Annotated in this window: 59 protein-coding genes, 1 pseudogene and 2 riboswitches (1 of these 62 cut by a window edge); of the genes and pseudogenes, 12 read left to right on the top strand and 48 right to left on the bottom strand. The window is 52.3% G+C overall.

Annotated features, from left to right (window positions below; all coding sequences use genetic code 11):
• Nucleotides 1-400: the final stretch of a 1,4-dihydroxy-6-naphthoate synthase gene (locus IM700_RS14890; RefSeq protein ID WP_193415325.1), read on the top strand. 437 nt of this gene lie to the left of the window's left edge; 400 of the gene's 837 nt are visible here — the last part of the coding sequence; its start codon lies beyond the left edge, outside the window; it ends in the stop codon at nt 398-400.
• Between the two features lie 50 nt (nt 401-450).
• On the opposite strand, the gene IM700_RS14885 is transcribed toward IM700_RS14890, so the two are convergent.
• The 5 genes from IM700_RS14885 to IM700_RS14865 all read right to left on the bottom strand — a co-directional run bounded on the left by IM700_RS14885 (nt 451) and on the right by IM700_RS14865 (nt 4,833).
• On the bottom strand, nt 451-1,038 hold the full coding sequence (locus IM700_RS14885; RefSeq protein WP_193415324.1) for a TetR/AcrR family transcriptional regulator: 588 nt from the start codon (nt 1,036-1,038) through the stop codon (nt 451-453).
• A 20-nt stretch (nt 1,039-1,058) separates the two neighbouring features.
• The gene (locus IM700_RS14880; protein ID WP_193415323.1) at nt 1,059-1,880 is read right to left on the bottom strand and encodes a class I SAM-dependent methyltransferase; all 822 of its coding nucleotides are present in this window, start codon (nt 1,878-1,880) and stop codon (nt 1,059-1,061) included.
• Nucleotides 1,881-2,398: 518 nt separating this feature from the next.
• Nucleotides 2,399-3,283: a radical SAM/SPASM domain-containing protein gene (locus tag IM700_RS14875; RefSeq protein WP_193415322.1), complete on the bottom strand. Its 885-nt coding sequence runs from the start codon at nt 3,281-3,283 to the stop codon at nt 2,399-2,401.
• A gap of 57 nt (nt 3,284-3,340) precedes the next feature.
• On the bottom strand, nt 3,341-3,757 hold the full coding sequence (gene fosB, locus IM700_RS14870; protein WP_193415321.1) for a metallothiol transferase FosB: 417 nt from the start codon (nt 3,755-3,757) through the stop codon (nt 3,341-3,343).
• A gap of 14 nt (nt 3,758-3,771) precedes the next feature.
• Nucleotides 3,772-4,833 carry a DUF4183 domain-containing protein gene (locus IM700_RS14865; protein WP_204801164.1) on the bottom strand — a complete coding sequence of 354 codons (1,062 nt, stop codon included), beginning with the start codon at nt 4,831-4,833 and terminating at the stop codon, nt 3,772-3,774.
• Between the two features lie 213 nt (nt 4,834-5,046).
• On the opposite strand from IM700_RS14865, the gene IM700_RS14860 reads away from it, so the two are divergent.
• The 4 genes from IM700_RS14860 (at nt 5,047) to IM700_RS14845 (ending at nt 7,572) form a co-directional block, all read left to right on the top strand.
• Entirely contained in the window at nt 5,047-5,460 is a 414-nt protein-coding gene (locus tag IM700_RS14860; RefSeq protein ID WP_155608521.1) for a DUF4183 domain-containing protein, read from the top strand.
• Nucleotides 5,461-5,503: 43 nt separating this feature from the next.
• A riboswitch (Fluoride riboswitch) is annotated at nt 5,504-5,566 on the top strand.
• A 40-nt stretch (nt 5,567-5,606) separates the two neighbouring features.
• Entirely contained in the window at nt 5,607-5,996 is a 390-nt protein-coding gene (crcB, locus tag IM700_RS14855) for a fluoride efflux transporter CrcB (RefSeq protein WP_239483924.1), read from the top strand.
• Nucleotides 5,993-6,361 carry a fluoride efflux transporter CrcB gene (crcB, locus tag IM700_RS14850; protein WP_193415318.1) on the top strand — a complete coding sequence of 123 codons (369 nt, stop codon included), beginning with the start codon at nt 5,993-5,995 and terminating at the stop codon, nt 6,359-6,361. The genes crcB (IM700_RS14855) and crcB (IM700_RS14850) overlap by 4 nt, the downstream gene beginning before the upstream one ends.
• 107 nt (nt 6,362-6,468) lie before the next feature.
• A complete protein-coding gene (locus IM700_RS14845) occupies nt 6,469-7,572 on the top strand; it encodes a chymotrypsin family serine protease (RefSeq protein ID WP_193415317.1) in 1,104 nt (367 codons plus the stop codon).
• 46 nt (nt 7,573-7,618) lie between these two features.
• Here the strand turns inward: IM700_RS14845 and rpoD are convergent, their stop codons facing one another.
• From rpoD to IM700_RS14830, 3 genes are all read right to left on the bottom strand, one after another.
• The gene (gene rpoD / locus IM700_RS14840; protein ID WP_059045062.1) at nt 7,619-8,512 is read right to left on the bottom strand and encodes an RNA polymerase sigma factor RpoD; all 894 of its coding nucleotides are present in this window, start codon (nt 8,510-8,512) and stop codon (nt 7,619-7,621) included.
• Between the two features lie 265 nt (nt 8,513-8,777).
• The gene (locus IM700_RS14835; protein WP_155608525.1) at nt 8,778-9,416 is read right to left on the bottom strand and encodes a DsbA family oxidoreductase; all 639 of its coding nucleotides are present in this window, start codon (nt 9,414-9,416) and stop codon (nt 8,778-8,780) included.
• 29 nt (nt 9,417-9,445) lie between these two features.
• Nucleotides 9,446-9,601 (bottom strand): hypothetical protein, encoded by a 156-nt coding sequence (locus tag IM700_RS14830; protein WP_167521295.1) that lies wholly within the window; start codon nt 9,599-9,601, stop codon nt 9,446-9,448.
• Nucleotides 9,602-9,808: 207 nt separating this feature from the next.
• Between IM700_RS14830 and IM700_RS14825 the strand changes: the two genes are divergently transcribed.
• Entirely contained in the window at nt 9,809-10,495 is a 687-nt protein-coding gene (locus IM700_RS14825) for a metal-dependent hydrolase (RefSeq protein ID WP_193415316.1), read from the top strand.
• A gap of 49 nt (nt 10,496-10,544) precedes the next feature.
• On the opposite strand, the gene IM700_RS14820 is transcribed toward IM700_RS14825, so the two are convergent.
• From IM700_RS14820 to IM700_RS14795, 6 genes are all read right to left on the bottom strand, one after another.
• Entirely contained in the window at nt 10,545-11,783 is a 1,239-nt protein-coding gene (locus IM700_RS14820; protein WP_418888788.1) for an MFS transporter, read from the bottom strand.
• Nucleotides 11,784-11,847: 64 nt separating this feature from the next.
• Nucleotides 11,848-12,456 (bottom strand): TVP38/TMEM64 family protein, encoded by a 609-nt coding sequence (locus IM700_RS14815; RefSeq protein WP_193415315.1) that lies wholly within the window; start codon nt 12,454-12,456, stop codon nt 11,848-11,850.
• Between the two features lie 29 nt (nt 12,457-12,485).
• Nucleotides 12,486-13,004, bottom strand: a complete 519-nt coding sequence (locus tag IM700_RS14810; RefSeq protein ID WP_193415314.1) for a GNAT family N-acetyltransferase — start codon at nt 13,002-13,004, stop codon at nt 12,486-12,488.
• Between the two features lie 10 nt (nt 13,005-13,014).
• On the bottom strand, nt 13,015-13,485 hold the full coding sequence (locus tag IM700_RS14805; protein ID WP_155608529.1) for a DinB family protein: 471 nt from the start codon (nt 13,483-13,485) through the stop codon (nt 13,015-13,017).
• Nucleotides 13,486-13,497: 12 nt separating this feature from the next.
• Entirely contained in the window at nt 13,498-13,800 is a 303-nt protein-coding gene (locus IM700_RS14800) for an antibiotic biosynthesis monooxygenase family protein (protein ID WP_193415313.1), read from the bottom strand.
• On the bottom strand, nt 13,790-14,740 hold the full coding sequence (locus tag IM700_RS14795; RefSeq protein ID WP_155608531.1) for an NAD(P)/FAD-dependent oxidoreductase: 951 nt from the start codon (nt 14,738-14,740) through the stop codon (nt 13,790-13,792). The genes IM700_RS14800 and IM700_RS14795 overlap by 11 nt, the downstream gene beginning before the upstream one ends.
• A gap of 109 nt (nt 14,741-14,849) precedes the next feature.
• Here IM700_RS14795 and IM700_RS14790 point away from each other — a divergent pair, with 109 nt between their 5' ends.
• Complete coding sequence (locus IM700_RS14790; protein WP_193415312.1) at nt 14,850-15,215, top strand: DUF2512 family protein; 366 nt, start codon at nt 14,850-14,852, stop codon at nt 15,213-15,215.
• Nucleotides 15,216-15,292: 77 nt separating this feature from the next.
• On the opposite strand, the gene IM700_RS14785 is transcribed toward IM700_RS14790, so the two are convergent.
• The 12 genes and pseudogenes from IM700_RS14785 to IM700_RS14730 all read right to left on the bottom strand — a co-directional run bounded on the left by IM700_RS14785 (nt 15,293) and on the right by IM700_RS14730 (nt 27,956).
• On the bottom strand, nt 15,293-16,090 hold the full coding sequence (locus IM700_RS14785) for an ABC transporter ATP-binding protein (RefSeq protein WP_193415311.1): 798 nt from the start codon (nt 16,088-16,090) through the stop codon (nt 15,293-15,295).
• Complete coding sequence (locus tag IM700_RS14780; protein WP_193415310.1) at nt 16,090-17,004, bottom strand: ABC transporter permease; 915 nt, start codon at nt 17,002-17,004, stop codon at nt 16,090-16,092. Before IM700_RS14780 ends, IM700_RS14785 begins: the two co-directional genes overlap by 1 nt.
• Before the next feature lie 39 nt (nt 17,005-17,043).
• Entirely contained in the window at nt 17,044-18,129 is a 1,086-nt protein-coding gene (locus IM700_RS14775; protein WP_193415309.1) for an ABC transporter substrate-binding protein, read from the bottom strand.
• 252 nt (nt 18,130-18,381) lie between these two features.
• Nucleotides 18,382-18,888: a metallophosphoesterase family protein gene (locus IM700_RS14770; protein WP_193415308.1), complete on the bottom strand. Its 507-nt coding sequence runs from the start codon at nt 18,886-18,888 to the stop codon at nt 18,382-18,384.
• Between the two features lie 6 nt (nt 18,889-18,894).
• Nucleotides 18,895-19,836 (bottom strand): DUF7916 family protein, encoded by a 942-nt coding sequence (locus tag IM700_RS14765; protein ID WP_155608537.1) that lies wholly within the window; start codon nt 19,834-19,836, stop codon nt 18,895-18,897.
• Nucleotides 19,837-19,937: 101 nt separating this feature from the next.
• Nucleotides 19,938-21,626: a glycoside hydrolase family 13 protein gene (locus tag IM700_RS14760; protein ID WP_193415307.1), complete on the bottom strand. Its 1,689-nt coding sequence runs from the start codon at nt 21,624-21,626 to the stop codon at nt 19,938-19,940.
• 986 nt (nt 21,627-22,612) lie between these two features.
• The gene (locus IM700_RS14755; protein ID WP_193415306.1) at nt 22,613-22,846 is read right to left on the bottom strand and encodes a hypothetical protein; all 234 of its coding nucleotides are present in this window, start codon (nt 22,844-22,846) and stop codon (nt 22,613-22,615) included.
• 2 nt (nt 22,847-22,848) lie between these two features.
• Nucleotides 22,849-23,526, bottom strand: a pseudogene (locus tag IM700_RS14750) (RHS repeat-associated core domain-containing protein); the annotation flags it as partial.
• 234 nt (nt 23,527-23,760) lie between these two features.
• Nucleotides 23,761-24,534: an RHS repeat protein gene (locus IM700_RS14745; RefSeq protein WP_193415304.1), complete on the bottom strand. Its 774-nt coding sequence runs from the start codon at nt 24,532-24,534 to the stop codon at nt 23,761-23,763.
• A 61-nt stretch (nt 24,535-24,595) separates the two neighbouring features.
• Nucleotides 24,596-25,525: a coiled-coil domain-containing protein gene (locus IM700_RS14740; RefSeq protein WP_193415303.1), complete on the bottom strand. Its 930-nt coding sequence runs from the start codon at nt 25,523-25,525 to the stop codon at nt 24,596-24,598.
• 87 nt (nt 25,526-25,612) lie between these two features.
• The gene (locus IM700_RS14735; protein WP_193415302.1) at nt 25,613-26,545 is read right to left on the bottom strand and encodes a Gfo/Idh/MocA family protein; all 933 of its coding nucleotides are present in this window, start codon (nt 26,543-26,545) and stop codon (nt 25,613-25,615) included.
• A gap of 382 nt (nt 26,546-26,927) precedes the next feature.
• Nucleotides 26,928-27,956 (bottom strand): TIR domain-containing protein, encoded by a 1,029-nt coding sequence (locus IM700_RS14730; protein WP_336244905.1) that lies wholly within the window; start codon nt 27,954-27,956, stop codon nt 26,928-26,930.
• A gap of 207 nt (nt 27,957-28,163) precedes the next feature.
• Between IM700_RS14730 and chrA the strand changes: the two genes are divergently transcribed.
• Nucleotides 28,164-29,381 carry a chromate efflux transporter gene (chrA, locus tag IM700_RS14725; RefSeq protein ID WP_193415401.1) on the top strand — a complete coding sequence of 406 codons (1,218 nt, stop codon included), beginning with the start codon at nt 28,164-28,166 and terminating at the stop codon, nt 29,379-29,381.
• A 24-nt stretch (nt 29,382-29,405) separates the two neighbouring features.
• Here chrA and IM700_RS14720 read toward each other — a convergent pair whose 3' ends face one another.
• The 15 genes from IM700_RS14720 to metE all read right to left on the bottom strand — a co-directional run bounded on the left by IM700_RS14720 (nt 29,406) and on the right by metE (nt 44,859).
• Nucleotides 29,406-30,155, bottom strand: a complete 750-nt coding sequence (locus tag IM700_RS14720; protein ID WP_193415301.1) for an SDR family NAD(P)-dependent oxidoreductase — start codon at nt 30,153-30,155, stop codon at nt 29,406-29,408.
• Nucleotides 30,156-30,171: 16 nt separating this feature from the next.
• The gene (locus IM700_RS14715; protein ID WP_193415300.1) at nt 30,172-31,056 is read right to left on the bottom strand and encodes an NAD-dependent epimerase/dehydratase family protein; all 885 of its coding nucleotides are present in this window, start codon (nt 31,054-31,056) and stop codon (nt 30,172-30,174) included.
• A gap of 33 nt (nt 31,057-31,089) precedes the next feature.
• The gene (locus IM700_RS14710; RefSeq protein ID WP_193415299.1) at nt 31,090-31,488 is read right to left on the bottom strand and encodes a hypothetical protein; all 399 of its coding nucleotides are present in this window, start codon (nt 31,486-31,488) and stop codon (nt 31,090-31,092) included.
• Nucleotides 31,489-31,805: 317 nt separating this feature from the next.
• On the bottom strand, nt 31,806-32,405 hold the full coding sequence (locus IM700_RS14705) for a nucleotidyltransferase family protein (protein WP_193415298.1): 600 nt from the start codon (nt 32,403-32,405) through the stop codon (nt 31,806-31,808).
• Entirely contained in the window at nt 32,405-33,652 is a 1,248-nt protein-coding gene (locus tag IM700_RS14700) for an MFS transporter (protein ID WP_193415297.1), read from the bottom strand. Before IM700_RS14700 ends, IM700_RS14705 begins: the two co-directional genes overlap by 1 nt.
• 40 nt (nt 33,653-33,692) lie before the next feature.
• A complete protein-coding gene (locus IM700_RS14695; RefSeq protein ID WP_193415400.1) occupies nt 33,693-34,538 on the bottom strand; it encodes an aldo/keto reductase in 846 nt (281 codons plus the stop codon).
• A gap of 135 nt (nt 34,539-34,673) precedes the next feature.
• Nucleotides 34,674-35,165: a sigma-70 family RNA polymerase sigma factor gene (locus IM700_RS14690; protein ID WP_193415296.1), complete on the bottom strand. Its 492-nt coding sequence runs from the start codon at nt 35,163-35,165 to the stop codon at nt 34,674-34,676.
• 192 nt (nt 35,166-35,357) lie between these two features.
• On the bottom strand, nt 35,358-36,473 hold the full coding sequence (locus tag IM700_RS14685) for a sensor histidine kinase (RefSeq protein WP_155608547.1): 1,116 nt from the start codon (nt 36,471-36,473) through the stop codon (nt 35,358-35,360).
• Nucleotides 36,463-37,167, bottom strand: coding sequence for a response regulator transcription factor (locus IM700_RS14680; protein ID WP_193415295.1), 705 nt, complete (start codon nt 37,165-37,167; stop codon nt 36,463-36,465). The genes IM700_RS14685 and IM700_RS14680 overlap by 11 nt, the downstream gene beginning before the upstream one ends.
• A 103-nt stretch (nt 37,168-37,270) precedes the next feature.
• Complete coding sequence (locus IM700_RS14675; protein WP_193415294.1) at nt 37,271-38,335, bottom strand: sensor histidine kinase; 1,065 nt, start codon at nt 38,333-38,335, stop codon at nt 37,271-37,273.
• A complete protein-coding gene (locus tag IM700_RS14670; RefSeq protein WP_193415293.1) occupies nt 38,332-39,012 on the bottom strand; it encodes a response regulator transcription factor in 681 nt (226 codons plus the stop codon). The genes IM700_RS14675 and IM700_RS14670 overlap by 4 nt, the downstream gene beginning before the upstream one ends.
• Entirely contained in the window at nt 39,005-40,813 is a 1,809-nt protein-coding gene (locus IM700_RS14665) for an ABC transporter ATP-binding protein (RefSeq protein WP_418888789.1), read from the bottom strand. The genes IM700_RS14670 and IM700_RS14665 overlap by 8 nt, the downstream gene beginning before the upstream one ends.
• Before the next feature lie 137 nt (nt 40,814-40,950).
• Nucleotides 40,951-41,664: an MgtC/SapB family protein gene (locus IM700_RS14660; protein ID WP_155608552.1), complete on the bottom strand. Its 714-nt coding sequence runs from the start codon at nt 41,662-41,664 to the stop codon at nt 40,951-40,953.
• 158 nt (nt 41,665-41,822) lie between these two features.
• Entirely contained in the window at nt 41,823-42,449 is a 627-nt protein-coding gene (locus IM700_RS14655) for an FMN-dependent NADH-azoreductase (RefSeq protein WP_155608553.1), read from the bottom strand.
• A 124-nt stretch (nt 42,450-42,573) separates the two neighbouring features.
• A complete protein-coding gene (metE, locus tag IM700_RS14650) occupies nt 42,574-44,859 on the bottom strand; it encodes a 5-methyltetrahydropteroyltriglutamate--homocysteine S-methyltransferase (RefSeq protein WP_193415399.1) in 2,286 nt (761 codons plus the stop codon).
• Nucleotides 44,860-45,016: 157 nt separating this feature from the next.
• A riboswitch (cobalamin riboswitch) is annotated at nt 45,017-45,214 on the bottom strand.
• 202 nt (nt 45,215-45,416) lie between these two features.
• Between metE and IM700_RS14645 the strand changes: the two genes are divergently transcribed.
• From IM700_RS14645 to IM700_RS14630, 4 genes are read left to right on the top strand one after another with little or no spacing between them, the layout of a single operon-like run.
• The gene (locus tag IM700_RS14645; protein WP_193415291.1) at nt 45,417-46,415 is read left to right on the top strand and encodes a multicopper oxidase domain-containing protein; all 999 of its coding nucleotides are present in this window, start codon (nt 45,417-45,419) and stop codon (nt 46,413-46,415) included.
• A gap of 44 nt (nt 46,416-46,459) precedes the next feature.
• A complete protein-coding gene (locus IM700_RS14640; protein ID WP_193415290.1) occupies nt 46,460-46,993 on the top strand; it encodes a DUF2249 domain-containing protein in 534 nt (177 codons plus the stop codon).
• A gap of 13 nt (nt 46,994-47,006) precedes the next feature.
• The gene (locus IM700_RS14635) at nt 47,007-48,248 is read left to right on the top strand and encodes a heme-copper oxidase family protein (RefSeq protein WP_193415289.1); all 1,242 of its coding nucleotides are present in this window, start codon (nt 47,007-47,009) and stop codon (nt 48,246-48,248) included.
• Nucleotides 48,249-48,274: 26 nt separating this feature from the next.
• The gene (locus IM700_RS14630) at nt 48,275-48,574 is read left to right on the top strand and encodes a metal-sulfur cluster assembly factor (RefSeq protein ID WP_193415288.1); all 300 of its coding nucleotides are present in this window, start codon (nt 48,275-48,277) and stop codon (nt 48,572-48,574) included.
• Between the two features lie 77 nt (nt 48,575-48,651).
• Here IM700_RS14630 and IM700_RS14625 read toward each other — a convergent pair whose 3' ends face one another.
• From IM700_RS14625 to IM700_RS14595, 7 genes are all read right to left on the bottom strand, one after another.
• The gene (locus IM700_RS14625) at nt 48,652-49,035 is read right to left on the bottom strand and encodes a cupredoxin domain-containing protein (RefSeq protein ID WP_193415287.1); all 384 of its coding nucleotides are present in this window, start codon (nt 49,033-49,035) and stop codon (nt 48,652-48,654) included.
• Between the two features lie 110 nt (nt 49,036-49,145).
• Nucleotides 49,146-49,793, bottom strand: a complete 648-nt coding sequence (locus IM700_RS14620; RefSeq protein ID WP_193415398.1) for a response regulator — start codon at nt 49,791-49,793, stop codon at nt 49,146-49,148.
• Nucleotides 49,768-50,628 carry a sensor histidine kinase gene (locus IM700_RS14615; protein ID WP_193415286.1) on the bottom strand — a complete coding sequence of 287 codons (861 nt, stop codon included), beginning with the start codon at nt 50,626-50,628 and terminating at the stop codon, nt 49,768-49,770. Before IM700_RS14615 ends, IM700_RS14620 begins: the two co-directional genes overlap by 26 nt.
• Before the next feature lie 167 nt (nt 50,629-50,795).
• On the bottom strand, nt 50,796-52,262 hold the full coding sequence (nagE, locus tag IM700_RS14610; protein WP_193415285.1) for an N-acetylglucosamine-specific PTS transporter subunit IIBC: 1,467 nt from the start codon (nt 52,260-52,262) through the stop codon (nt 50,796-50,798).
• A gap of 32 nt (nt 52,263-52,294) precedes the next feature.
• The gene (locus IM700_RS14605) at nt 52,295-52,792 is read right to left on the bottom strand and encodes a PTS sugar transporter subunit IIA (protein ID WP_193415284.1); all 498 of its coding nucleotides are present in this window, start codon (nt 52,790-52,792) and stop codon (nt 52,295-52,297) included.
• Nucleotides 52,793-53,112: 320 nt separating this feature from the next.
• Nucleotides 53,113-55,203 (bottom strand): glycosyl hydrolase family 18 protein, encoded by a 2,091-nt coding sequence (locus IM700_RS14600; RefSeq protein ID WP_193415283.1) that lies wholly within the window; start codon nt 55,201-55,203, stop codon nt 53,113-53,115.
• Between the two features lie 554 nt (nt 55,204-55,757).
• Nucleotides 55,758-57,019: ATP-dependent helicase C-terminal domain-containing protein (locus IM700_RS14595; protein ID WP_272491457.1), on the bottom strand; the 1,262-nt coding region annotated here is incomplete at its 5' end.

Below are 57,019 nucleotides of genomic sequence, written 5' to 3'. Positions count from 1 at the left end.
CGGCCTGGTGATCCATGAAGCCCGCTTCACCTATCAAAATTATGGGCTGAACCTGCTCCAGGACCTGGGGAACTGGTGGGAAGCCGACACGGGTTTGCCTATCCCGCTTGGCGCCATCATCGCCCGTCGTTCGCTGGACCTTGCTTCGATTGCCCGCTGGACGCGGGAATCCGTGCAATACGCCTGGGCGCATCCGGATGCTTCGGCCGCTTATGTAATGAGCCATGCGCAGGAGATGTCGCCCGAGGTCACGCAAGCACATATCGGACTGTACGTTAACCCGTACACGGCCGATTTAGGCGATGACGGATACGCGGCGATCCGCGGGCTACTGGATCGAGCGGCTGCCGAAGGTTTAGTGCCTAAAGTTGATCCGGCCAAGCTGAAAATTGCCTTTTAGCGCAAAACGGCGGCTTTGATTTTTGACTTCAAAGCCGCCTCATTTATTCACTATTTTGTAACGATTTGACTGATGACACCACGCAGAAGAATATTAGTTACAGTGGATTGTATTTCTTCTCCTTGATCCCGCAAATATATCCAACTATGGTAAATAGATTGAAATGCATGGGATACTGTCTGAGTATCACAGGAAAAACGCACGCCGTGGTCATACAATGTTTGAGCAGCATCGAAATTCTGTTCCCTGAAGGCGAATAGCCGTTCTTTTGAAACCTTGCGAGCAATTAACTCTACGGTTGTTGTATCCATATAAGTTAGAATCGGATATTGAATCATCATTTCGTACATAGCCCCAAACACCTGCAAAATACGTTCCTCGCTTGGTAAATGACCATTGGAATCTAAAATGATATTGAGTTCAGCAAATATTTTCTGCTGTATGTTTTGAACGATGTCTAAATACAGATATTCTTTACTTTCATAAAAGGTATAAAATGAGGCTTTTGCAATGCCGGTGGCTTCTACCAGATCATCAATTGTCACTTTTTTCATCCCGTATGTTGTAAATAGTCTTTCTCCTTCTGTGAGGAGCTTCTCCTTTATTCGCTTCTTCTCCTTTTCGCTAAAACGCGGCATGTCACCATCTCCATGTGTAGTTACTGTTTAAATCGAATGTGTAGAATTTGGCTTCTGTTTTTGGTTGCAGGCAAAATATTCAGTAACCGAAGTATCATAGGCTGACGATCTTTTAAAAGATTTCCTGCACTCCAGTATTGAATCAATTCAACACTTGGATGCAGCCTCTCCATCTCTTTTGCTTGATCGATTCCCCATAAAAAAGTGCTGCTAATTTTTTTATGGATAAAATAGCTGTGAACAACATCGAAAAACATATGAGCTCCGGGGTATTGGCTTGCCAAATGTGTCAGTAGTTGCAGCACATCCTGTTCCATGAAATACATAAGCAGGCCCTCTGCAATAATAACGATCTTACTGTTTTCGTAAGGATGGATTTGATCCGTCCATGTTGTGTTTAGTACAGATTGAGGTATAAATTGAAATCGTTCATTTTCAGAAAAAAATCGGCTTCGGAATCGAATTACATCCGGCAGATCAAGATCATACCACTTCAAGAGGCCGTTATCCACTCGGGATATTCGCGTGTCTAATCCTGCTCCCAGATTGATAATAGTCGCGTTTGCATTCTGGGATAAGATACGTTTCAACTCGTCATCAATAATCTTTGTGCGCGATAGAATACCTAATGTTGATATCGAACCACCATCTGTTATTTTATCTTCCAGGTGCAATGTTCTAAGAATTTCTGCTGATTTTTCATCCAAGAAGATGGGGTTCTCCCTTGCGGTTTCAGTAGCACGCGCTACCAAAGGGATAAATAATGTTTCGGATATTGGCGATAAGTCAAGGGTATCTATTGTTCCCATCGTTTTCACCCCCATTTTTAAAAATGGTGCCACAGACAGTACAACTTCTCTGGTCGGGTTTCACATGATTATTCCCGCAGGTCTGACATTCGAACAAACCGTTGCTTAGTGGTACGCGTGTTTGGGAATTGGCTTCAAAGAATCTATCCCTTTTCTTGTCTTGATAAAGCTCAACTTTAAGCAGTGCAAAAAGAACTAGGAGTATGATAAGACCCAATACCGAAGACATCTTCACCAATAGTTGAAACTGCACAAGACTTGTCGTTATCCAAAGTAAGTGGCTGGTTACTGGTATTACGATTAAGCATATGGCTGCTGCGCAAAGTATCTTGTGACCATAGCCGATCGAATTGATTTTTTTCATTCGCCATCCCTTATATATACTATATAAATATTTTAGTATGTATAGTTTATTTGTTATTTTGGCCATTGTCAAGATATCCAAAGTATTACAGTAACTCGTCTGCCTTTCTCCATAAAAAACAAGGGATCGCTAGGGTTAGCGATCCCTTGTTTTTCGAGCTCCTTGTTTGCTACTCTTCTTCGCAACCTTACGCCCCACCGCCGAACCGTTTGCGATACCCGCACTTCCGGCATAGCTCCTCCACCGCTTCGCGCCGGGAGAACCCATCGTAGAGCCGGTTCGCTCGCTCACCCTCTACAATCTCCGAGAATGGTGTCTGATACACATTCCCAAGGTTGATAACACCTTCCCCATCCAGACAGCATGGAATCACCGTTCCATCCACAAGAATCCCGGCCTGGTTGCGCAACGCATGGCAGAAGCCTTTTCCATCATCCTCCGGCGCCCGCAGATCCGGCCATTCAAATTCATGATCCTGGTTAAGATAGATCCGCTCGGCTAACCTAACGCCGCTTCCGGGCATAACCTTCTCCTCGATACGGTAATCGAGATCGAATTCTTGTTCGATGATTTCAAGGGTCTCACGATTGCGCATGCGCTGGAGGTTCGTTTCATTGTCCTGGGTCAAATTCCATAGGCGGAAGGAAACAATGAGATCCGATGAAGCGACCGCTTCCCGGACGAAAGATAACACGCTCTTCAGGTAACCTTCCCGGTCGGTTGAGCCTTCATGTCCGTCAAAGCTATGCAGCGAGAAATTCATCTGCCGCAGCGCCGGCTTGCCCAACAGCTTGTGACGAACTTTGGGAAGCAACGTACCATTGGTTGTAATGTTCACCTTAAAACCTTTTTCATGGCTGATATCGAGCAACTGGTCGATCTTGGGATGCAGCAGCGGCTCGCCTTTTACGTGAAAATAAATATAGTCCGTATGTGGCTTGATATCGTCCAGAATCTTGCGAAAATCCTCAATTTTGATAAACTGCGCCTGACGATGGGTCGGCGGGCAGAAACTGCAGGCCAAGTTACAGATACTGGTCGTTTCGATGTAGAACTTTTTAAACTTTTTCATGGTGACCTACTTCGTTAAAATTTTTAGTTTATGTTCTATTCTATCAATTTATCAGCATCAATAAAAGAGCATATGGTCTTTGTCCGCTTTGTAGTAGTCCAGACGATCATTGAGCGTGCCGGTGTGGAATTCGAACATGTGACCGTCCGGGTCTAGAAAATAAATCGATTTCTGATCCCGAAGGTCTCTCTCGCGTCCCGGCAGCACTTCAACATTCAATGCCCGGAGCCGATTCAGAAATGCGTCAAAATCCCCTGCTTCGATAGTAAAAGCGATATGAGTGTAGGTACGATACTCCTTATTCCGTGGAATGTCCTCCTGATTCAGTGCAATCCATAGCCCGTCCAAGTCAAAATAGGCCAGCTTGCGGCCTTTAACTAAAGGGGTCGCCCCAAAGACTTGCTCATAAAACGCCATGGATCGATCCAAATCGGATACGGAAAAGCAGAAATGATTAATGCCCTTAACCTTCAACCGATTTCCCCCTATCAACTTATGGCTTGGGCAGTAATTTGTACGTTTTCCAGAATGATTGGTGTACCTGCGACTATCATATCCTGACCCAGCTCCAACGTCAAAACTACGGGTTCCACCGTGTACAAACGGCCTTCCTGCAACATGCCGTTGATGAAGAGATTTGCGTAGGAGCCTGCACCGGTTCCGGCAAATGCCAACGGCGGGCTGCCCTCGTCATCCGTAAACTGATTGGCGGGAATGTCGACGGTTCCGGTCAAATCGGCAAGGGGCGCATAAAAGTAGCGATACACAGCGGAAGTAACTAGGACGGCGCCTACCGGTGGCCCCGGTGGCCCTTGCGGTCCCGGTACGCCTGGTGGTCCTGCTGGCCCGGCCGCTCCCGGTGCACCCTGCGGCCCCTCGGGTCCTGCTGGCCCGGCCGCTCCCGGTGCACCCTGCGGCCCCTCGGGCCCTGCTGGACCGGCCGCTCCCGGTGCACCCTGCGGCCCCTCGGGTCCCGCTGGCCCGGTCGCTCCCGATGCACCTTGCGGTCCCTCGGGTCCTGCTGGTCCGGCCGCTCCCGGTGCGCCCTGCGGTCCCTCGGGCCCCGCTGGCCCGGCCGCTCCCGGTGCACCCTGCGGCCCCTCGGGTCCTGCTGGCCCGGCCGCTCCCGGTGCACTCTGCGGCCCCTCGGGTCCTGCTGGCCCGGCCGCTCCCGGTGCGCCATGCGGTCCCTCGGGCCCTGCTGGCCCTACCGCTCCCGGCGAGCCCTGCGGCCCCTCGGGCCCCGCTGGCCCGGCCGCTCCCGGCGAGCCTGGCGGGTCCGCTGGCCCCGGCGGATCGACTGCTCCGCGCGCTTCGTCCGAGGCCGGCATCAGCCCCTTCGCGCTCGCCAGACGCTCCATCCGCCGCAACTCCTGGCGATAGCACTCCAGGAGTCGCATCGCTTGCCGGATCTGTCTACGCAAAGGGGACACACGTCCTTTACTGCGCCCGCGGCGCTCTCTTGCCGCGGATTTCTTTTTCCTTATGGACGTAGCCAGCCGTTTACGAACGCGGATCTTCCCTCTCAATGCGCCTCTACCCATTCTCATCCGATTCTTCCCCCTGGTCGACCTATCTTCCTTCGAACCTTACTTTCGTATCCTATGATCGACCAGCCGGAGGCGCATGGGCGGATCTCTCGAAGCCAATCCCTTAAATTCCATGTTCAACGGAGGCGTAATGCCGTTTCTATTCAGGCATTCACGACATTATATGTATTGTATCGAATCTATCGATACTATCAAAGATTAGGAGGTGGATTTATGCCTGTAATTAAACCCGTTTTTACAGCGGTAGCTTCCATTCCGGTCGCCTCGGGAGGCGTCATTACGACAACAGTGACGCCAACGGTTACCCGCTACTTTGCTTCCTTGACGCCGGGTATGATCGGCGCAACCGATACAACCATCCCCGCCGCCAGCTTCGTGGACGACGCCGATGCCGCGATTACCGACTTGCCGACGCTCACCGGCAGCGATTACTTTAACGTGTACATCAACGGCGTCATTCAGCAAGCCTCGTTGTCGACACTGTCGACGGCCAGCCTGGTGATGAGCACGGTGGACGTATCGGCCGGGACCCCTATCCAGCTAGAAGTCGGAAGCTTCGGTGGCGTCGCTTCAACAATTACAACGCAGCCCACGATTTCCGCGCCAACGATCACAATCATCACGTAATCGTTATTGACGAGCTGTCCCCCAATCGCATAAAATGGTGCCAACGCAATAAGGCGATGGAGTTCGCCTGAACCGCTCGATTTGAGCTGATGACTCCTACCAGATCCTCTGGTAGGAGTCTGTCTATTTTCAGGAGGTTGATTGCATTGAACATCTTTGCTTTAATCCTCGGCGGTTTCTTCGGGACAATCCTTCGTTATGGGCTGTCCTTCTGGATTCCAACTGCCGGGGCTTTCCCCTTGCCTATACTATTGATCAATTGGGCTGGATGCCTATTTCTCGGCTGGCTTTTTACCGTTGCCGCCATCAGGAATATCCGTCCGAGCGTGCGCATCGGGGTTGGTACCGGGTTCACTGGCGCGTTTACGACATTCTCCACCTTCACGGTGCAGACCGTAGATGCCATACATACCGGACACCTGGCAATAGCACTCGCCTATCTATTGGCCAGTTTGATCGGCGGTCTTCTGATGGCTTGGGCCGGGGTCAATTTAGGCCAAAGAATGCGCATCTCTAAGGCAGGTGAAAACGCATGACCGTCATTGTTGGACTTGGCGGGATCCTCGGAACGCTTCTGCGTTACTATCTAGGGCAGTGGATTTCAACTCGGTCCGCCCATCAGGGCTCGCTTTTCCCTTGGGGAACATGGGTCATCAATCTCAGCGGCTCCCTCCTGCTTGGTATTTTGGCGGGATTGCACACGCAGCATTCGATCCCCGCGTGGAGCTGGTTGATGCTCGGAACCGGCTTCTGCGGCGCTTACACGACCTTCTCCACCTTTGGTTACGAGACGATAACGTTGATCGGAAAAGGATATAAACGCCAAGCTGTCCTCTATGTACTTTCCTCTGCGCTGCTTGGCGTGGCTTGTGCTTGGCTGGGCGGCTGGCTTGTAGCATAAATGTAAAGACGACCGAAGCAAGGCATACGCCCGTATAACGATCATGCGTACCGACAGCTGCATACCATACAGCAAATCCGCGATCATGCGAGAAAAGGTGATTTCTTTTGGCCAGTTTTCGTAAAGCTTATTTGCTGAAGCAGCGCATTGCCGGAAACATGCTGAGGAAGAACGGAGTCCACGGCATTGGCGTCGGCCTGCGGGACCCCAAACGCCCCAAACGAGGCGCAGCTATCATTGTATATGCCGATGCCCTGTCAACAACCGTCGCCTCCAAAAAAAACGCGAAGTCAAAACGCCCCCCCACTTTACCTCGTTATCTGAAGCCCCGTGACGGCGTGCCGATTCGTATCGTACGCTCTCCCCGCTTCTGTAAACGAGGCAGTAACGGAAATGGCGGTAAGTACACCCGTCGGATCCGACCCGTTGTGGCCGGATACAGTGTTGGAACGGCCGATGCTTCCGGCACGGCTGGCCTCATCGTCAGCAGTGACGCAAACGGGTGCAGCCGCTTGATCCTGAGCAACAACCACGTCCTCGCCGATAACAATACCGGGTGTTTCTCGCCGACGCTCCAGCCCGGCGGCGCCGATGGAGGCACAACCGCCAAAGACCGGATCGGTCAGTTGGAACGTGTCACCAAACTGAGGAAGAAACGGCCGAATTATCTGGATGCGGCGACCTCCAAGCCCTTCAGACGGTCTTTACTAAAGCCGGCTTATGCCGTCTATGGCGCGGTCCCCGGCCATGTCCGTTCCTATAAAATAGGCGACCGCCTCAAAAAAGTCGGCCGCACTACAGGGGTCGTGACCGGCACGGTGGAATCGATTCATACCGATGTACAGGTCGATTACGGGGATTACGGTAATTTGGGGACGATCACCTTCAAGGATCAAAGCGTTATCCGCGGCAAACGTCCGGTCTCCCTGGAAGGCGACTCCGGCTCCGTTTGGCTGACAAACAAAGGGAACCTCGCAGCAGCGGTCAATTTCGCCGGATCGGAGAACGGGATGCTGTCCATCTCCTATCCCATCGAGTGGTTTATGCAGGTATTCGGCGCTCGCGTGGCCAAACCGCGTAAAGGCCGGATGCTTCGACCCCAAAAGGGGAAGAGCGGAAAATATATGTGTATCCGACCGTTGCCCGCAAAACTCGTGAAATCCCTACGTCCGATTCACGCTTCTCCCCGCCCTCACCGGCGACACGTATAGGAAATAATAAAAGCTCCCTAAGGGATTCCTTAGGGAGCTTACAATGTTATTCCATAAAATCCTTCAGCCGCTTGCTTCGGCTTGGATGCCGCAATTTGCGCAGCGCCTTGGCTTCAATCTGGCGAATCCGTTCCCGGGTTACGCCAAACTCCTTACCAACCTCTTCCAACGTCCGCGTACGGCCGTCATCCATCCCAAAACGCAGCCGCAGCACATTCTCCTCACGTTCAGTCAGCGTATCCAATACTTCCTCTAACTGCTCTTTCAAAAGTTCATACGCCGCAGCTTCCGCCGGTGCCGGAGCATCGTGATCCTCGATGAAGTCGCCTAGGTTCGAATCGTTCTCTTCCCCGATCGGCGTTTCCAGCGATACCGGCTCCTGCGCGATCTTCATGATCTCGCGCACCTTATCCGGCGTCAGATCCATCTCCTTGGCGATTTCCTCCGGAGTTGGCTCGCGCCCAATCTCCTGGAGCAGCTGTCGCGAAATACGGATCAGCTTATTGATGGTTTCCACCATATGCACCGGGATCCGGATCGTTCTGGCTTGGTCAGCGATCGCACGGGTGATGGCCTGACGAATCCACCAAGTCGCGTAGGTGCTGAATTTGAACCCTTTTGAATAATCGAACTTTTCCACCGCTTTGATGAGACCCATATTGCCCTCTTGGATCAGGTCCAGAAAGACCATTCCGCGCCCAACATAACGGCGGGCGATACTTACAACCAATCTCAAGTTCGCTTCGGCCAGACGGCGTTTTGCTTCCTCGTCCCCGTTTTCGATGCGCTGTGCGAGCTGGATTTCCTCCTCCGCAGATAACAGAGGCACCCGTCCGATTTCTTTCAAATACATTCTTACCGGGTCATCGATTTTAATCCCTGGCGGTAACGTCAGATCGTCGGTATATTCCATTTCATTATGCTTCAAGTCCTCAGTCATCTTCCAGACCCCCACCCTAAAAAATGAAAAAAATGCGAAAACCATTCTATATCTCTAAAACCTGTATATCCATTTGACAATTCATTGGTATTATGCTACTATTGAGGAGATTATTGCGTGTGTGCCTTGTGAGTGGCTATCCGTCATTTTACCACAGTTCATTAGCTCATACAAGTTTTATTTTTTATTATGTTCATGGAACGAGACGCTGATCCCTAAGGATCAGCGTTTTTTGCGTCCCTCTATTCTTCTTATTCGACAAAGGTTACTCTCGATCCTCCCAAGCCCGGAGTAATGCACCTTGAAAAATTTCCAAAGGCTGAGCACCGGATACGGCATACTTGCCGCGTAACACGAAGAACGGTACGCCGCGAATCCCGAGCCGTCTCGCTTCGTTCTCATCCTCACGGACTTCATCCGCATACGCATTTTGCTCCAGTACATCCCGAACCGCGGAACCATTCAAGCCAACCTCTTCAGCCAAACGCACTAGCGTTTCATGTTCTCCAATATGCAGGGAATCCGTAAAATAAGCTCGGAATAAGCGCTCGTTCATTTCCTTGGCTTTGCCCTGCTGCCCGGCATAATGCGCCAACCGATGGGCTTCGAACGTATTCGTCGGCACGATCGTATCGAAATTATACGTCAACCCTTCCGTTTGAGCCTGTTGCGCCACATTCCGGTTCGACTCCTGTGCCTGTTGTAGGCTGAGGCCGTATTTGACCGCCAATAATTCATGGATGCTCGATTCCGTGTCCTTTGGAGCACCCGGATCCAGTTCAAAACTGCGGTATACGATTTCGATTTCATCCCGATAATCAAATAATTCCAGCGCTTTCTCCAAGCGGCGTTTGCCGATGTAACAAAACGGACAGACAAAGTCCGACCAAACTTCGATTTTCATGTCAATCTCCTCCTTTTTCCAAACACCCTCTACCGGATCAGTCCCCATTCACGTGCCTGTTCCTCGGTAAGGATAAATTGTTCCTGCTCCCAAACCTCGTCCTCTTTGGTCAGTCCGAACGAAGCTCTGACTTGCGGCCAAATCCCCTTTTCCACCGCTTCACTTTGCGTAATGATGATTTTCAATCCGGATCTTCCTTCCAAGTTAAGAGTTTGTCAATTAAGATTACCCGAATTGAAAACCTTCAAACGTACCTCAATCCGTTACCCCATCCCAATCATATGGAAATTATATGCGTTTATGCAGCGCCTCATTTCGCAAGATGTGACTTGCCTGTCCATGGCGGCTATAATAGGACGTGAAGGATATCTTTTCCATAAGAGGTGATTGGAATGAAAGTTACTTATTGGGGACACTCCTGTATCCAGGTGGACACGGGGAAGCATCGACTCGTCATCGATCCGTATCTAACTGAGAATCCGACCGCTGCAGCGGCCGCCGAAGACATTCAAGCCGATTACGTCCTTCTTACCCACGGTCATTCCGACCATATCGCCGATGCGGAAAGCATCGCCCGGCGAAACAACGCCCCGATTATTGCCATCGTTGAGCTAGCCGATTATTTTGCCACTGCCGGACTGCAAACCGTAGGCATGAACCTTGGGGGTTCTCGCACGTTCCCCTTCGGGAGGCTGAAGTGGGTACCGGCGCTTCACAGTACCTCCGTCAACCGAGACGGCGTAAGCTTATATCTAGGCGTCGCCGCGGGCATTCTGCTCGACTTGGACGGGTTTACATTGTACCATGCGGGCGATACCGCACTTTTCAGCGACATAAAGCTGGTAAGCTCCCGACGGCCGGTCGACTTGGCGTTCTTGCCGATCGGCGACCATTTTACCATGGGACCCGACGATGCTCTGATTGCAGCCGAATGGATTGGTGCCAAACACGTCGTACCTGTGCATTACAATACGTTTGACGCAATCGCCCAAGACGGTGAACGGTTTGCGGCAGAGCTAGAGCGAATCGGTATACAAGGTCACGCCCTGAAACCAGGGGAATCTCTGGATACATTCTAGGCGTTGAAAACAGCACATTGTTGCGTTTCCTGCAGCAATTTGCTGTTTTTTAATCCGCCAATTCCTTCCCCCGCGTCTCAGTCCCAAGAAAGAATACCGCCAGTGCTCCGACCAGAATCGTCACGAAGAACATCCAGAAGATGCTGCCTATTGCGATTTCACGGGCGACCAACATGCCAACCAGGTACGGGGCGATAATGCCGCCGATTCGCCCAAACGAAGCGGCTAATCCAACACCGGTCGATCGTACACGGGTCGGGTACAGTTCCGGCGTATAAGCGTACATCCCGCCCCAAGCACCAAGATTAAAGAAGGATAAGCATATGCCAGCCGCGATCAGCATCCCTTCGCTTGTCGCGTTTCCGAACCAAGCCGCGCTGACCGCCGTTAGCAGCAAGTACAACACCAGCACGAACTTGCGACCGAATTTCTCGATAAAATAAGCAGCCGTAAAATATCCCGGCAGTTGGGCTAACGTCATAATTAACACATATTCAAAGCTTTTCACCAGGCTGAAACCTTTCAGTACCATCACCGAAGGCAACCACAAAAACATACCGTAGTATGAGAATACGACAGTAAACCACAGAATCCAGAGCATCACGGTCGAGCGGCGGTGCGGAGAAGCCCAAACCGACTTGAACCGTTCCCCGAAGGAAGGCCCCTGCCCTTTACTATTCCTCACCTGCTCCTTAAATCGGACCGGATCCTGAATGGACTTACGCAGATACAGCGCATAGATCGCAGGAACGGCGCCGATGATAAAAGCGGCCTGCCAACCGTAATCCGGAATGATGAAATACGAAATCAATGCCGACGCGATCCAGCCTGCGGCCCAGAAGCTTTCCAACAGGACGACGGCTCTTCCGCGTTCAGCGGCTGGGACCGATTCGGACACCAGCGTGGATGCGACAGGCAGCTCCCCGCCGAGGCCAAATCCAGCGATAAAACGCAGCACACACAGCATGGCAAAGCTCGTGGCTGCGGCAGAAAATCCGCTAGCGACGGAGAAAATCAGCAGAGTCCATAACAAGACGGATTTACGTCCGAACTTGTCCGCCATATAACCGGCAATGGCCGCGCCAAAGGCCATCCCTACGGAGTTGATTGCCGTAAAGAAGCCGGTCTGCTGCGGCGTCAAGCTCCATTCCACCGCCAGAGCGGCGGCAATAAACGAAATGATACCGACGTCCATCGCGTCGAACATCCAACTGAGCCCTGCGCTGAACAGCAGCTTCCGCCGTTTTACAGCGGGTTTTCCAGATACGGCCTGTTCTTGAGCATTCAAACGGCTCTCCCCCTATCCCATCTTGTCCTCTCTTTAGCTTATCCAAATAGGCGGTTGATCCATGCTAGGGCGTCATGCCGCTTTTCTTGTTTGATATGGACCGATTTCGAACCACAAAAACAATCCCCAACACGATGAGAAATACGGCATAGGATACGATCAGCTCCCGAAGGTTCACTCCGGGAAAAACAATCGATGCGCTTAATATGCCAAACAACCAAATGCTCGACAGGTTACCGACCAGATTGGACCAGGTGTATGATCTCATCTTCAGGTTGGAAATCGCCGACATAAACGAAATCAGATTGTTTGGCATGATCGGAACCGTACGAAGAAAGATCACCGCCCACACCCCGTAGCGGTCCAGCCCTTTTTGCCATTTTTCGTATTTCTGCAGCTTGCCCATCCACTTGCGGTTAAACCAGTCGGCAAAGAAATATCCGCACATCAAATATACAATCATCCCTGCCGCCGTCCCGGCAATCCAGCTCGCCAATAGGCCGTTCATGATCCCCAACAGGGAAATATGCAGCATGACGATTGTAGCAAATGGGAAAACTCCAAAGATCCCCTGCACCACGGCAAGCGGGATGGTGAGAAGGAGGATGGAGTACCCGCCCAGATGGGTCGTCTCCAAAAACCAGTCCGTCAATTGCTTAATCCATTCGTTCAAATGATTCGTTCCCCATTCCCCAAAAACTATTACGCCTGAACGCGGTTCCCCAAGATGATGAGATCCCGTTCCACACCATCCAAATTGGCTACACGGGGCAGGTGTGCCCAACGCTCGAAGCCAAACTTGCCAAGAAGTTTGAGGCTGGGTTCGTTGTGACCAAACACGAAACCGAGCAGCGTATGAACACCAATCCGAGGACAATCCGCAATCGCCCGAGTCAGCAAGATTCCGCCGATCCCTCGAGATCGGTAAGCTTCGGAGATGTAAATGCTAATCTCCGCCGTACCGTTATAAGCCGGACGCCCGTAGAAAGATTGGAAGCTGAGCCAGGCGATGATCTGCCCCCCGGATTTCATGACCCATAGCGGCCGGAAATCGGGAGAGTGCTCTTCAAACCACTTCTGTCTGGCGTCGACGGTCACGGGCTCCAAGTCGGCCGTGACCATCCTTCCCGCAATGGTTTCATTGTAAATCGAAACGATGGCTGGCAAATCCTCGAGGATCGCGTCCTCAATCCTATAGTCAAAGTCCAAATGTTCGGTCATATGTAAGTGCTCACGATCCTTGAATGATTTTGTTGTAGAGCTTGATCATGCTAAAATGCATGCCTTCATGATACGTCGTAAAGTTGATTAGTTGCCCTACGGTCTCAATCCGGTAGCCGCTGGAAGTCGAATAAGGTTCGATGGGTTCCTTAAGTTGTCCGGATAATACCGTTCTTACCCGTTCAGGCTGTGCTTCCAGCACCGCAAGAATATCGTTCAAACTTGGACTTTCCGAAGTCCATTCCAACGGTGACGTTCCATTGGCAAACAGCTCTTGATAAATCTCCGGAAGCTCCGATGTTCTTCCCGTAAAGGTAAATGCATATTTATCCGTGACTAAGGCAAGATGTCCCAAATTCCATAAAATATGATTGCGGAAACCTGCAGGGACAACCAGCACCTTTTCCTCGGGTAAAGTTCTAGCCAGCTTCAAGGTTTGAGTTCGTACGAATTCAAGCTGCCGCCAAATGGCTTGTTCCATATTCTTCCCCTCCTAGTCGGTTTCGTGCTTAATCTGTACGTAATGTTCCACCGTTGGGAACGGGTCGTAGAAATGATGAAGCAGCGCTTTCCATTCCTGGTATTCGGGCGACTGCCGGAAACCGACCTCATGCGCGGTGATCGACTGCCATCTCACCAGAAGAATATATTTATTCACCGTCTCCACGCATTTGTGGAGCTCATGTCCCAAATAACCGTCCATCCGACGAATCAGTTTAGAAGCCTTGCGGAAATTGCTCTCGAAATCATTTATCATTCCCGGCTTCACCTGCAGTTGAGCTACTTCAAGAATCATCCTCTACATCCCCTCCGTTCAACTGATTATAGCACGGACTTAGCGCTTTATGAATCCAAATTGCGGCAATTGAACCTTCCCCCATCGCTACGCTAACTTGTTCGGCATGAACCCCCAGATCGCCGGCAGCCCAGACACCGGGTACGCTCGTTTGCTTCGTGCGAGGGTCGGTTTCCACGTGTCGATTGCCGGAAATAGGTACACCCAGCTGAGCCGCTAACCTGGAGTGAACCTCATTGCCGCCAAAAGCGATAAATCCTCGTTCCGCCGCGAAGCTTCGACCATCCTTCAGCATTACGCTGCGGATAAAACCTTCGGTGTGCTGTACCTCGACGATTTCTCCTTCCTCGTAGCGGATCTCCCGTTCCGCCATTAGGTGCAGCAGCTCCGGCGCAACATCCGATCGTTCGTGATTGATATAAGTTAAATCTCGGGTACGTTCCGCCAATAGAAGCGCCATCTCCGCCCCGGTGCGGCCGGCGCCCATTAATACTGTTTTCCGGTCTTGGATCTCGTACCCGTCGCAATCTGGGCAGACGTATACGCTCAGCCCTAGCGTCGGAACCATACCTGGGACATCCGGAAAACGATCAAGTACGCCGGTGGCCAAAAGCACCGTCTTGCCGGTATACCCCGTTCCGCTTAGCGTGACAACCTGAAACCGCCCTTCTCGCTTCTCGGCTCCAGTCACCGTATCCAGCACAAATTCCACACCGTAAGATTCCGCTTGTCTTCTTCCCCGGTTGCGAAGCTCTTGGCCCGAAATCCCTTCCGGAAAACCTAACAGGTTATGATACTGTTGACATAACGTCGATCTCCCAAAACCGGCGTCAATAACCAACACTTGGTGCGCCGAATATCGCCCTAATTGGATGGCAGCCTGCAATCCGGCGATTCCGCCTCCTAGGATTAAGCAATCATAAACTTTGGTTTGTTCCATTTGCATGTCCCACTTTCCGCGTGATCTTAATTGACTTCTGAAATGAAGTTGATGTATAGCCGCATTCCCGTCAGGAGAAATTAAGTGTGAGCCACAAGGAGGTGTAAGTTTGGACAAGTTTCTCGTCAAATTGCTTGGAAACGGGATCATCCTCATCGCCATGTTGATGATCTTAAGCAACGCCTCATTTATATCGGCGCTGCTGACAGCTTTAGCGTTGTCCATTCTAGCCTATTTATTCGGGGATCTCTTCGTCCTTCCTCGGACGAACAATAGCATTGCGACCCTTGTGGATGCGCTGCTCGTTTTCGTCTTTCTGTGGGCGATTGCCGCCAACGCGGAGTGGACGTTATCCTTCGGCGAAATGCTGACCATTACGCTGATGGTAGGCGTATTCGAATGGTTCTTGCACGGTTGGCTGCTGCGTGATGGAATTCGTCGGGACAGCAGCGTGAGAGTACGCGATTCACGATAAATGACTTTACAAAAATAAAAGCGCGAGTAAGGAGATCTTCTCTCCCTACTTGCGCTTTCTTATTTTTGCAACGTCATTTAACTTCCCAGCATCACGCGGTCATCGGAAAGCTTGTGTCCGCTGATCCGCTCAAATTCGCCTAGCAGACGTTCCATCGTCAAATCGCGTTTCTTCGTGTCGTCCACGTCGAGGATGATGCGGCCGCCGTCCATCATGATTAGGCGATTGCCCAGCCGAATTGCCTGCTCCATGTTGTGGTTAACCATCAACGTGGTCAACTTCAGTTCGCTGACGATCTCCTGCGTCAGCCTCGTCACCAGCTCGGCGCGGGCCGGGTCCAGCGCGGCGGTATGCTCGTCGAGCAGCAGCACCTGCGGCTCGGTGAACGTCGCCATCAGCAGGCTGAGCGCCTGGCGCTCCCCGCCGGACAACGTGCCGACCTTGGCGCGCAGCCGATTCTCTAGCCCGATACCCAACCGGCGTAACTGCTCCTGGAACATCGCCCGGCGCTTGACATTCACGCCTAAACCAAAGCCGCGTCGTTTCCCACGAGAGAACGCCATTGCCAAATTCTCCTCGATCGTCATATGCGGCGCGGTACCGGCCATAGGGTCCTGGAAGACGCGGCCGATCCACTTGCTTCGGCGATGTTCCGGGAGGTGACCGATGTCGACACCGCCAAGGCGAACCTCGCCGGCATCCGGTTTGATCACGCCGGATATCATATTCATCAGCGTGGATTTACCGGCGCCGTTACTGCCGATGACCGTCACGAAATCGCCCGGACGCAGATGCAGATTGACATCGATCAACGCGATTTTCTCGTCCGGCGTACCGGGGTGAAACAGCTTTGATACCTCGGTTAACTTCAGCATCAGAACCCACCCCCTACGCTCTTATGGCCAGGGGTTTGCGCGATTTCAGCCGCGCGCCGGCGGGCGATCGATTTCTGCTTCATGTTTCTTTGCACAGTCGGAAGCACCAAAGCAATGATGACGATTACGGCGGTGATCACCTTCAAATCCGTTTGCTCCAGCCATTCGATCCGGAGTGCCAAGGCAACAACGACCCGATAAACGATCGATCCAAGCACTGCCGCCAGCGTGGCCCAAAACACCGTCCGCGCCCCAAAGATCGCTTCACCGATAATGACGGAAGCCAGACCGATGACGATCATCCCGATGCCGGACGAAATATCGGCGAATCCGGATTGCTGGGCAATCAGCGCCCCGGACAAAGCCACAAGCCCGTTGGACAAACTGAGTCCGAGAATAATGGTATAGTCCGTGTTGGCACCAAAGCTACGGATCATTCGCTTATTGTCACCGGTTGCGCGCAGCGCAAGTCCGAGCTCCGTCCGGAAGAACAGATCTAGCAGCAGCTTGATGGCGATGACTACGATTGGCATGAACACCAGCGGCGACACCGAGCTGAACAACGTGGTCTCCCCAAGCAAGCCCACGTTCGGTTTGCCCATGATCCGCATGTTGATGGAATAGAGCGCGATCATCATCAAAATCCCGGACAACAGTCCGTTAATCCGTCCTTTGGTATGGATGAGGCCGGTGATGGCCCCGGCAGCCAAGCCGCCAAGGAAAGCCGCAATCGTGGCGATCCACGGCGAGCTTCCCCCCGTGATCATCACGGCCGCGATAGCTCCGCCGGTCGTAAAGCTTCCGTCCACGGTCAGATCCGGGAAATCGAGAATTCGAAAAGTGATATAGACGCCAAGCGCCATGAGCGCGTACAACAGGCCGGATTCCAGCGCCCCGAGCAGCGAGTTTAACATGATGAGTACCTCCCCCGAGAATTTAGGAGCGAGTGCTGCCTATTCGATCAGATTGTTGGCCTTATCCGTGATTTGGTCTTTCATGGCGTCCGTCACTTCAATGCCTTGCTCGGCCGCCGCTTTCAGGTTCATGATCAAGTCGAGTTTATCCGGTACGGTGACTTTCAGATCGCCGACCTTTTTCCCGTTTTTCAGCACGTCCACAGCCATTTGGCCTACTTGGTAACCATGGTCATAATATTTGAATCCGATCGTGGCAAAAGCACCCTTCTCCACCGTATCCCGATCGCTCGAGAAGAAGGGAATGTCGTTCTCGTTAGCCACCTGGATTACGGTACTAACCGCTTCAACAACCATGTTGTCCAGCGTAATGTACAGCGCATCCACCCGGCCAACCAGCGATTCGGCCGCTTGTTTGACTTCCGATGTATTCGTCACCGAGGCTTTGACCAATTTGATGCCGTGGGCGTCCAAAGCTTTCTCGGCATGGTTTGCCATGACGACCGCATTCGGTTCGCCTTGGTTGATGACCAGTCCGACCGATTTCACGTCTTTGAAATTCTCGGCGATGAAGTCCATCAGCTTGGTAATCGCCTCCGGGTTCGTATCGGAAGCGCCGGAGATGTTCCCGCCCGGATGATCCAGATTGTCGACCAATTTGGCATCGATCGGATCCGTTACCGCTGCGAACAGAATCGGTGAGTTCTTGACCTGCTGCGCAACGGCTTGCGCCGGAGGCGTGGCGATCGCGAGGACGAGATCGTACTTCTCGCCGGCGATTTTTTGCGCGATGGTCGTATTGTTCGTTGGATCTCCCTGCGCATTGTTATAATCCAGCTCCAGGTTGTCGCCTTCGACGATACCGGCGTCTTTCAAAGCGGCAAGGAACCCTTCTCTCGTTGCGTCTAGGGAAGGATGCTCCACGATTTGCGAAATCGCGATTTTGTAGGAATCCTTGGTTGGCTCCGCTGCATTCCCCGCTCCCGCGGAATTCTCCGTTCCGGTGCCGCCGGCATTTCCCCCGTTGGCTGCATTCCCCCCGTTCCCGTTTGTATTGTTGCCGCAAGCGACAACGCCCACCAACAGCAGCGACATGGCAAGTAAAACTCCGAGCTTCTTCTTCATATTTCGTTTCCCCTTTCTCTCTCATGAATTGATAAATGATGACCCAGGAAGGTTGGACCAGTAAAACATGATCCGATTAACGCTTTTGTCGATAAAAGGATTAAAGTGTATATGGACAACCATTCGCCCAACGTGGACACGAAGTATTATTCCTATATTAAATGGTGGTCAATTATCCGTCAACAAAAAAGAGCCAACCTAAGCACGACCGGTACCCCGGCCTTGCTCAGGCAGCTCTTCCTCAACTTCAGATCATTTTTTGGTATCCATATAAATATGTTTAGCCTCGATCGCTTGAGGCGTGATCTCGAGCACGCCAAAGCTGTATTTCGGCTCCCGCCGCTTATCGGTTGGCGAACCGGGGTTGAACCACAAGACACCTCCGCTTTTGGCTAGATAGGGCTTATGGGAGTGACCGAACAGCACGGCGTCCACTGGCTTCCCCGCAAATACGCGCTCGGCATTGTCCTTAGCTCCATGCCCGCCGCCGGGCAGATGGCCGTGAGTCAGCCCGATTCGCCTTCCGCTCAGCTCAAGAATTTTGTGCTGACCGAACCGGCGGATGATGTCCACCGGGTCGTTGTTACCAGCCACCCCGTCGACCGGGGCTATTGCTGCTAACTGTTCATAAACGTCCATGGTCACCCAATCGCCCAGGTGGAGAATCAGGTCGCAGGTTTTAAACGTTTGCCGCAGCTTCGCGGGCAGCTCCGTCCCGCGGCGCGGCATATGCGTATCCGACACGACTCCGATGCGCATAGGCCGTTACCTCAACGGCGAAGCAGCCATACGCACATAGGTGTGCCGCCGCCCGCGGATCGCGATCGATAACGCTTGAATGTTCTCCGGGACGGCCATCCCAGCGAAACCGGCGTCTCCGATATGGAATACGTCTGCCCCCGCCCGTTTAGCGCTGAGCGCAATCTCCCGAACCGTTGCTTCGTCTGCGCCTTCCTGGCTCGTGCCGATCGCCGCTAAGGCCAGGGCACCCCTCGCCTTGACCTCTGCGATGATCTGAGCCAGATCTTCCTCCCGCACGCCGGGAACCGTGCCCGGGGCAGGCAGCAGGACGACGTCCGCGCCGGCTTCGGCGAACCCGATCGCCGCCTCCCGATCAAGGACGCTGCCGCGGGTGCCAGCCCCGTGCATTTTGCCTGCCAGAATCAAACCGCCGAATTCCCGTTTGGCCAAGGTGATCGCCTGCTGGATGCGTTCGTGGGTCACGCCGGTTTTCGGGTTGCCCGTCAGGCAGACGAAATCGCAGCCCAGCCGCTTGGCTTCCGCTAAGCTCCGTGCCGTTGCCCGCCGTCCTTCGGGCAGCTGGTTTAGTGACTCGACCGCTTCGGCAGAGTCATCAACCGGCTCCAGATTGATACCGATCGGCAGCCCCGTCAACCGCTTTAGTTCGGCGATCGGATTTCGCGCCTCTGGCTTCTGTTCCCCGCCGCCGACTTCCGGCGCAAACAAATCCCTAGCCTCGATGCCGCGAACCTGCGGCTGAAACACGTCAAAGACGTTCAACAAGATCATATCCGCACCGAAAGCCTTCGCGAGTTCTGCGTTGGTTAGCTCCGGCAACAGCGGCTGCGACGTGACCACCGTCTCCGCGATCACGGTACGTCCTTCCGCCGCCAACATCGCTCCCTTTAAAGCTTCGCGATCCATTCGCCGGAAATCCGATGCCCGGCAGTCCAATATCCGTTTCAAACTCTACCCCTCCATTCAACGATGAAATGAAACCCATGCTGTGTTCAGTGTAGCATGCCAGGAAACCACAGACTACGACATTTTTACGAAGTTGTGATTCGTTATAAATAGACTCTGGCCTCATAAGGACGCAGCCGCAAGTGGCGTAAATCCTCATGAACCTGCGGGGCGTAATTGGAGATCAGGAGTTCGATGTCCCGGGGTTTCATGACCTCCTCCGGCCATTCAAATATCGGCTCATCAGCACTAAAGTTTAAAATCACCAACAACCGGCTAGCGTTTAACGAACGGGTAAACACGTAAATTTCCGGATGGTCGGGAAGCAACAGCTCATATTCACCGTAAACGATCACGGCATGCTGCTTTCTTAATCGAATCAGCTCTTTATAGTAGTGATAGATCGAGTCTGGGTTTCGGCGTGCTTCCTCAACGTTGATCCGATCGTAATTCGGGTTGATACCGATCCAGGGGGCTTCTGCGGTGGTAAATCCAGCCTGCGGCCCGTTATCCCATTGCATGGGGGTTCGAGCGTTATCGCGACTTTTGAGGTGAATCGCTCGAAAGATGTCTGCTTCCGGAACACCCTTTCTTTGTTGCTCCTCATAGAAGTTAAGCGTCTCCACGTCGCGATATTCCTCAATTGAGGCGAACGCGGCGTTGGTCATTCCGATTTCCTCCCCCTGATAAATGTACGGTGTCCCTTCCAGCATATGCAGGAAGGTGGCCAGCATTTTGGCCGATGGGACTCGGTATTCCTCCGAATCGTTACCGAAGCGCGAAACCGAGCGCGGTTGATCGTGGTTGCCTAAATAGTTGGCATTCCAGCCCCGGCCGTGCAGCACCGTCTGCCAGCGGGTGATGACTTCCTTCAAGTCCGTCAGTTTCCACGGAACGACGTCCCATTTACCGCTGCCGGCAGAACCGGCATCCAGAAACATATGCTCAAATTGGAACGTCATATTCAGCTCGCGGCGGTCGTCTCCCACATAGTCCAGCGCCTCCTCGGGGCCTAATCCGGATGTTTCGCCTACCGTCATAATGTCGTAGGAATACAGCACGTTATCATATAAGTTTTGCAGGAGAGTATGTACGTCGTCGAGGTTGGAGAAGAGCTCGTAAGCCCGCACCGTCGGCATCTGTTGCGGATTGTGCGCGTCCGGCAGCCCTTTCGCCTTGGCGATATGCGCGATGGCGTCGAACCGGAAGCCGTCCACGCCCTTTTGGAGCCACCACTGGATCATGTCGTGCAACTCGCGGATCACGGCTGGATTTTCCCAGTTCAAATCGGGTTGATGTTTGGAATACAAGTGCAGGTAATATTCGCCAGTCCGTTCGTCGTACTCCCACACCGAGCCGCTGAAGTACGACTCCCAGTTGTTTGGCGCTCCGCCGTTTTTCCCCTGCCGCCAGATGTAATAGTCCCGCTTGGGATTGTCCGTGGACTGACGTGATTCCAGAAACCAGGGATGCTCGTCCGAGGTGTGGTTCAGCACCAGGTCCATCATCAGCTTCATTCCCCGCGCGTGCAGCCCCTCCAGCAGCTCGTCAAAATCCTCCATCGTGCCGAAGGCGGGATCGATTTGGCAATAATCGCTAATATCATAACCGTTATCATGCCCGGGCGATTGATAGATGGGACACACCCAAACCACGTCGATCCCAAGGTCCTGCAAATCATCCAGCTTGGACAGAATGCCGCGCAGATCTCCCACTCCGTCCCCGTTCGAATCCTTGAAGCTGATCGGATAGATTTGGTACACGACGCTTTCCTTCCACCATTTCGGGTTCATCGGTTCAGCCTCCTGGTGTGATTAACTTGTTTCACGTTGATGGTATTGCTTAGTATGACTGTTTCACCTTGGTTTCAAAACATGAGTCTCGCCGTCCAACGTTGCCTGGAGCACTTCCTAAATTAGGGTCTCTATCATTAAATGTTCAGCGAGTAGCTGGTATTTCCAAGCGCTCCGGGCAGATGAACGATGTAGAGGACAATATCCGTCACATCATTCAAAAGCTAAATTTCAATTTGAATACGGACTGGTTGGGGTTCGAAAAATTCAAAAAGAAACCGAAACCACATGGAGTTACAAACTCGCATGTGGTTTCTTTTTGAATTCTATTAAAGATTATTTTTAGATACGTGGACAATAAACCAAGCTAGTTGGCACACCTGGATATTCACCAAGTATTTCGTTGAATTTGTTATATTTATCATTATCATCGTTGTAATATAAATTTAGAGCCCTAGTGCTTTATATAAATTCAAATTGTTTGTTGCATTCAAAGCATTTTAACTTATCAATTTCTTTGCCAAATGCATGCAACAGTGTTTAACTCTTTCTTACAATCAGGACAGTATATAGCATACTTACTTAGTATTTTTTTAGATACCATTCACTCATCTCCAGTACTTAATCCTCCCACAATTCCTTCACCGTATTCAAGAATAATATTTCAGTTTGGATAAATTTATTATTAATGCCTTAGCGCTATCGCTACTTAAACCATTAATTAATTCCCCTTGTCCATCAGAATTCACCTTTACTACGAAGCTAACAAAAAACAGGTCAATCATGGTGGTAACTGACCATAATCGACCTGATTAAATGTATCGGCATAGCATTAATTAGGGTATAAACGTAAAGTATTGATGTGTGCACACAGCAATTTCGAGAAATCTTTATACGGGTATTACATGGGTTATATGTGTTATTGGTTGAATGAGGGGTTCACTCGGCACTGGGTAGCCGCCCAATGAAAAGGTCAAAGTCTCAATTTAGATTTTTTCACCTAGTATCGGTGAAATTTTCTCGAAAGTACTAGAATCAAAACCTTGTGTTAACAATTGAGATTCCACTAAATCTAAGACATCGTAATACGCAAAATTTGAACCTAATCTGTAACATTTATCCTCGGAATTTTCATCTACAGGCACAATCAAGGTTTCGTTGTATTTTTCCTGAATAAGTGCAATTAAATCGCCTAAAAAGTCTTTTAACTGTTTATCCATTTTTATCTACTCCTTAAAATGCCTTCAAGAATTTCTTTTTGTTCCAACTGTCTTTGAATGTCTGATGGCCACTTTTTGTTGATTAGTGCTTCTTGTTGCCTTGGGTCTAAATCCTTGAAATTGGGTATGTGTGCTTCAGAATTACGAATCTTATCCTGATGTTCAACTATTTGTTTATCAAGTGATTGTATACCCTTTTGAATTTCTACTTTTGATTTGCCAGTATACTGATTATAAAAGCCCGAGTGCTTTCCTCCACTTTTCGCTACATCAAAAGCATTACCCATCCCCTTAGCTTTAGTGCTCGCTCTAAAATACGCCTTTTCATTTAGTATTTCTTTTTGAAGTTTTGAGTTAGAAAAGTCATATCTAATTGTAGTATTCGTTGTAATTTTAACCCGAGGAGATTGGGGGTTAGTGCTTGGCTCAATAATTGGTTTTTTACTGCCGTTAGCACCCCATGTGATCCATTTGGGAATACGAATATTCCCCCCACCCCCACTACCACCATCTACTCGATGATCGTGTCCAGATGGGTCTGTATAAATTAAAGGGTTATTAACCACATACGTATACAAATTCAAGCTAAGCGGATTATTAATCTCCCCTTCATACGTATCCTCATTTATAAACCTTCCAACACTCGGATCATACCAACGTGCTCGCAAGTACTGCAAATGCGTGGTGTCATCTCATAATTCACCGGAATAGAGGAACGGGTTATAAACGGTTTCTTTCTTAGAGATGACATTCCCCCAAATGTCATAGCTGTATTGATTGAGGATGTTACCTTGTGCATCTCGCAGCTCCATGACATCTCCATGACCGTTATAAGTCACGTAAGCCTTGGAGGAATCTCCATATACGATAGCTTCCAGTCTCTGGCCTCGTTCATATTGAGCTGTGACTTCAGATTATCCATCCACCACCTTGGCCTCGGCAATGATTTGATGGCCATCATAATAATAACGTGTGGTTTCTCCATTCTGGGTTCTCTCAACAAGCAGGCCGTCCCCATTATACTGATAATTCACCGTATCTTTTCCATTAATGACCTGACTCAAACGGTTTTGATCATCATAAGTGTATTGAGCTTCCTGAATTTGGGGTTCCGTGTCCGTCTTTAAGGTTTGGCGATTCCCTCGGGTATCGTAAGTGTACCCCTCATTGTAGAGGCTTGAAGTTTCTACTCGATTTAACGGATCATAAGTAAAGCTGTCTGCCTTCCCATTTTGATTCCGTTCCGTAATATTTTTGTTACCATCATATTTATACTCGTATTTATTAAGAACTTCCTCACTTTGTTGCTGTTGCAACTCAATCAGCGACTGACCATCATACTTGAAGGTGCTTACGATACCGTTTTGGGTACTGCTCGTTCTTAAGAGTCCATTCTTGTAATAAGCGTATATTGCATCCGGACTTACTTCTTCTGTCCCCACCGTTTTCAATCGGTTGGTAACGTCATAAGTATAAAAGGTTTGTAATCCAAACGGCCCCGTCATTTCCGTACGCCGATCATTTTCGTCATACTGAATTGTCATTTGCCGTTGATCAGGGTACGTTACTTGAGTAAGCAATTCAGTGTATGGATCGTAACCGTAAGATGTTGTTCCTGTCCCATCCGTCATACTCGTACGCTTACCTGCCGCATAATATGCTGTAAGGTTAATACAGGTCTTGTCCAATTAATCTGTCTCACCAAAAAAAGCCCAGAAACCTGAAGTCCCTGGGCTTAATTGTACAACCTTAGGCGTACTGCTCCACCGCTTGCACATATTTGCGATGCACTTCTGCCCGTTCCGATTCTAGCTTGCGTTTGGCGGTTTCCAGCTCACGTTGCACTTCACTTACCGCCATGGTTTGGTTCCGGACTTGATCCAAGCTGTCGTTGATTCGTCCCTGTACCAGCCAATCCGAGAAGAAATCGTCAAAGAAATAGTCAGAAAATTTCAACAATCCGCCGATTTCCAGATTCGTCGAAATGCTGGCCCCAATGTCTTTGAGCTCGCGCTCAAAACGCTGCAGGCTTTGCCGCGCCGTATGGAGATGGCTCATCGCCTCGTCAATCCGTCCGTGCTTGATGTGCGTGGACAACATCCCGCCTCCCAGCATATCGTACGTCCCCCAATTTTTCGCCGAGCGGAGATCCTCCTCTGCTGCGCTTAAGTCGCGAAGGGCCGATTGGCCTGCGCGTACCGCCTCGTCCACCTCTTTGAGCTCCACAGTGAGGACCGCTTCGCGTTCGACCAGCTCTCTCAGTTCGTAATTCTCCTCCAGGATTTGCCGTTCCTTCGCTTGAAAAACCCGCTCGTATTCGTTCCGCCAAGAACCGAGGTCTAGCAGCCTGCGCTCGATTTCGGAGATTTGACGTTCCATATCCCGAACCGCTGCTTCTGCGGCGTCGTACCTCACCTTCGCTTCCAGAACTTCCCGCTGCTCCCGATCCAGCTTCTCAGCCTTGTTGCCAAGAACAGTAGCCAGCAAGTTGGATAACGACATTGCCGATAGCTTACGGACGTCCTCTTCCTCTGCAGCCAGCTTCGTTTGCCAACGATTCCGTTCTTCTTGCAAGCCGGACAGCTCCTGCTGAAGAGCTTTGAGGCGCTGTTGCCATTTCTCCTGGTTCCGGCCTTTCTCTTTGAGTTCCGCCATTCGCGCGTTCAAATCCTCGAACAAGCCTGATTCCTCCTTCACCGCCGGAAACAGCCATCCGGCCTAAGTGGTTTCGATATCATGTTCTACGTTGTTCGATACGGTTATGTTTCAGAGCGCCTGATTCCAAGCCAACGCGCCGTTCGCCTCCGCGCTCTTCACGATTTCCTCGCACAGCCGATGGGTTTCCAGCGAGTCCTGCAACGAGATGGCCGGAACCTTACCTTCGCGAACGCAGCTGATAAAATGATCGATGATTTGCACGAACCCTCGCCGATACAACACCGGATCCCAGTCCTTGAAGGTTGATCGTTTGGCTTCACCGCCGGCAAAATGCTCGGTGGTATTCAGCCCGTCCACCCGCCACTTCTGGCCGGGGCTCATCACCTCGAGGATTTCATCGTTGGTCCCCGAGTCGCGATTCATGATTCCGATACAGGTGAAGCCTTCACCTTCCAGTTGGAGTGTGACATGATACAGCTTCCCATCTTGAACCCGAGTTGAGACATGGAAGTTATGAACTTCTCCCGGGGCCAAGAACCGCAGGGTATCCACTACATGAATATAATCATCCAACACGAAGCGGCGGGCATAGTCCGGTGAAGGAGTACGGTTCTTCTGCAGCAGCACCAACCGACGATCCGGCTGTTCCTTTAGAGCTGCATTCATCGGGGCGAAACGGCGATTAAAGCCGGTCATGAGCAGCACACCTTTCTTCTCCGCCAGCTCGCTCAGTCGTTTAGACTCCTCATATTGATAAGCGATTGGCTTATCCACGTAAACGTGGATTCCGTTCTCAATCAGCTGCTCCAAAATGGCCGGATGAGACTCCGTCGCCGAGTGGACAAACGCCGCATCTACGCCGGATTTCACCAAGTCATCCACGCTGCCCGCCGTTTCCGGGACGCGGTATTTTGCCGCCAACTTGGACCTTGCCTCTGGATTTCGTGTACTAAAAATGAGGTCGATATCCTCCCTCGCCGTAATGACCGGCAAATACGCTTTTTGCGCGATATCGCCGAGTCCGATGATTCCGATGCGCATCCGTTTAGCCTCCTGAAGGTACATTTCGTGATTTCGTTAGGTGGTTATCGTTCCCTACCATTTTGGCACAGGAAAAAGAGGATGTAAATTTGCTGCAGAAAAAAAGTGAACCCCCATGAACCTCATGGGGGCTTGTAGGTACTCCAATATTAAACGAAGGAAGGTCTTCTCAGATCCACGTCTCCCGTGAGGACCTTTACATATTCCTTATCTCCACCTTCAACGGAAGGACCAATATAAAGAATGCCTTTATTGCGACTTGAAATCACATCTCGCCTACCCTGTCCCTTCGTGCTCTTAGCCTCCAACAGCGATGGGGACTGACGTTTCGAAGCTTTGGACACCGAGTTCGATCCTTGTCTGAGTTTCATGTTATCACGCTTCATACCGAATCCCCTCCAAGGATATAATGAATGGTTCGCAAGAGTTCATTATTATGATTTACGATGATGCCTAATTGGTGTTCGGTCAAGTGATGCCTACCGGAAAAATGAACCGAGAGAACATGTTCTTTACCTAAAGGATAGCATAGGATGTATACCTGTTCAACTTCAAGTCGGCTAAAGAAAGCCCATTTTGAGGTTAAATACGCATCTACCACATAAATCGGCTGATGGCCGGACTCCACAAGTGCTTGGTTTTCGTGAAAGGTATAAAACCGGCCTTTTCCGACGTTTCCGCCAACTTGCCCAATTCCGTCATCCCCCTGTGCCTTCCAGAGAGCTGCGCCGGTAACCAGATAATCCGGAGGAGGAAGGATGGACGTCCGGATAGCCTCACTCAAAGCGTTATAACGCTCCTCCTCGTTGGGGATGGATAGATTCTTGTTATAAGTCCAGAAGAGATGCAGGATCCGGCGTTTGCGTTCCAGTTCCAATTCCATTATCGCAATGTCATCGCGCGGGTCTTGGTAACATCCTTCAGCTTGAATGGCTTTCATGAGGAATTGGCAGGCTACAGAAACAGCCGCCTCCTCATTTCCGTCCGTTCGCACCTCGTAATTCAGTAAGGTCAAGCCTTGGAGGTCGGATAAAAGATGATATTCCGATATGTTCTCCCCTTGGATTAGATCCTCGCTCTCTCTTACTTCTTGAGGGACAATCGCGAACACCCGCCGTCGCCCCAATCTCCCCCAAAACAAACCCATTTCAAAAAGCGTATTATCCCGGGTGATAAAAACAAATTTCCCTCGATAAAGCGCGACGTCATCCGGTGCAAAAATAAAAACTCCAAAATCATTTCGATGGAGTTGCTTCTCAAGAGACTCGATCGAATAGTCATTGCCTCCAAATGCGCCTGCATACCAAGGAGTGACCTGGGCATATCTGTTGATTTGGGCATGGATCCCGTTCGCGATCGACATCGCTTCTCTTGAAGAACCAATAAAGACATTGGGCTTGATCACATCCACAACTCCTTGAAAAACGATTCATCTTTTCCTAATTATACCACCAAGATCCGTTTTGCGTAGCTCTTTTTAGCACCCGCCGATGTCTCATGCTTACGCTCCGTTTACAATAGAATGATATGATGAGGAAAAAAAACGCCCGTTTGGCGCATGTAGATACATGGAAAGGAGCTACACTGCTTGCAGTCTGATCAAGTAACCCCCACTGCGATGGAACAACCGAACTCTGGACGGCTCCGGCGCGTCTTCGAGATCTTCGCCGTCTCCACCAAGCTGGGACTCACCTCTTTTGGCGGACCGATCGCCCATCTTGGCTATTTTCATGAGGAGTATGTGAACAAACGCAAATGGATCGGGGAACAAAAATATGCCGAACTGGTCGCACTATGCCAATTCCTGCCGGGGCCGGCGAGCAGCCAGGTTGGCATGGGCATCGGCTTGTACCGCGGCGGTATAGCCGGCGCTTTGGCGGCTTGGGCTGGATTCACGCTGCCCTCCGCCGTGGTGCTTATGCTGTTCGCCCTGCTGCTGCAAGGGACGGCGCTTGCCGACGGCGGTTGGCTGCACGGCCTGAAGCTCACGGCGGTCGCCATCGTCGCTCAGGCGGTGTGGAGCATGGGCGTGAAGCTCGCCGCCGGGCGCAGCCGAGCGACCATCGCCGCCTTGGCTGCGGCCGCCACCTTGCTCTGGCCAAGCGGCCTGACGCAGGTGCTGATCATCGCGGCGTCCGCGCTGGTCGGCTTATGGCTGTACCGCAGCAGCCCAGCCCCAGGTGCTTCGCCTGCACACCACGGCGAGGAGCCGCAAAACGGCATCCGCCTCCGCCGCTCGTGGGCTGTCGCGAGCCTCGCCGCCTTCTTCGGTTTACTTGGGCTGCTTCCGCTGGTCAGCCGGTGGTGGCCGAACCTCGGGCTGCAGTTATTCGACGTCTTCTACCGTGCGGGCTCGCTCGTCTTCGGCGGCGGTCATGTCGTGTTGCCGCTGCTGCAAAGCGAAGTCGTCCCTCGGGGCTGGATCGGCGAGGCCGACTTCCTATCCGGCTATGGTGCAGCCCAAGCCGTACCGGGTCCATTATTTACGTTCGCCTCCTATCTAGGGGCGTCCATTCACGGCGTTACAGGTGCGATACTAGCCACGATAGCCATCTTTCTGCCGGCGTTCCTGCTGGTCGTTGGGGTACTTCCCTTCTGGCATCGGCTCCGCGGCATCCCTAAGGTACAATACGCGCTTCAGGGCGTAAACGCCGCGGTTGTAGGCATCTTGCTCGCCGCCTTATACGATCCGATCTGGGTGTCCTCCGTTCAGGAAACCGGCGACTTCATCGTCGCTTTGCTGTTATTCGCCATGTTGATGTTCTGGAAGCTGCCGCCGTGGGTTGTGGTTGTTGCCGGAGCGGCGGGCGGGGCATTTCTCGGTTGGATCGGATAAAGCGGATAGGTTAACCGCGTCGCCCTAAGGCTCGTAAATCATCTTCCGCGTCATCCCGCCGTCCACCACCAAATGAGCGCCGGTCACGAACGTATTGTCCGGGTGAGTCAAATACAGGCAAGCCCGGGCGATATCCGCCGGAGTTCCGACTCGGCCCGCCGGATGCTGCTCGTGATCGATGTCGCGGAGTGCACCGTAGTCCCCGTTCTCGATCCAACCCGGGCTGATACAGTTCACGCGGATCCCGTCAGGACCAAGCGAAACGGCCAGCGCATGCGTGATCGACACGATCGCCCCTTTGGATGCGGCATACGCCTCCGAGCCCGGTTCGGACATGATCGACCGCGTTGAGGAGATGTTCACGATCGCCCCGCCGCGGCCGCTCCCCTTCACTCGTTTCGCCATCTCGCGGGAAGCCAGAAACGTACTTCGCACATTCGTGTTCAGGACATCGTCCCATTCCTCCACCGTAAGGTCATAGGTTGATTTAAACCGGGATATTCCCGCATTGTTAATCAGAATATCGATCCGCCCCAGCTCGCGCTCGGCCGTTTCCATCAACCGAACGATATCCGCTTCCTTCCGTACATCATATGGCACGAATAAGGCACGGCCCCCCGCCCGCCGGATCGCCTCAGCAGCCGATCTACCGGTTTCCTCATTCAGCTCCGCCAGAACGACAGACGCGCCTTCCTGGGCGTAAGCTTCCGCGACACCGCGGCCGATGCCTTGGCCCGCTCCTGTTACGATCACCGTTCGATTTGCCAAAGACATCTCTTGAACCTCACTCCTATTGTCCGCTTGCCGCAATGTGCCGGACTAATTCAGGCAGCCACTCGTCCAGCGCTTCGAATCGGTACCCGGCTTCATGCGCTTTCGAATTGTCCATCACCCATGAGGCCGGGATGCCAAACGGAGATTGATGCTCCTGAGCCGTTTCGCGTTCGATCAAGGCCGGTTTACCGGTGATGTTCTCGATTAAGCGGACGATGCCGCCAATGGTCATATTCCCATCCGAGCAGGCGTTCATCGGCCCCGTAAGCCCGGTTTCCCCTAGCCAGGCCAGAAATTGGGCCGTCTCTGCCGACGTGATGAAAGACATCGCCGCTTCCGGATTCGGCATGCCAATCGGCAGCCCCTGCTGGACATGCTCGACGTGAAAATGCAGCCGACGCGTATAATCATCCGGCCCCAGGACAATCGGAATCCGCAGTGCGCTCACCGGAAAATCAGCTTCTTGGAACAAGGCCGTTTCGGCCAATCGTTTCCCTTCCCCATAATCGAAAGCCTGTTTATCCCCGAGTTTCAGCTCGTAATTGTAAGGATCGAAGTCCGCTTCGACCAAGGGCACTTTGCCTAACTGATAAACCGATAAGGTGGAGGTCAAGATGTACTGCCCAACGCGACCTTTGAAGGCTCGCACGGCAGCAAGCGCCTCATCCGGCGAATAACAGATGTTGTCGTAAACCCTATCCCAGGGTCCGGCCGTAGCCGCTTCCCGTAGGGAGTCCTCGTTGGTTCGGTCCATCCGAAGCTGTGTGACCGGCGCATCAAACCGAACCTCCGCTAGCCCACGGGTTGCTACCGTCACATCATGTCGGCCGGATTCCGCCAGCCGATTGACGAGTCTTTTGCCGAAATAACGCGAGCCGCCTAACACCAATATTTTTGCCATTCCTATTCCTCCTCCATCACCAACAGTTTCCCGTTATCGGGTCGTAAACGTGCTTTTCATCAAGGACAAGGCGCTTAACATCCCGAAGAAAAAGAACTGCGGATCTCTCACAATCTCGAAATAACCCACAATATAAATCTGTTTGACGTAGATCGTGATGATCGGATAAATCAGCAGCAGGAAGCTGGGCACAAATACAAACGCAAACAGCGGGCGATGGAACTTCCGCCGGTTCGGGAAGCCGTTCAGGAAACTTAAGTACAATCCAAACGCCAACCCGTACACGATTTTGCCGATCAAGCCGTATTCGATTTTATAAAGAGTTTGTGTCTTGTGATTCATCATGTCGGTGAACTGATTTCCGTAATACATCAGCACCAGCGCTCCGATCATCCAGACGAAATAATAGAAATAACCTCTCGAGTTCTTCATGTATCCTACTCTCCCTATGTATGGATCAAAACCAGTAACAATCAAATTTTACCATGAAATGCGGGAGGGTAGCAGGAAGTTTTGTGGGTGGGAGTGACTGCACTTGAAATCCTAACGGACCTCATAGACCTTATTCGAACCATTTCGTACGTGTAAAAAATCTAACGGACCCCAATGACGTTATTCATCCTGATTTGTCTCTGTTAGGAGCAAATCCTGGAATATAAGGTCTCTGGAGTCCGTTACTCATCCATTTCAAGCATTCTGACTCTATTTAACGTCACCTGAGTCCGTTAGAACAGAGCGAAGGTTCCCGATCATCGCATTTGCGACGTGTCGCCCCTCCCCCTGTCCTCCTCCTCGACCAGCACCAGCCGCGGCCAGCGGCTGAGCCAGGCCTTGCCATTAACACGCTGCCGGAACACAGCGTCATCATGGAAATATGGGCCCTGCCGGACTTGAAGCGACAAGAGGTCAGCCAAACCCAAAGGCGCAATGATCTCGACCTCTCCCTCAGCGTCTAAACGAGCGCCCACCGCTGTCGCCGTTTCGGGCCAGCGCTTCATCGCGTCCTCGACCGAGAGGTATGGCGCCGCACCATTACGCAAATGCATGCGCGCCTGATTTTTCGCCGACCAATTCAGCCGCGGGTTGCGTTCGCGTAACTTTGCATCATAGGCTTTCTCCGCCTCTTCATCCAAACACAACGGATCAAAGTAGAGAACATCCGCATCTTGCAGCGGCGTCCGAACGGTATAGCCATGCAGCACATCCCAGACAAAGTTTCGGATATAGCCGGCGGCAATGCAGCCTTGGGGAAGTCCCAACTCGGCAACGAGACGCAAATCGGCCATCATTTCGGTCTGTTGGCGGATTGCCTCACACAACCCCTCCGCATCAGCGATTCCCGGCAACATCAGCTTGTCGCCTCCTGTTGCTTTAAAGCCTCATCCTTCGGCAGCAGTACGGCGAGCAGACCGATTAACGGCAGCAAGGAGCAGACCTGCATGATGAACAGGATGCCCGCTTGGTCGGCAAAATTGCCAAGCACGGCGGAACCCAAGCCGCCAAGACCAAACGATAAACCGAAGAACAAGCCTGAGACGAGTCCTACCTTCCCCGGCAACAATTCCTGCGCATACACGACGATGATCGAGAACGCCGAGGACATGATAAACCCGGCGATCACGACCAGCACGCCTGACCAAAACAAATTGGCATACGGGAGCAACAGCGAAAACGGTGCGGTCCCGAGAATGGACACCCAAATGATGTTACGCCGACCATAGCGGTCCGCCATCGGTCCACCGAAGAACGTACCGACTGCCGCTGCAGCCAAGAAAGCGAAGATATACCACTGAGCGGTATCCTTGGCTACCCCGTAATGATCCATCAGGAAAAAAGAATAAAACGTCGAGATGCTGATCGAATACACGTTCTTGGAGAATAGCAACAGTACCAGAACGGTGATGGCCAGCATGACCTTCCCCCGGCTAAGCCGGCTCTTCGGCTGGACAACTTCGCCGCCAGTAGCCGCAGATCCGACAGCACGAGGCTTGCGTGGCTTCAGATCCTGCCCGCCATACCATCTCGCCACGTAAAACTGGATGACGATCGCGGCGACCGCCGCCAAGGCGAACCAGGCTACGCTAGTCTGACCCAAAGGGATAAAAATCAAAGCCGACATGATGGGACCTAAGGAAGCGCCGAGGTTCCCGCCGACCTGAAATATGGATTGCGCCAGTCCTCGTCTCGAACCCGCCGCCAAATAAGCTACGCGCGAAGACTCGGGATGGAATACCGACGATCCCAGCCCGATCGAGGTGACCGCGAGCAGGATGAACGCATAGCTTGGGGCAAACGCCAGCATGACGATGCCCGCCAGCGTAAAGCAAACCCCCAGCGGCAGGATGTACGGCCGGGGCCGGACATCCGAGTACAAGCCCACCAAAGGCTGAAACAAGGACGCCGTCATATTCATGGCGAACGAAATCCAGCCGATTTGCCCGTAGGATAAGAGAAGCGATTCGCGCAAGACCGGAAATAAGGCGGGAATTGCCGATTGCATCGTGTCGTTCAACAAATGCACGGTGCTGATTGCGAATAGAATCGGGTACACCGTAAATGCGGGATTTGCCGCTTTGACGGCAGTTGTCTGGTTCATCTTGACCTCACTTCATCTGAAATTGAAATGGTTTAATTGGTTATTTGGGAATGTTTGTATCCGGGTCCGACCCGAAGCGCTGATTGCGGTTTAACCCGTCAATCGCCAGGATATCCTCCGTACTCAGTTCGAAATCAAATACATCGGCATTTTCGAGGATCCGAGCTTCACGCACCGATTTCGGAATGGTGACCACACCCAGTTGCAAATCCCAACGCAAAATGACCTGGGCCACGGTTTTTCCAACCTTCGCGGCGATGCCTTGCAAGGTTGCATGCTCCAACAAATGGCCTTGACCGAGCGGCGACCAGGCTTCCAATTGAATGCCTTTATCCCGGCAATAGCTCAGCAGATCCTTTTGAGTCAAGTAGGGATGGAACTCCACTTGATTGACCACCGGCACGACCTTCGCTTCGGACAGCAGGTCCTCCAAATGATGAATTTGGAAATTGCTGACGCCAATTGCTCGCACCTTGCCTTCTGCGTACACTTGTTCCAGCGCCCGCCATGTCTCCTTATATTTCCCCTTCACCGGCCAATGTACCAGAAATAAATCCAAATACTCAAGACCCAAGCGCTTTAGGCTGTCGTCAAAAGACTTCAACGTCGTTTCGTACCCCTGCTCCGAGTTCCAGACCTTCGACGTGATAAACACATCTTCCCTTCGGAGGCTATTCTCCTGCAGTGCACTCTGGACGGCTTGGCCCACTCCCTCTTCATTGCGATAAGCGGAAGCGGTGTCAATACTGCGGTATCCATGGCGGATGGCCGACTTGACGGCTTGCACCACTTCATCGCCTTCTTTGGCCTTAAAGACGCCGAGCCCCAGCCAAGGCATTTGGACTCCGTTGTTTAACGTTACGGTATCTTGCAAATGATTAGGCAAAGTAGTCATTGGATAAGTCCTCCTTCATTAAAGGCGATTTCTGGTAATATCCTACATCAAAAGGGCCTAAATGAACAGGGAACAAAAGCAAAAGACTGCCCGAAGGCAGCCTCTTGAGGATCGATATAAGAAGTATCAGGCCGTTTCGCGGGACCGGCGTAACTTTTGTCTGGCGCGGTACAACACGATTTTGAAATGGGATAACGAGATGCCCATGAGATCCGCCGATTCCTGATAAGAGAATCCATGCACATCGTAAAGCAGCACCGCATGCTGCTGATTAGGCTGCAGCAAGGACAATTGCGCATAAAGCTCCCGACGGTTCTCCTCGCCGAGCACGGATTTTTCCGGCGTATCCTCGCTCGGATAGCGGTGAAAGAATTCATTTTCGTAAGTAGACGACCGGCTTTCCTTGCGCAACAAATCGATATAGGCATTGTGGGCAACCCGAAGCAGCCATGCCTTGGCCCTCTTCCCATCCGCCTCGTGAAGATGCATCAGCGCCCGGCAAAAGGTCTCCTGCATCAAATCCTCGGCAACATGCGAATTACGGCACATGCTATACAAATATCGAAATACGTCATTTTTATATTCGCGGTAAAGTAAATCCATAGAACGAGTCTTCATTGGTTGATTCCTCACTTTCTCTCCCAGCTTTCAGGGCAAGGCTCTCTTTCTCTTTTATCTTGATCTTTTAGCATGATCTTTGCCTCGCTTCGTCCATTATGCCGAATAGAGTTTGCGTCCCGTCTAAGAAATTGTTAAGTTTTCCTTAAGAATTTACTGCGTTTTCGTTAAACAAAAAGACGCCTTACGGCGTCATGGAGTAAATCCAGATGAATTTTTCGCGCTGTCTCGGTGTAAACGGACCGTAAAAGCCGTGCGGTATTCGTTACTGTCTGCGGATATCGTACCTTGATGCAGATCCACGATATGCTTAGCGATCGCAAGACCGATGCCGGAGCCGCCCGTATGAGAAGCACGCGACTTCTCTACGCGGTAGAAACGGTCGAAGAGATGCGGTAAGTCCGCTGTTGGGATCGGATCGCCGTAATTGACGACCTCCGTAACTATCTCATCGTCCTCCTGCCAACCTCGGATGTCCAAATACTTACCGTCGTGCCCGTACCGAATGGCATTGGTAATCAGATTCTCGTAAACCCGGCGAAGCTTGTCCCCGTCTGCTTGAACGTACAGCGTCCCTTGCAGGTACAACCGGCATTCCATTCCGTTCTCCTGCAGCTGCCAGCCGAAATGAGCGGCCATTTGATGGAGCATTTCCACGAGATTAATCCGCGTAAGCTGCAGCTTCATCTCTTTGTTCTGCATCCGAGTGTACTCGAACAAATCCTGCAGGAGCTGCTTCAACCGAAGCGATTCCTCATAGGCCATGCTGACGTAATAACGCAGCTCGACCTCGTCGCGATAACGGTCCTCTTCGATCAGCCCCAAATAACCAGTAATGGAGGTGAGCGGGGTACGCAAATCATGAGAAACGTTCGTGATCAGTTCGTTTTTCGTTTGTTCCGCCCGTCGCTCGTCCTCGATCGAAGTGACTAGCCGATCAACCATACGATTGATGTCGGTGGCGAGCTGCCCAAGCTGCCCGACGTTCTCCACGGGAATTTTCCGCACGGAACCGGCTTCGATTTTATGTACTTCCTCAATCAGCAGCTCCAGGTACTTCTTCTCATGACGGCGAATGCTGCGGCGGTAAAAATACAATGAAAACAACATGAGAATCGGCACGCCCGTCAAATAATAAGCTTCCGGGAAACCGATGTTCCGGTTAATCCAAAGGACGACATTGTATACCGTCATGCTCGGGAAGAAGAAAAAGAACAAACGCGCCAGCAAAATGAGCAGGAACAGCGAGATTAACGAAGCGACGATCGTCCAAAACAACCAGGCTAGAAAACGCAGGCTAGCTTTCAAGTTTATAGCCGACCCCCCATACGGTACGAATCAGCTTCTCCCCGTCCATTTCCTTCTCCAGCTTATCCCGGAGACGGCTGATATGCACCGTTACGGAATTGCTGCTATCCAGATATTTATCCTTCCAGATCAGCTCGAAGATCTCCTCGGAACCAAACACCCGCCCGGGATGGCTGGCCAGCAAATACAGAATGCCGAATTCGATGGGCGTCAACTTCAGCGGATTGCCATCCACCGTCGCGGTATGCGTCTCTTTATCAATCGAAAGCGAGGCGATCTTGATGATATGCTCTTGCGACGTCTGCGGCGAAACCTGCGGCTGCGCGGTGTAGGAGGAGCGGCGAAGCAGCGATTTCACGCGAGCGACTAGCTCCAACGGATTAAACGGCTTCACCATATAATCATCCGCTCCGGTCATCAGCCCGGTAATCTTATCCATATCGCCGTCCCTCGCGCTTAACATGAGGATCGGCGTAGTCTGCGATTCACGAATCTTCATACAGACGGAGATGCCATCGAGACCGGGAAGCATGACGTCCAGAATCACCAGATCAACCTCATCCTGCTCGGTGATCTCCAGCGCCCGTAAGCCGTCCTCCGCCTTCAATACGTCATAACCTTCGTTCGTTAAATATATCTCGATCAGTTTTGCGATTTTTTCATCATCATCGACAATCAAAATTCGTTTACTCATTCATCCAATCATCCTTTATTTGAGCTGGTTAGACACGAGCACAGTAACATCATACCATGTCTGTTGCCCCCAGATACAAATAAAAGGTTACAATTTCCCCCGGTTATGGTTTCCAGCGGAAAGGGATGGCGACCCTGAAACTCGAGCCTTTTCCTCTCTCGGAGACGACGGTAATCTCCCCTTCATGAATGTCCACGATTTTCTTAACGATGGAGAGTCCAAGCCCGCTGCCCCCACTGCTGCGTGTGCGGGATTTGTCCGCTTTGTAGAAACGCTCGAAGATATGGACCAAATCCGGCTCGGAGATGCCAATCCCGTTATCCGTCACGGTGACCACTGCCTTGTCCTCTTGAGTCATCAAGGAAACTCCAATCTCCCCGCCCTCCGGCGTAAACTTGATACCATTGTGCAGCAAATTCATCCACACTTGGCTCAGCAGGTCTTCGGCCCCTTCGACCTCAAGCTTGCTGACATCCAACTGAATTTGAATGTTCTTGGCAAGCCACTGGGGTTCGCAGGCCAGCACCACGTTTTGCAGCTGGCGATCGAGCCGAAACCGGTTCGTCTGCAACGAACCCCGGTCTGCCTCGAGGGAGGATAGCTTCAGCAAATTGTCGCTCATTTGCGATAAGCGGCGGCTTTCCGATTCGATGATCTCCAGGTAATGGTTACGTTTCTCTGGAGACAGATCCGGCCTACGCAAAGCTCTGGCAAATCCGCGAATCGAAGTCAGCGGAGACTGGATCTCATGCGACACATTGGAGATGAAATCCTGTCGCATCGTTTCCATTTGCCCCAGGGCTCCAGCCATTTCGTTAATGCTGTTCACGATGGTTTCGAACTCCCGCAGCTTCTCGAAGCCTTCCAGTCGGACGGTAAAATCCCCTTTAGCGATGCGGCGTATCCCGTCGATAATGGCATTCAGCATCTTCAGTTGATGAGGCCGTAACAGAAGGGAGAGCAGGAAAACGATCAAGAAAAATAACAGGACTCCAAGAAACACATTCAACAGATCCATGACAAAAGCAGAATAAGGGGGCTCTGCCTTTCGGTAAATCGCCGAGGTAATCCAGCTGGCTAAGGTCCAGGTCGCCCCAAAACCGATGAAGATGAGTAGGACCTGGCCGATTCGGAGCAAAATCTTACCTACTCTCCTCCAGAAGGTCAACGTTCGCCCACCTCCAGACGGTAGCCAAGTCCACGAATCGTGCGGATCTTGAATCCGAAGCTCTCCTCGGGGAACCGTTCACGGAGACGATTGATATGCACGTCGAGCGTACGTTCATTCCCCTCGAAATCATACCCCCAAATTTCCTCGATCAACTGCTCTCGGGTGAGGGTGCGCCCCGCATGACTGCCAAGCTTAAACAGCAGCTCGAATTCTTTGAGCGGCAGCGTAATTCGCTCTTCGCCGCGATCTGCCTCAAACGTCTTGCGATTCATTCGCAGCGAACCGATCGTTACGGTCTGAGATATCGACACCTGATAACGCTTAAGCAGCGCCTTCACCCGTGCGATGAGCTCTGCCGGTTCGAATGGTTTGACGAGATAATCGTCCGTACCCAGCTCAAAGCCCTTAACCACTTGGCGGGTTTCTCCTTTAGCTGTCAGCATAAGCAGCGGCATCTCATAATCCCGGCGCAGCTCACGACATAACTCCCAGCCGTCCATCTCCGGCATCATGATGTCCAGGATCACCAGGTCGATCCTTTCCGATTCCACCAGAGCTAACGCCTCGCGGCCGTTCCCCGCCTCCTTGATCTGATCCATCCCCGCTTCCTCCAGGAATAGACGAACCAGCTCACGAATATGCGGGTCGTCGTCAACGACGAGAATTTTAACCATGGTCCTTCCCTTCTTCCTCGTTCGTGAACTCCTCCGTCCCTTCGGCGCTTGCGGCGATTTGCAGCTGCTGCGAGGCAAACTCACGATACATGGCGTGTTGGTGCAGCAGTTGGTCGTGTGTTCCCCTTCCTGTCACTTTCCCTTTTTCGATAAAAATCAGCTGGTCCGCCCCTACGACCGTGGATAGCCGGTGAGCGATCACGATCGTCGTCCGGCCTTGCATCAGGTTTTTGAGCGCCTTCTGCACGACGAATTCTGAGCGGCTGTCCAGGCTGGAGGTGGCTTCATCCAGCATGAGGATCTTCGGATCGCGCAGCAGTGCCCGCGCGATCGCGATCCGCTGCCGTTGCCCGCCTGACAGCTTGACCCCGCGTTCACCGACATCGGTATCGAACCCCTTCGGCAGCTCGGCGATAAAGCCGTCGGCATAAGCCATCTTCGCCGCCTGTTGTACTTCCGCTTCGCTAATTTCACGCTCGATGCCGTAGCAAAGATTCTCACGGATCGTTCCGGCGATAATCGGGCTTTCTTGTGAGACGTACCCGATCATGCCGCGCCAGGAGCGAAGTGTAAATGAATCGATCGATTCTTCTCCCAGTCGGATGGTGCCCTGCTGCGGCACATAAAACCGCTCCAGCAGGGAGAATAACGTCGTTTTCCCGCCGCCGCTGGGGCCGACCACCGCCGTTACCGTCCCCGGCTCCATCGTAAAAGAAACCTCCTGGAGCACCGGCTCGTCCGGCTTATACCCGAAGGTGATCCCGTCCACGATCAATGGCCGGTCAGCCTTCGTGATCTCTTGTCCTTCACCGAAAGGCTCCTCCTCCGCATCCAGCGTATGAAGAATCCGCTCGGTCGCCCCTTTCGCTTTCTGCAGTTGGGTGAAGAATGTCGTGAGCTGCGTCATCGGCATGACGATCTGCACAAGATACAAAATAAACGCTACCAATTCCCCGGCTGACAACCCGCCGCTTGCGACCTGCATCCCGCCATAGCCGATCACCACGACAAGCAGCATCATCATAACGAAGGCCATGAACGGGCTAATCCAAGCCATGACTTTGCCTTCGCGCACCCCAAAGGAGAGCAGCTTTCCGATCGCCTGGCTACCGCTTTCGTACTCCTTCCGCTCCGCGTTAGAAGACTTAACCAACCGAATTTCCGATAGGACTTGACTCAAAACCGCCGTAAAAGAGGCCGTCTCGTCTTGCATGGCGAGCGAAATTTTGAACATCGTTCGGCCTAACGGCACGAGGATCAAAGCGGCCAAAGGAATCACCGCAAACATGATTAGAGTCATTTTCCAGTTCAAATAGAACAGGACGGCCACCGCGCCGAGGATGGAGATGATTCCGCTGAAAAAGCCGGCAACCTGCTCGGAGATCAACGCTTTGATGATCCCGGTGTCGTTGGTCATCCGGCTGACCGACTCCCCGGTCCGGTTATTGTCGAAGTAGGATACCGGCAAGCGAAGCATTTTCTTCCATAAGCGATCCCGGAGACCGGCGACCATTCGCTGTCCCGTATAATTCAACAGAAAGATCGATAAGCCTGAAGCGACGGACATCCCGATGAAAGCGACGCCGATCCAGACGATCTGCAAACCGCTGATCGAAGACAGCGAAAAGCCGTCGACGAGATTCTTCGTGAACATCGGGATCACGAGGCTGACCAGCGTCGACAGCAAGCTGAGCACGATCGCCACGGCAAACAGACGCAGAGGGGGCTTCGTTTCCCGAAGAAGACGAAAAAAAGCTTTGGAGCCCACCCCTCCGTTGTTCACCGTACGATCCGTATCCATCGATTTAGCGTTATTCCTTGGCATGAGATTCTCTTCCCTTCTATCTCTATCTGAAGCAAGATGAGCCGAAAGCGCTGGCCCTAGGAAAAGACTACATTGGGAATGTAAACTGAAGTTAAACCAAACGTGCAAAGAGACTATAGATTTTCCACTTCAACGCTGATGACATGGTCGATCGTACGCAGAAAATGATAAAGCTCCGTCGTATACTCCTTCTCCGATGCGGTAATCACCATATCCACCCGTTGACGTCCTTCCTCCAGATCCTTGATTTTCAGACGTCGGATCCGGTGTTGGTTCGCTTTGGCCTTCCGCCCCTTGTTGTCCTTACGCTCGATAATGCGGATCAACTCCGTCACGTTTCCGTGATCCTCCATGACAATTTTGATGGATACGTCGCGTTGGTTCAGTTTATAGGGTCCAATCCATTTAATAACGTAGGGGACGAAATTCACCGAGAGGATCAGCAAAATGACCGTTAGCCCGGCTTCCAGATAAAATCCGGTCCCGATAGCGATCCCGATTCCCGATGCAGCCCAAATCATCGCCGCAGAGGTGAGGCCGGAAATCCCCTCATTGCTCCGGCGCAGAATCGCTCCAGCCCCCAGGAAACCAATCCCGCTGACGATTTGCGCGGCCAGCCGCATGGGGTCCATGTTCGGATGATCCGGGCCGGCGAATTTGGCGAAGGCTTCAATCGATACGATCGTCACCAGGCAACTGGCGATACAGATGACCATACTCGTTTTGATCCCCAGCGGTTTCTGTTTCAATTGCCGGTCGATTCCGATAAACAAACCAAACAATAGGGCCAAACATAACTTTAAAACCATTTCCAATTCGTTGTACATGATGCGTCGCAACTCCTTCAATTATATAAGGTGAGTATAATTGTATTCGGTAAGCCGGCGCAAATGGATTAATTCCGCCTAGGCGGGCAATGAAACGCAAAAGAAGTCTGAACCGTCAATGAAACGGCTCAGACTTCTTTTTAGGCAAGATCGTGAAATTAGAACTTCGCTGCCAGCTCGGCTGCGCGTTTTACGCCGTCCTGGATGATTTCCTCGGCACGGTCCGGGAATTGGTTGTGTCCCTCAACAACTACGGCTTCCGGATCGTTAATCCCCCAGAAGGCCAGCGTGTTCTTCACATAGTTCAGGGACATTTCCAGCGCGGTCATTGGACCTTCGGAATAAACGCCGCCGCGTGCTTGCAGCAAAGCGACCTTCTTATCGCCAACCAGGCCAACCGGACCTTGTTCGGTGTATTTGAACGTTTTGCCGGCTTGGTTCAGGTAGAACAGGTACGTCAACAGCTGCGCCGGAATGGTGAAGTTCCACAGCGGGAACGCAAACACGACTTTATCGGCTTGCAAGAACTGCTCCAAGTAAGCATTGGCCACTTCGGCGGCTTGTTGCTCCTCTGGCGTAGTTGGCATTCCTTTGCCGACTTTGAACAGTCCGTTCAACATATCCAGATCATAATACGGCAGGTTAACCTCGAACAGGTTTAACTCAGTAACGACATCCGAGGGATGCGTTTCTTTGTAGGTTTGCAGGAAGCTTTCGTACAGCTTCACAGTGGCGGATTGATCCGCCGGGCGATTATTGGCTTTCACGAATAAAACTTTAGACATATCTAGTTTCCCTCCATTATTCATGTTCTCTATTGTTATCTTCTTTCTTTTTCATAGTTACTTTAAAATAAACTGTAACTAATCGAACAATAGTTATGATAAAGGGTAACTAATCATTTGTCAATTACAGTTGCTTGTATTTTTTGCGAACCTGTTCAGCAGCCACTGTCATTTGCCGCAGGGAGGCGACGGTCTCCTCTTGCCCTCTGGTTTTTAATCCGCAATCTGGGTTGATCCAAAACAATCCCGGGTCCAGCACTTGAAGCGCGCGCTCGATCAAAGAGACCATCTCGGCTTCGGTTGGTACACGCGGGCTATGGATGTCGTAAACGCCAAGGCCAATCCCGAGCGGGTACGTCTGCTTCTCAAAGCTGTGAATCAACTCGCCATGGCTGCGTGAGGTTTCGATCGAAATGACATCGGCGTCCAACGCTCGGATCTCCTCCAGGATATCTTCAAATTCGCAGTAGCACATATGCGTATGAATTTGCGTTGTATCCAAGACCGAGGAGGTAGTCACCCGGAACGCTTTTACCGCCCAGTCCAGATAGTTCGACCAATCCTTCCTCTTGAGGGGGAGACCTTCGCGCAAGGCGGGCTCGTCCACCTGGATCATCCCGATACCGGCCTGCTCTAACGCTTCGACCTCCTTACGTAAGGCTAAAGCAATTTGATAGGCGACCTGCTCCCGGGATAGATCGCTTCGAACAAATGACCAGTTCAAGATCGTGATCGGTCCCGTTAGCATCCCTTTAACCGGCTTAGCCGTCAGGCTTTGGGCATAGGCGGTTTCCTTGACGGTCATCGGCTTGGCGAACTCGACATCCCCGTAGATCACAGGCGGCTTGACGCAACGCGTACCGTAAGACTGAACCCAGCCCCCCTGCGTAAATGCAAAGCCCGGCAGCTTCTCACCGAAAAATTCCACCATATCGGTGCGTTCAAACTCGCCGTGCACCAACACATCAAGCCCAAGTTCCTCCTGGATCTCGACCCATTTGCGGACTTCCGTTCGGATGAACTCCTCATATCTATCCTGGTCCCACTCGCCTTTCCGCCATTTCTGCCGGGCAGCCCGAACCTCGGCGGTCTGCGGGAAACTGCCAATCGTCGTTGTGGGCAGGAACGGAAGCCGCCATGTCGCCTGCTGTAAGAGCCGCCGCTGTGCAAACTCGCTAGTTCGCTCCGCCGGGGCTACAGCAGCCTGCACCGCCGCCGCCCGCACCGCAACACGGCTCCGGGCCGGATCTGCGGCGAGTGCGGCCAGTGCACGGCGGTTCTCCGCGAACTGCACCGGTTCGGGTCCCTCACTGCTTGCCGCCTTGCACAAGCTCGTTAGCTCCTCCAGCTTCTGCTCGGCAAACGCCAGTGCCTCGCGTAACACCGGGGATAAGCGCTCTTCGCCCGCCACGGATACCGGGACGTGCTGCAAGCTGCAGGAAGGCTGCACGATCAACCCCGGTTCTCCGGCTAACATAGAAATCTCTTTCAACAGGCTTAGCGTTTCGTCTAAATCTGTACGCCAAATATTCCGTCCATCGATAAGCCCTGCACCAAGTGTCTTGCCTGCAGGAAATCCGTATCGACGCAGTGCCTCCAGGTTCCCGTCCCGGCCGTGCACAAAATCCAGTCCCAAACCATGCACCGGCAGTTCTGCAAGCGAATCGTACCTTTCGACGGCATCGAAATACGTTTGCAGCATGATCCGCAGATCAGGGACTTCCCGGGCGATCGTCCGATAAATCAAGTCAAGCCGGCGAACGTCCTCTTCGGTTAGAGAGACGGCCAAAGCCGGTTCGTCCATTTGCACCCATGTGGCGCCAGCCGCTTCCAACTCCCGTAATACCTGTACATATAGGGGCAGCAATTTTTCGATCCAGCCATCGACTTGGCCTGCGGTCTCCCCTTTAGACAATTTCAACAAGGTGAACAACCCCAGCACCACGGGTCTACCTTCTATGCCCAGCTCCTGTTTGGCTTCCAAATAAGCCATAAGCGGCCGATTGACGACCACCTGCGGTTCCCTGAACCCCAGTTCAGGCACGATATAGTGGTAGTTGGTATTAAACCACTTCGTCATCTCGCTAGCCGCCGCCTGGTCGTTCCCTCGAGCAATGGCGAAATATAGATCCAGTGGCAATTTGTCGCTGTTCCAATCAAACCGCTCCGGTATCAGTCCGAACATCGTCGCAGTGTCTAATACGTGGTCGTAATAGGTAAAATCACCGACCGGGATTACGTCAATCCCCCGATCCCGCTGTAAACGAAGATGACCCATCCGAATTTCCGTCAATCGATCATGCAGCTCTAACTCTGCAATTTTCCCTGCCCAATAGGCTTCAATTTGCTTCTTCCATTCCCGTTGTCCGCCGATTCTGGGATATCCCAGATTTCCGCTAACTATGTTCATGTTCCCCAAGTTGATTTCCTCCTCATCGTTTGGCTTGATGACACCCATAGTTTGCAACACAAAAAAGGTCCCCGATAGCAACATAGGCTAAAGAGGACCTTCGATCATTTGTTCGATGGCTTGCATCTTTAACACCTCCCTATCTCCCGTAGGTACAGCAGTGCCGTTGAAATAGGCAGGTCTCCTGGCTTCGGCATCATCGCCGGATGCGGCCTTCCCGGTGACTTGATCACCAGTGGCATTCGATGCATCCGACTCCTCCGTTACAGTGGCGGGACCGCGCCGGCATTGCACCGGACTTCCCTTTTAAGCTCCGGCCAAGCAAGGCCGGAACACCTATTTCCGCGATATTCGGTTGGAATATACCTCCCATCTTACTTGATGTCCCAGGCGAATACAATACCAAACACATCGGAATTTAAATATTTATGACAACATTTTCGACAACTTTCAAGTGATTAATATCACAATTCGACTCCCAAACCCATCGTACGATGAAACTAATCAAACAAGAATGCCATGGGCTTACACATAAACGACAGAAAGAGGAATGACTCATGAAATCTCGGAACATTCTGAAGTGGTCCTTACTAGGTTTGTCCGGTCTGGTCATGATCGCAGCCGCCTGGTTTGCGTTCCCTTCAGAGGAGCCTCCAGTCCGTGAAGCAGCTCCTCATGAGGAAGCGCCGCATATCAATCATCCGCCAGTCGAGCCGGTCGTCCATCGCGAGGGGAATACCGTACACATCGAGATGACCGCTCAACGAACCGACATTGAGATCTCGGAAGGCGTCACCTATAATGCCTGGACGTTTAACGGCACGGCACCTGGCCCGGTATTGCGCGTAAAGCAAGGCGATCAACTGGAATTTACGCTCAACAATTTAGACCCTGATATGCCGCATTCGATGGATTTTCACGCCGTCCATGCCGCTCCCAGCCAGAAGTTCGTCGAGGTGATGCCCGACGAGCAAGGAACGTTTACCTATCCTGCCGATACACCCGGCGTGTTCATGTACCATTGCGGAGTAAGTCCAGTGCTGCTTCACGTAGCCAACGGAATGTATGGGATGATCATCGTCGAACCGAAGGACGGTTACCCTACGGATGCGGATATCGATCAGGAATATACGATCGTCCAAAGCGAATGGTACGCGGAGAACGATATGGATGCTTTCCAACAAGGCGATCCGGAATATGTCGTATTTAACGGCGATGACCACACGCTAAAAGAACATCCCTTCCTCGCCAAGATTGGCGATAAGGTTCGGCTTTACGTTGTGAATGTGGGCCCCAACCATGTATCTTCCTTCCATGTGGTCGGCACCACCTTTGATCACGTCTATCTGGATGGTAACCCAAAGAACGAGCTGTACGGCATGCAAACCGTGTTGCTTCCGGCGGGTGGAGGTGCAGTTGTCGAGTTTACCGTCACAGAAGAAGGCGATTATCCGATTTTAACCCATCAACTGAACGACGCTTATTTGGGGGCTACCGCTATCCTGCGGGTGACTCGAGATGGCAAGGATAATGGAGCACCGGCGATGAGCCATTAAGAAACGATAACCCGATTGCAATCTGATGAAAGAGGTGAAGCTCAATGGAACGACAAGATGCCAAAATCGTTGAATTGGACGTCCGGGAGCAGCTCAAGAGTAAAATGGAGCCGTTCCAGATGATCATGGACACCGTAAAAACGCTGGGGAAAGACGATATCTTCGTATTGCACGCCACCTTCAAACCCACGCCATTGCTTGGCTTTCTGAAGATGAAGGGGCTCGTCGGCCAATCGGTCATGCACGACAAGGAACATTGGATAACAACGTTTGTCCATAAGAAAAATAAATCCTGGTTGGAGACCGTCGATGAGGCTAAGGTAGCCTCAAAGGCGCAGAACGCGTCGGTCGAACGCTCCTCCAACCTCATTGAACTTGACAACCGCGGACTCGAACCTCCGCAGCCGATGGTGCGAACGCTAGCCGCCTTGGATCGCTGCAAACCGGGCGACGAGGTGCACATTCATAATGATCGGGTACCGGTATTTTTGATCGAAGAATTAAACAGCTTGGGCTGTACCTACACGGTAGAAGAACAACCGGACGGAACCGCTAAAGTCCAAATCCGCAAACCTTAAGGAGGTGAACCTGATGCCGGCCATGTCCCGCTTGCCCTTTCTATTTATCGTTACGGGGATCTTCGGATTCGTCCTGTTTCACGCCACTTCTTTCATGTCTCTCACGGGCTGGCTCGGTGATGACATTCGAGGCCCGGCCGGCTGGTTCCAGGTCCATCTGTTCGTACTGGGATGGGCGACCATGCTGGCCATGGGGGCTGTCTATCAATTGATTAATGTGATCCTGCAGTCCAACTTATACAGCGAGCGTCTTGGGTATATTCATTACGCGCTGTTTTCCGTAGGGCTGTTCGGACTGCTGTTTGGCTTCATTCAAGGCGATACGTATTGGATCGGCGGTTTTGCGACCGTTGCGTTCTCGGGCATCGTCCTGTTCGTCTGGAACATGGCCGCTACGCTGCGGCGAGCCGGAACGTGGAACGCGATCACGATCAGTACGGCTTGCGCGGTCCTGTATCTGCTGCTCACGGGTTTATCCGGTATGGCGATGGGGATTAACTTCGCTACCGGTCTTTATAACAACTTGCACGAAAATCTGTTTGGCACTCACATCTGGCTGGGCACTTTGGGCTGGTTCGGGCTTTTGATTACCGGATTCAGCTATAAGTTATTACCGATGTTTTATTTGTCCCATGATTATCCGACCCGCCTAGAGTACGTCGTCCTAGGTTTCTGGAACGCGGGCGTCTTGCTGGGAGCGACCTCTTTCCTGTTCGGATTGCCGACAGGCTACAAAGTCGCTGCGCTGCTGTTAATCGTCTTGGCCGTATTAAGCTTTAACGTCCATCTGCTGCAAATTCGCAGCAAACGGCATAAGCGCAGCCCCGGTGCAGGCATTGAGTGGACGGTAACGGGGAGCCAAATCTTTGCGATTTTTGCCGTAGTGTTTGCAATACGGGCGCTCGTATCCCCCGATCACTTGCTGGACAGCCGTACCGTGCTCACGGTCGGTTGGGTTTATCTCGGTTGCTGGGTTTCGTTCACCGTACTTGGATACATGTCCAAGATCGTGCCGTTCCTGTGGTGGACCCACAAATACGGTAAACAAGCCGGCCGCCCGGGAACGCCGCTGTTGGCCGATCTGCTTGATGAGCGGAAAGCGAATCTGGGCTTGACCTTGATCCTATGCGCCAATTTAACGGTTCTCGTCGGCCTGGTCCTCGGGTCGCAGGTTGTCATCGCCGCCGGTGGTGCCGTGCTGTCGATGGTTTCGGTGGCGTACATCGCATTGATTGCGCTGGTTTTTGCTCATTAATGACAATATAAACGGAGGTACTATCCATGAGTAGAATTGATCAAATCCGCGAAAGTCTACGTGAAGTTTATGATCCCGAGCTGGGAGTCAATATCGTTGATCTTGGGCTGGTTTACGATATTCGGGAAGAAGAAGGCCAAGTATACATCCAAATGACCTTAACAACGCCAGGTTGCCCGATGCATGATACGATCGTCGGCGGGGTTCGCTGGGTGCTCAGCGATCAGCTCGGAATCCAGAATCCGGAGGTCGATATCGTGTGGGAACCGCGCTGGTCACCGGAACACATGTCGGAGGCGGCGAAGGAGCAGTTGGGGTACTTTTGAGGACGGACTAAGCTCATGTCCTTATCCTATAATCAAAAAAAGCTGGCGGCCTCATCTTGTGATGAGCCGTCAGCTTATTATTTTACAATCAAGGTACCTTTCATTTCCTTATGATTCTTACCGCAGGAGATGTTGCAGGAATACTCGAAGGTCCCGGCTTGATCCGCCGTGAAGGTCATCGTCTTGCCACCCCGAACTTCCTTGTTGTATCCTTTGATTTTTAGCGAATGCATCCCCTGTGTATTTTCCAGCGTAATCCGCACGGTATCGCCCTGCTTGACCTTGATTTCGGTTGTGTCGTATCCCGATGGGCTGGCATGGACGGTAAACGACTTCACCGGTCCTTTCGCTTCCGTCGCCGGCTCCGAACCGCCGATGTAGCGCCCCGGGGCGTCGGTGCACGCCGATAGCAGAAGCATTCCGCCTAGCAAGCAAACCGCAGCCTTCAGACGATGGTTCAACCGCTTCTCCCCCTTCTTTAACTAGGAACTAATCCTAGTTTAGAACGGATAGCAATCACACCTTGTGATTTCCATCACAACAACCTCGCCTGGCATATCCGTACAGAATATCAGCTTCGACGATCGATCCATCCCTGCTCCAGAGCATATCGCGTCAATTGAACCCGATTCTCCAAATGCAGCTTCTGCAGGATGTTTTTCAGATGGTTTTTGACGGTCTGGTCCGAAATGTGCAGGACCCCAGCGATCTCCCGATTGGTCATGCCTTGGGCTACCCAACCGAGGATTTCCCGTTCGCGGGATGTTAACGGAGGTTGTTCGCCGCTTTCCTTCTTGGTCACCGGAAACTCCTGCAAAATACGCAAGGCCAGCTCACTGGACAAAGGCGCTTCATCGCTGGCTATAGCTCTTAAATACTCCAGCCACGTCCCGGGCTCCAGATTTTTGAGCAGATACCCCTGAGCCCCCTGCTTCAGCGCTTCAAACAGATGAGCGGCGTCATCCGACACCGTGATCAGGACGATCTTCACGTAAGGGTAGCGCAGCTTGATCTCACGGGTTGCCTCTAAACCGTCTTTTCCAGGCATACGGATATCCATTAGGATCAAATCAGGCATCCAACGCTCCGTTTGGGCCATCGCCTCATCTCCATTTTCCGCATAAGCCACAATTTCGAACGTTTCATCCTCGGCCAAGATCTCCCCAATGGCTTCACGCGCATGAGGGTGATCGTCAACGACCAGTACCCGGACCTTCATCACAACCGTCTCCTCCTCGTATTTCGATCGTTGTTCTTCCCGTCTGGGAAGCGACAAGCAGTTCCCAGCCCATCTCGTTCGCCCGCTCCCGCATGATTCGCAGACCGTATCGCCTTAGATTCACAGCGTCTTCCGGTGCGAAACCACATCCATGATCGATGATTTTCATGACGAAGTCGCGGTTATCTCCCCATGATGTGATCTCAATGTCTTGCACACCCGCATGCTTCGCTGCATTGACGACCGCTTCTCGCACGCAGGATAACAACTCCATCTTCGCTTTCGGCAGCCAATTGGTTTCCTCTAGGTGCCAATCCAAACGCAAAGTGAGCTGCTGTTCGGCGGCGATCCGGCGGATCAGTGCCGACATCGAGGTTTCATCCGTCTCGCCTTCCTTCACATTCGGCGGAATTCGAAGGTCAGAAATGGCTTCGCGCACATAACGATTCACTTCATGAATCGTTTTACGCAGTTCATTCCAGTCGTAAGCTCCGTTTGACGCCGGTTGCCGACGTTCAGCCCGGTCCACTTTCACAGACAGCAAAAACAACGATTGCGCGATACCGTCATGAAGCTCCCGAGCCAGCTGCTCCCGCTGTTCCAACCGAGCCTTTAGCGCCCTTTCCCGCTGCAGCTCCTCCTGCATGCGTTCCAGGTAAGCAAACCAGCGGTACAACAAGGTAATACTCACCGCGAATAATAGGATCGGTGTTAACACATTGCCCAGCTCCATTGACACATAAGGCATGAGAAACTGGTGACGTACCACCTCCCATACCCCAACAACCAACGTCGGAACGATCAAAATCAGCCATTTCGTGAATTTGTAAGACATCAAATAATCCCCTTTAGCCCGTCTTCCATCGACTTAACTTTACATAAGTCGAGGTCCGGCTGACAAGGTTTAGACAGAATTTTGAATCCTTTCGCTCGTTTGAGCCGTAAAATAAAAAAGCAAGGCGGAAGTGCAATTCCGCCCTGCTTTGCATAACGTGCGTTGCCTTACAGCAATTTTTTGATGTCATCCTTGATCGCTTCGGATTGTGGTCCGAACACGACTTGGACTGCGCCTTTGCCGAGTCTCATGACACCCGATGCACCCAGCTGTTTCAAAGCGGCATCGTTGACCTGTTTATCGTCCTTGACGACGAGGCGAAGGCGGGTAATGCACGCATCCACGGACTCGATGTTGTCCGATCCGCCTATGTTAGCCAGGATTTTGGCCGAACGGTTGTCGCTACTTGCCTTCCCCGTTCCGGCAAGGGCTTCCTCGACCACTTCGGCAATGTCTTCCGCGTCTTCACGACCTGGCGTTTTCAAATTAAACTTGACGATCATAAAGCGGAAGATCACATAGTATACGACCGCCGTAGCAAGACCAATCGGAATGAGCAACAGCGGTTTGGTTGAGATTTGATAGTTGATCGCATAATCGATGAAACCGGCGGAGAAGCCGAAGCCCAGTTTCATGCCGACCGCGTAAGTAACATAAGCCGCGATCCCCGACAGGACAGCGTGAACAGCATAAAGCAGTGGAGCAACGAACATAAAGGCAAACTCTAACGGCTCCGTGATCCCTGTCAGGAAGGAAGCTAATGCGGCCCCCAAGAAAATGGAGCTAACCATTTTGCGTCTTTCCGGTTTCGCCGTATGAATAATCGCAAAGGCAGCGGCCGGAAGACCAAACATCATGATCGGGAAGAAGCCGGTCATGAACATGCCTGCTGTTTTGTCACCTGCGAAGAAACGATGCAGGTCGCCATGAACCACTTGACCGGCTGCATCAGTAAAGTCGCCGATTTGGAACCATACGATCGAGTTGATGATATGGTGCAGACCAAACGGAATCAACAAGCGGTTAGCGACGATATGGATAGCCGAACCGATACCACCCAAGCTGGTAACCCAGTCGCCAAAGATATCCAGAGCGTTTTGAACAGGGCCCCAAATCAAGCCGAAAATCAACCCGACAACAACCATCGTTATCGCGGTAACCATTGGAACAAAACGTTTGCCCCCGAAGAACCCTAACCAATCCGGCAGCTTGATATTATGGTACCGTTTGTAAAGATAGGCCGAAATGCAACCTACGATAATCCCGCCAAGAACGCCCATGTCCAATTTCGTATCGGCGGATTGCATGAGTCCTGGGAAAATGCCGGGTACTCTACCAAGCACGTTCAGCAAAATCAGATGACCGATAACTGCGGACAAAGCGGCCACCGCGTCTCCGGCCAAACCGATCGCTACGCCGACAGCAAAAATGAGCGGAAGATTGTCGAAGATCGTTCCCCCGCCTGCTGCCAGGAACGGAGCGATATACGTGTTGAGAAATCCCCCTACCCCATCCCCCATGTGAAAATCCTTGATGTAGTCGATGCTGCCGAACCTGAGCAGAATCGCCGCCGCAGGCAGTGTTGCAACCGGCAGCATCAATGACTTACCGATTTTCTGGAGAAAAGCTAGCATGCACAAACCATCCTTTCCTTACTACCTAAATTTTATTGTAAAACCGCCTTCAAAATGACGTTTCCGCCTGCCGTCACAGGACCGGTGAGGGTTTCCACGCTGTTCGTCACTTCTCCGGCGTTTGTTACTATAATTGGGGAAATCAATGGATACCCCGCCTCACGAATGCTCGCGAGATCGAATTCGATCAGCAGCTGACCCGCTTTCACTTTGTCTCCCACGGCGACATGGGCGGTAAAGCCCTCGCCTTTGAGGGACACCGTATTAATGCCGAGATGGAACAGAAACTGCAAGCCAGACGGATGCTCCATCATCACGGCATGGCTGCTCTTGATCACATGAATGATTTTGCCGTCAAACGGCGCCACCAGTCGCCCTTCGCTGGGCTCGACTGCCAATCCCGGCCCCATATGACCCCCGGCAAAAGCCTCGTCTGGCACTTGCGTGAGGGCAACGGCCTCTCCCGTTAGCGGCGATAAGATCTCTATTACTGGATTCTCGGTGTTTTTCTTTCTCCATTTGGAAAACAAGTGACTCTCCTCCTATCTGACTTCCTATATTCTGGCAACTTTGCGGGAACTCTATGCCTGTTCCCGAAGTACCAGGAGAAACGGGCGCAAAAAAATAAGAGCCAAGAAAAGAAGCCTATATAAAGTAGGACTGCTTTCCTTGGCTCATGCCCATTCTAGATCAACGGTAACACGCCAAAAGTCATTTGGTTTTCGGTTATGTGACTATAATAATTCAAGCTCTTCTTAGCGTCAATAGAAAAATTGAAAGCGTTCACGCAATGTCAGATATTCGAAATTTTAACTATCAAAACTCTCCCTTTCTCGTTCTGCTCAAGGCTTCATTGTGCCTGGAACAAAGCCGGCACCTTATCCGGCTCCCAACCCGGCAGCGAAGTGTGGGCTTGAATCACTTTATAGGTTACACCGTTATACGTCACGAGTTGATTGACGGTGTACGCGGTATAAGGCGCCCACGTCGCCGGACCCGTACCTGTCGGATCCGTCGTTGCGGTCACTGGGCTGCTCGCAGCCGAGCTGTTGCCGGCCGCGTCTTTCGCCTTAACGGTAAATGTATAGGAAGTCGAAGGCGCGAGGCCTGTGAGGGTAGCCGTCGTCCCAGACACCGTCGTGGCCAATTGATTGCCGTTATACACCTCATATCCGGTCACACCGACGTTATCAGACGAAGCCCCCCAGCTCAGGCTCACGCTGGACGAAGTTTTGGCTGTCACCGTAACGTTGCCCGGCGTGGTTGGTGCCGTCGTATCACCCGGGTTCGTTCCTGGTTCCGTCGTTACCGAGAGCGGTGTGCTGGCCGGTGAGACATTGCCCGCCGCATCCCGTGCAACGACCGTAAAGCTATATGCCGTAGCAGGCGCTAGGCCGCTGATCGTTGCCGTCGTCCCCGATACGCTGGCGGCTTGCGTTCCGTTCTGGTAGACATTGTACCCAACAACGCCCACGTTATCAGTTGACGGCTGCCAGGTTAACGTCACGGAGCTGGACGTTTTGGAGGTTGCCGTAACAGAAGTCGGGGCAGACGGAGCTATCGTATCCACCGGAGGGGTCACTCCTCCGCCCAAGTCGTTTCTGAGTTTGGTTTGCAGCGTTTTGTTACGGTCACCGCTCAGTTCCCAGAACATCGCGCCGGCGAGGCCGCGATTCTTGATGTAGTCGGTTTTAAAGCCGATCGACTGCGAATCGTCGTAGGAGATGAAACGCCGGTTGGACGGATTATATAGGTAAGGCACCTTGGCCGTATCGTTCCAATACCGGGTATACCCGTTTTTGTTGATATAGTTCGCTTCCAAATCGTAGAAATCAAACGAGCCGGCTTCCCAAGTTCCGACGGATGAAGCCCCGCTGGCGCTTTGGTATTGTCCGTTGCCCGCGTTGTTCACCCCGTCCCAACCACGACCGTAGAACGGAATGCCCAGCACCAATTTACTCGCAGGCACACCTGCGTTCAAGTGACCTTGTACCGCCGTGTCGGCATTAAATACCGAAGCGCTTGGCACGCCTGCGTTGCCTGCCGCCGGATCGTTGTACAACGGTGCATTGTGAGCTGTAATCTGTTGCCAGCCGCCGTTGAAATCATAGGTCATAATATTGATCCAATCGACGATGGAGGCGATATTGCCTAGCTCCGTATTGCTGACGAAGGAAGGGGAAGCCCCGGAAGCGATCGTCAGCAAATATCTCTTGCCATCGGCAGCCCCGGCCGCATCCAGCTTGTTCCGGATTTCCCGCAGCAGCTTCGTATAGTTTTGCTTATCCTCCGAGCGATAACTATTGCCAGGCAACCCGCCGGATACCGGGTATTCCCAGTCCAAATCGATGCCGTCAAAATTGAACTTGCGCAGGAAGTCGACGGCGGAATTGGCGAACGTCTCGCGCGTCACCTGGCTGGCGGCCACATCGCTGAAGCGGTTCGACCAGGTCCACCCGCCCACCGAGATGATCGTCTTCAGGTGTGGATTCGCCTGCTTCAGCTTGTTCAGCTGATGGATATTCCCGGCGATAGGCTGATCCCAGGTGTCGCCGGGAAATTGCTTACCGGCATCGATCCAGGGATCACCTAGCACGATCGTGCCATTAGGCACGTTGATGGTTTGTCCTTTCTCGTCTTGAGTCGGCCAGGTTACCGGATTCGGCCCGGCGGGGTCGGGATTGCCATGGCGGCCGTCCCAAGCGATGTCTGCGAAAGCATAATTGATATGGGTGATCTTGGAGGCATCGATATCAAAGACATTAAAATTGCGGGTATAAGCGCCCCAAGATGGATAATAGGCAACGATTTTGTAGGGGTCGGCCGCCTGAGCGGCCTTCGGCTGGAGCAGGCCGCCTGGGAGCAGCAGTGATAAGGCGAGACAGGTCATGGTAAACAACTTCCACTTCTTGGCGAAACTTCGGGTTCTCATTAAATGCATCACTAAAATCCCTCTCTTTCAATCGAAGTTGGAATGGAATAAAGCTAGCAACACCCTTCCTCTTGATTTACCCATTGAATTACGCCTGCCGCAGCCAATCACCTCCTGCCAATCAAAAACACATTTCCTACCCGTAAGCCTCCAAAACTTGTCCCGGCGCCATTAGGAAATCTCTGAAGCGCTTACAAATCTATTAAATCATAATAGAATTGGTGTTTAAAGGATATATTTCTATTATTTGATTGCATTCGTGCATCACATAACGCAAAAAAAAACACGGCGATCCGAGAAGATCGCCGCGTTTACGGTGTGTGATTACACACGGTTAGGTCAATGTATTCGATTTTTCATATATATTATGTCGCGAAACGTAGAAGTTGCGGATTCTCTTCGATATTTCATATAGAAAACCAGCTTTCCTCACTTTCCCCCATGTATTTGTATGAAAAATCATATCTATTCCGCTGAATCGGCTGATTTGAGCAAAATGTACTCGATTTTTCGCATACAAATCAAATCATATTTCAAAGCCAGCGGTTCACATCCACTCTAGCTTAACGTTGTCCGTCTGGACGAACCTTTCGGGTCGCAGTCGCTTGGAGCGGGTCATCCGGCCAGTAGTGCTTAGGGTAACGGCCCTTCAGATCTTTTTTTACTTCGAAGTACGTGTTTTGCCAAAAACTTCGCAGATCCGTGGTCACCTGAACCGGTCGGCTAGCCGGTGATAACAAGTGCAGCGTAATGGGAACCCGCCCGAACCCGATCCGCGGAGTCTCCATCATGCCGAATACTTCCTGTAGACGTACAGCGGCATAAGGAGCCTGAGGCCCATCGTAATGAATCTGAATTTTGGAACCGCTAGGGACATGTAAATGTGTCGGCGCTTCCGCGTTCAGCTCTTGTTGCTGAGACCAGCTTAACAGATTCTCCAGAATGTTGTATAGAGACAGCGCCTGCAGGTCCGCCCGCTTGCGGACGCCAGACAAATACGGCGCTAGCCACGTCTCGGCGGTTGTTCCCAACGCCTCGTCGGAGACGTCCGGCCACTCGTTGTTAAGGCGATACAAGAACATAAGGCGCTCCTGCAGCTTCCGAGCCTTCTCCGTCCACGGCAGAATGGCGACGCCTTTGGCGGCGACCGCATCGAGCAATGCCCCCGTGATCTGATCGGGGCTAGGTGCTGGGTCTGGCTGCTCCCTTAGTACGATCGCGCCGAATGTCCGACGGATCCGAGCACGTACCGTACCGGAGACGTCATCCCATTCTGCGCTTCGCTCCTCGGCGATTTCCGCCGCGTGATGGCGGTAGAGGTCCTCTTCTTCCAGCGGTGCTGCGAGCAAGATCCGGCCTTCCGCCCCCTCATCGTCGACCTCGGCGATCGCTAGGAATATCGAAGAACCCAATGAGTCTTTGATGAGCAGTTGAGCGCCTCGCCCGTTACGCAGCAAATACCGCCCGTCGGGGCGACGGCTAGCGATCCGATCCGGATAAGCGAAGGAAACAAGCAAGCCGCAGCAGCGGTCAAGGTCCGTTTTAGCGGATGATCCGGCCGTGTGGATGGCCGGAGTAAGGTTTGCTCGATCCGCCGCGGAAGCCATGGACGCGGCGTTATCGGTGTGAAGGCCGGAGGTCTCGGTGGCGAAGGCCTCTTCTTCGCCGTCCGGCGGCTCGAAATCAGGGTCGTCCGCGATCTCCGGGACGACCGCTCCGCCGAGCTCGGCGGACGTCCCAGGCGAGCCGGACGGTGTATTGGCGTCCGGCTCCGCGAACGCGAGCCGCTCCAGCTCGGCGAGCCGCTGCTCCCACTGGCGGGCGA

This window comes from Paenibacillus rhizolycopersici (assembly GCF_014947195.2).
GTDB lineage: Bacteria > Bacillota > Bacilli > Paenibacillales > Paenibacillaceae > Fontibacillus > Fontibacillus rhizolycopersici.
Note: the sequence above shows the minus strand (reverse complement) of the source record. Positions and strands in the feature narration are given on the sequence as shown.

What these genes read in the sequence shown, in the direction of transcription:
- IM700_RS14885 (WP_193415324.1), bottom strand. Translation starts at nt 1,038, where the DNA reads ATGCCGCGTTTTAGCGAAAAGGAGAAGAAGCGAATAAAGGAGAAGCTC.
- IM700_RS14875 (WP_193415322.1), bottom strand. Translation starts at nt 3,283, where the DNA reads ATGAAAAAGTTTAAAAAGTTCTACATCGAAACGACCAGTATCTGTAAC.
- IM700_RS14865 (WP_204801164.1), bottom strand. Translation starts at nt 4,833, where the DNA reads ATGAGAATGGGTAGAGGCGCATTGAGAGGGAAGATCCGCGTTCGTAAA.
- IM700_RS14860 (WP_155608521.1), top strand. Translation starts at nt 5,047, where the DNA reads ATGCCTGTAATTAAACCCGTTTTTACAGCGGTAGCTTCCATTCCGGTC.
- crcB (WP_193415318.1), top strand. Translation starts at nt 5,993, where the DNA reads ATGACCGTCATTGTTGGACTTGGCGGGATCCTCGGAACGCTTCTGCGT.
- rpoD (WP_059045062.1), bottom strand. Translation starts at nt 8,512, where the DNA reads ATGACTGAGGACTTGAAGCATAATGAAATGGAATATACCGACGATCTG.
- IM700_RS14835 (WP_155608525.1), bottom strand. Translation starts at nt 9,416, where the DNA reads ATGAAAATCGAAGTTTGGTCGGACTTTGTCTGTCCGTTTTGTTACATC.
- IM700_RS14825 (WP_193415316.1), top strand. Translation starts at nt 9,809, where the DNA reads ATGAAAGTTACTTATTGGGGACACTCCTGTATCCAGGTGGACACGGGG.
- IM700_RS14810 (WP_193415314.1), bottom strand. Translation starts at nt 13,004, where the DNA reads ATGACCGAACATTTGGACTTTGACTATAGGATTGAGGACGCGATCCTC.
- IM700_RS14805 (WP_155608529.1), bottom strand. Translation starts at nt 13,485, where the DNA reads ATGGAACAAGCCATTTGGCGGCAGCTTGAATTCGTACGAACTCAAACC.
- IM700_RS14800 (WP_193415313.1), bottom strand. Translation starts at nt 13,800, where the DNA reads ATGATTCTTGAAGTAGCTCAACTGCAGGTGAAGCCGGGAATGATAAAT.
- IM700_RS14795 (WP_155608531.1), bottom strand. Translation starts at nt 14,740, where the DNA reads ATGGAACAAACCAAAGTTTATGATTGCTTAATCCTAGGAGGCGGAATC.
- IM700_RS14785 (WP_193415311.1), bottom strand. Translation starts at nt 16,090, where the DNA reads ATGCTGAAGTTAACCGAGGTATCAAAGCTGTTTCACCCCGGTACGCCG.
- IM700_RS14780 (WP_193415310.1), bottom strand. Translation starts at nt 17,004, where the DNA reads ATGTTAAACTCGCTGCTCGGGGCGCTGGAATCCGGCCTGTTGTACGCG.
- IM700_RS14775 (WP_193415309.1), bottom strand. Translation starts at nt 18,129, where the DNA reads ATGAAGAAGAAGCTCGGAGTTTTACTTGCCATGTCGCTGCTGTTGGTG.
- IM700_RS14770 (WP_193415308.1), bottom strand. Translation starts at nt 18,888, where the DNA reads ATGCGCATCGGAGTCGTGTCGGATACGCATATGCCGCGCCGCGGGACG.
- IM700_RS14760 (WP_193415307.1), bottom strand. Translation starts at nt 21,626, where the DNA reads ATGAACCCGAAATGGTGGAAGGAAAGCGTCGTGTACCAAATCTATCCG.
- IM700_RS14755 (WP_193415306.1), bottom strand. Translation starts at nt 22,846, where the DNA reads ATGGATAAACAGTTAAAAGACTTTTTAGGCGATTTAATTGCACTTATT.
- IM700_RS14735 (WP_193415302.1), bottom strand. Translation starts at nt 26,545, where the DNA reads ATGCGCATCGGAATCATCGGACTCGGCGATATCGCGCAAAAAGCGTAT.
- chrA (WP_193415401.1), top strand. Translation starts at nt 28,164, where the DNA reads ATGGAACAACCGAACTCTGGACGGCTCCGGCGCGTCTTCGAGATCTTC.
- IM700_RS14720 (WP_193415301.1), bottom strand. Translation starts at nt 30,155, where the DNA reads ATGTCTTTGGCAAATCGAACGGTGATCGTAACAGGAGCGGGCCAAGGC.
- IM700_RS14715 (WP_193415300.1), bottom strand. Translation starts at nt 31,056, where the DNA reads ATGGCAAAAATATTGGTGTTAGGCGGCTCGCGTTATTTCGGCAAAAGA.
- IM700_RS14710 (WP_193415299.1), bottom strand. Translation starts at nt 31,488, where the DNA reads ATGAAGAACTCGAGAGGTTATTTCTATTATTTCGTCTGGATGATCGGA.
- IM700_RS14705 (WP_193415298.1), bottom strand. Translation starts at nt 32,405, where the DNA reads ATGTTGCCGGGAATCGCTGATGCGGAGGGGTTGTGTGAGGCAATCCGC.
- IM700_RS14700 (WP_193415297.1), bottom strand. Translation starts at nt 33,652, where the DNA reads ATGAACCAGACAACTGCCGTCAAAGCGGCAAATCCCGCATTTACGGTG.
- IM700_RS14690 (WP_193415296.1), bottom strand. Translation starts at nt 35,165, where the DNA reads ATGAAGACTCGTTCTATGGATTTACTTTACCGCGAATATAAAAATGAC.
- IM700_RS14680 (WP_193415295.1), bottom strand. Translation starts at nt 37,167, where the DNA reads ATGAGTAAACGAATTTTGATTGTCGATGATGATGAAAAAATCGCAAAA.
- IM700_RS14670 (WP_193415293.1), bottom strand. Translation starts at nt 39,012, where the DNA reads ATGGTTAAAATTCTCGTCGTTGACGACGACCCGCATATTCGTGAGCTG.
- IM700_RS14665 (WP_418888789.1), bottom strand. Translation starts at nt 40,813, where the DNA reads ATGGATACGGATCGTACGGTGAACAACGGAGGGGTGGGCTCCAAAGCT.
- IM700_RS14660 (WP_155608552.1), bottom strand. Translation starts at nt 41,664, where the DNA reads ATGTACAACGAATTGGAAATGGTTTTAAAGTTATGTTTGGCCCTATTG.
- IM700_RS14655 (WP_155608553.1), bottom strand. Translation starts at nt 42,449, where the DNA reads ATGTCTAAAGTTTTATTCGTGAAAGCCAATAATCGCCCGGCGGATCAA.
- metE (WP_193415399.1), bottom strand. Translation starts at nt 44,859, where the DNA reads ATGAACATAGTTAGCGGAAATCTGGGATATCCCAGAATCGGCGGACAA.
- IM700_RS14645 (WP_193415291.1), top strand. Translation starts at nt 45,417, where the DNA reads ATGAAATCTCGGAACATTCTGAAGTGGTCCTTACTAGGTTTGTCCGGT.
- IM700_RS14640 (WP_193415290.1), top strand. Translation starts at nt 46,460, where the DNA reads ATGGAACGACAAGATGCCAAAATCGTTGAATTGGACGTCCGGGAGCAG.
- IM700_RS14635 (WP_193415289.1), top strand. Translation starts at nt 47,007, where the DNA reads ATGCCGGCCATGTCCCGCTTGCCCTTTCTATTTATCGTTACGGGGATC.
- IM700_RS14630 (WP_193415288.1), top strand. Translation starts at nt 48,275, where the DNA reads ATGAGTAGAATTGATCAAATCCGCGAAAGTCTACGTGAAGTTTATGAT.
- IM700_RS14620 (WP_193415398.1), bottom strand. Translation starts at nt 49,793, where the DNA reads ATGAAGGTCCGGGTACTGGTCGTTGACGATCACCCTCATGCGCGTGAA.
- IM700_RS14615 (WP_193415286.1), bottom strand. Translation starts at nt 50,628, where the DNA reads ATGTCTTACAAATTCACGAAATGGCTGATTTTGATCGTTCCGACGTTG.
- nagE (WP_193415285.1), bottom strand. Translation starts at nt 52,262, where the DNA reads ATGCTAGCTTTTCTCCAGAAAATCGGTAAGTCATTGATGCTGCCGGTT.
- IM700_RS14600 (WP_193415283.1), bottom strand. Translation starts at nt 55,203, where the DNA reads ATGCATTTAATGAGAACCCGAAGTTTCGCCAAGAAGTGGAAGTTGTTT.